At 71.8% G+C, this 55,176-nt stretch carries 56 protein-coding genes (2 of these 56 running past the window's edge); 27 read left to right on the top strand and 29 right to left on the bottom strand.

Annotated elements, in window-relative coordinates:
- The 4 genes from RCO28_RS15640 to RCO28_RS15625 form a co-directional block, all read left to right on the top strand.
- Nucleotides 1-175, top strand: partial view of a TetR/AcrR family transcriptional regulator gene (locus RCO28_RS15640; RefSeq protein WP_308941726.1) — the 3' portion only. The gene continues 509 nt to the left of window position 1, outside the view; the window shows 175 of its 684 coding nt (coding positions 510-684); its start codon lies off the left edge, out of view; its stop codon occupies nucleotides 173-175.
- Nucleotides 176-396: 221 nt separating this feature from the next.
- Nucleotides 397-1,068 (top strand): ABC transporter permease, encoded by a 672-nt coding sequence (locus tag RCO28_RS15635; RefSeq protein ID WP_308941725.1) that lies wholly within the window; start codon nucleotides 397-399, stop codon nucleotides 1,066-1,068.
- Complete coding sequence (locus tag RCO28_RS15630) at nucleotides 1,065-1,745, top strand: ABC transporter permease (protein WP_308941724.1); 681 nt, start codon at nucleotides 1,065-1,067, stop codon at nucleotides 1,743-1,745. The genes RCO28_RS15635 and RCO28_RS15630 overlap by 4 nt, the downstream gene beginning before the upstream one ends.
- Nucleotides 1,742-2,692: an ABC transporter substrate-binding protein gene (locus RCO28_RS15625; RefSeq protein ID WP_308941723.1), complete on the top strand. Its 951-nt coding sequence runs from the start codon at nucleotides 1,742-1,744 to the stop codon at nucleotides 2,690-2,692. The genes RCO28_RS15630 and RCO28_RS15625 overlap by 4 nt, the downstream gene beginning before the upstream one ends.
- 14 nt (nucleotides 2,693-2,706) lie before the next feature.
- On the opposite strand, the gene RCO28_RS15620 is transcribed toward RCO28_RS15625, so the two are convergent.
- The 5 genes from RCO28_RS15620 to RCO28_RS15600 form a co-directional block, all read right to left on the bottom strand.
- Nucleotides 2,707-3,381: a hypothetical protein gene (locus tag RCO28_RS15620; protein ID WP_308941722.1), complete on the bottom strand. Its 675-nt coding sequence runs from the start codon at nucleotides 3,379-3,381 to the stop codon at nucleotides 2,707-2,709.
- A gap of 133 nt (nucleotides 3,382-3,514) precedes the next feature.
- Complete coding sequence (locus RCO28_RS15615; RefSeq protein WP_308941721.1) at nucleotides 3,515-4,678, bottom strand: betaine/proline/choline family ABC transporter ATP-binding protein; 1,164 nt, start codon at nucleotides 4,676-4,678, stop codon at nucleotides 3,515-3,517.
- A gap of 5 nt (nucleotides 4,679-4,683) precedes the next feature.
- A complete protein-coding gene (locus RCO28_RS15610) occupies nucleotides 4,684-5,340 on the bottom strand; it encodes a lactate utilization protein C (protein WP_308941720.1) in 657 nt (218 codons plus the stop codon).
- A complete protein-coding gene (locus RCO28_RS15605; RefSeq protein WP_308941719.1) occupies nucleotides 5,337-6,830 on the bottom strand; it encodes a LutB/LldF family L-lactate oxidation iron-sulfur protein in 1,494 nt (497 codons plus the stop codon). The genes RCO28_RS15610 and RCO28_RS15605 overlap by 4 nt, the downstream gene beginning before the upstream one ends.
- Nucleotides 6,827-7,582 (bottom strand): (Fe-S)-binding protein, encoded by a 756-nt coding sequence (locus tag RCO28_RS15600; protein WP_308941718.1) that lies wholly within the window; start codon nucleotides 7,580-7,582, stop codon nucleotides 6,827-6,829. The genes RCO28_RS15605 and RCO28_RS15600 overlap by 4 nt, the downstream gene beginning before the upstream one ends.
- Before the next feature lie 159 nt (nucleotides 7,583-7,741).
- Here RCO28_RS15600 and RCO28_RS15595 point away from each other — a divergent pair, with 159 nt between their 5' ends.
- From RCO28_RS15595 to RCO28_RS15585, 3 genes are all read left to right on the top strand, one after another.
- Nucleotides 7,742-9,043, top strand: a complete 1,302-nt coding sequence (locus RCO28_RS15595) for an alpha/beta fold hydrolase (RefSeq protein ID WP_308941717.1) — start codon at nucleotides 7,742-7,744, stop codon at nucleotides 9,041-9,043.
- A 123-nt stretch (nucleotides 9,044-9,166) separates the two neighbouring features.
- Entirely contained in the window at nucleotides 9,167-9,901 is a 735-nt protein-coding gene (locus RCO28_RS15590; protein ID WP_308941716.1) for a PIG-L deacetylase family protein, read from the top strand.
- Between the two features lie 56 nt (nucleotides 9,902-9,957).
- Nucleotides 9,958-10,791: an enoyl-CoA hydratase/isomerase family protein gene (locus tag RCO28_RS15585; RefSeq protein WP_308941715.1), complete on the top strand. Its 834-nt coding sequence runs from the start codon at nucleotides 9,958-9,960 to the stop codon at nucleotides 10,789-10,791.
- 4 nt (nucleotides 10,792-10,795) lie between these two features.
- Here RCO28_RS15585 and RCO28_RS15580 read toward each other — a convergent pair whose 3' ends face one another.
- Nucleotides 10,796-11,683 (bottom strand): SDR family oxidoreductase, encoded by an 888-nt coding sequence (locus tag RCO28_RS15580; protein ID WP_308941714.1) that lies wholly within the window; start codon nucleotides 11,681-11,683, stop codon nucleotides 10,796-10,798.
- A gap of 167 nt (nucleotides 11,684-11,850) precedes the next feature.
- On the opposite strand from RCO28_RS15580, the gene RCO28_RS15575 reads away from it, so the two are divergent.
- The 4 genes from RCO28_RS15575 to RCO28_RS15560 all read left to right on the top strand — a co-directional run bounded on the left by RCO28_RS15575 (nucleotide 11,851) and on the right by RCO28_RS15560 (nucleotide 15,939).
- Nucleotides 11,851-12,480, top strand: coding sequence for an XRE family transcriptional regulator (locus tag RCO28_RS15575; protein WP_308941713.1), 630 nt, complete (start codon nucleotides 11,851-11,853; stop codon nucleotides 12,478-12,480).
- A 154-nt stretch (nucleotides 12,481-12,634) separates the two neighbouring features.
- Nucleotides 12,635-13,597 carry an NADPH:quinone oxidoreductase family protein gene (locus RCO28_RS15570; protein WP_308941712.1) on the top strand — a complete coding sequence of 321 codons (963 nt, stop codon included), beginning with the start codon at nucleotides 12,635-12,637 and terminating at the stop codon, nucleotides 13,595-13,597.
- Nucleotides 13,598-13,600: 3 nt separating this feature from the next.
- Nucleotides 13,601-14,821, top strand: a complete 1,221-nt coding sequence (locus tag RCO28_RS15565; RefSeq protein ID WP_308941711.1) for an acyl-CoA dehydrogenase family protein — start codon at nucleotides 13,601-13,603, stop codon at nucleotides 14,819-14,821.
- On the top strand, nucleotides 14,800-15,939 hold the full coding sequence (locus RCO28_RS15560) for an acyl-CoA dehydrogenase family protein (RefSeq protein WP_308941710.1): 1,140 nt from the start codon (nucleotides 14,800-14,802) through the stop codon (nucleotides 15,937-15,939). Before RCO28_RS15565 ends, RCO28_RS15560 begins: the two co-directional genes overlap by 22 nt.
- 110 nt (nucleotides 15,940-16,049) lie before the next feature.
- Here RCO28_RS15560 and RCO28_RS15555 read toward each other — a convergent pair whose 3' ends face one another.
- Nucleotides 16,050-16,325 (bottom strand): hypothetical protein, encoded by a 276-nt coding sequence (locus RCO28_RS15555; protein ID WP_308941709.1) that lies wholly within the window; start codon nucleotides 16,323-16,325, stop codon nucleotides 16,050-16,052.
- A 148-nt stretch (nucleotides 16,326-16,473) separates the two neighbouring features.
- On the opposite strand from RCO28_RS15555, the gene RCO28_RS15550 reads away from it, so the two are divergent.
- The 7 genes from RCO28_RS15550 (at nucleotide 16,474) to RCO28_RS15520 (ending at nucleotide 22,914) form a co-directional block, all read left to right on the top strand.
- The gene (locus RCO28_RS15550) at nucleotides 16,474-18,081 is read left to right on the top strand and encodes an ABC transporter substrate-binding protein (protein ID WP_308941708.1); all 1,608 of its coding nucleotides are present in this window, start codon (nucleotides 16,474-16,476) and stop codon (nucleotides 18,079-18,081) included.
- 32 nt (nucleotides 18,082-18,113) lie between these two features.
- A complete protein-coding gene (locus tag RCO28_RS15545) occupies nucleotides 18,114-19,079 on the top strand; it encodes an ABC transporter permease (RefSeq protein ID WP_308941937.1) in 966 nt (321 codons plus the stop codon).
- Entirely contained in the window at nucleotides 19,072-19,974 is a 903-nt protein-coding gene (locus RCO28_RS15540) for an ABC transporter permease (protein ID WP_308941707.1), read from the top strand. Before RCO28_RS15545 ends, RCO28_RS15540 begins: the two co-directional genes overlap by 8 nt.
- A 62-nt stretch (nucleotides 19,975-20,036) precedes the next feature.
- Entirely contained in the window at nucleotides 20,037-20,936 is a 900-nt protein-coding gene (locus RCO28_RS15535) for an ABC transporter ATP-binding protein (RefSeq protein ID WP_308941936.1), read from the top strand.
- Nucleotides 20,929-21,615, top strand: a complete 687-nt coding sequence (locus RCO28_RS15530) for an ATP-binding cassette domain-containing protein (protein WP_308941706.1) — start codon at nucleotides 20,929-20,931, stop codon at nucleotides 21,613-21,615. The genes RCO28_RS15535 and RCO28_RS15530 overlap by 8 nt, the downstream gene beginning before the upstream one ends.
- Nucleotides 21,616-21,724: 109 nt before the next feature.
- Nucleotides 21,725-22,579, top strand: a complete 855-nt coding sequence (locus RCO28_RS15525; RefSeq protein ID WP_308941705.1) for a phosphatidylinositol-specific phospholipase C/glycerophosphodiester phosphodiesterase family protein — start codon at nucleotides 21,725-21,727, stop codon at nucleotides 22,577-22,579.
- 140 nt (nucleotides 22,580-22,719) lie between these two features.
- Nucleotides 22,720-22,914 carry a hypothetical protein gene (locus RCO28_RS15520; protein ID WP_308941704.1) on the top strand — a complete coding sequence of 65 codons (195 nt, stop codon included), beginning with the start codon at nucleotides 22,720-22,722 and terminating at the stop codon, nucleotides 22,912-22,914.
- Nucleotides 22,915-23,075: 161 nt separating this feature from the next.
- On the opposite strand, the gene RCO28_RS15515 is transcribed toward RCO28_RS15520, so the two are convergent.
- Nucleotides 23,076-23,267 (bottom strand): phospholipase domain-containing protein, encoded by a 192-nt coding sequence (locus RCO28_RS15515; RefSeq protein ID WP_308941703.1) that lies wholly within the window; start codon nucleotides 23,265-23,267, stop codon nucleotides 23,076-23,078.
- Between RCO28_RS15515 and RCO28_RS15510 the strand changes: the two genes are divergently transcribed.
- A complete protein-coding gene (locus RCO28_RS15510; RefSeq protein WP_308941702.1) occupies nucleotides 23,266-23,445 on the top strand; it encodes a hypothetical protein in 180 nt (59 codons plus the stop codon). The two genes, RCO28_RS15515 and RCO28_RS15510, sit on opposite strands and share 2 nt — an antisense overlap.
- A 28-nt stretch (nucleotides 23,446-23,473) precedes the next feature.
- Here RCO28_RS15510 and RCO28_RS15505 read toward each other — a convergent pair whose 3' ends face one another.
- Nucleotides 23,474-24,637 (bottom strand): alanine racemase, encoded by a 1,164-nt coding sequence (locus tag RCO28_RS15505; protein ID WP_308941701.1) that lies wholly within the window; start codon nucleotides 24,635-24,637, stop codon nucleotides 23,474-23,476.
- 127 nt (nucleotides 24,638-24,764) lie between these two features.
- Here RCO28_RS15505 and RCO28_RS15500 point away from each other — a divergent pair, with 127 nt between their 5' ends.
- Both RCO28_RS15500 and RCO28_RS15495 read left to right on the top strand, forming a co-directional pair.
- On the top strand, nucleotides 24,765-25,358 hold the full coding sequence (locus tag RCO28_RS15500) for a cupin domain-containing protein (protein WP_308941700.1): 594 nt from the start codon (nucleotides 24,765-24,767) through the stop codon (nucleotides 25,356-25,358).
- A 470-nt stretch (nucleotides 25,359-25,828) separates the two neighbouring features.
- On the top strand, nucleotides 25,829-26,254 hold the full coding sequence (locus tag RCO28_RS15495; RefSeq protein WP_374991176.1) for a hypothetical protein: 426 nt from the start codon (nucleotides 25,829-25,831) through the stop codon (nucleotides 26,252-26,254).
- Between the two features lie 302 nt (nucleotides 26,255-26,556).
- On the opposite strand, the gene RCO28_RS15490 is transcribed toward RCO28_RS15495, so the two are convergent.
- The 4 genes from RCO28_RS15490 to RCO28_RS15475 are packed head-to-tail and all read right to left on the bottom strand — an operon-like array spanning nucleotide 26,557 to nucleotide 32,047.
- Complete coding sequence (locus tag RCO28_RS15490) at nucleotides 26,557-28,068, bottom strand: aldehyde dehydrogenase (NADP(+)) (RefSeq protein ID WP_308941698.1); 1,512 nt, start codon at nucleotides 28,066-28,068, stop codon at nucleotides 26,557-26,559.
- The gene (locus RCO28_RS15485) at nucleotides 28,065-29,048 is read right to left on the bottom strand and encodes a fumarylacetoacetate hydrolase family protein (RefSeq protein WP_308941697.1); all 984 of its coding nucleotides are present in this window, start codon (nucleotides 29,046-29,048) and stop codon (nucleotides 28,065-28,067) included. Before RCO28_RS15485 ends, RCO28_RS15490 begins: the two co-directional genes overlap by 4 nt.
- 38 nt (nucleotides 29,049-29,086) lie before the next feature.
- Entirely contained in the window at nucleotides 29,087-30,637 is a 1,551-nt protein-coding gene (locus RCO28_RS15480; RefSeq protein WP_308941696.1) for an altronate dehydratase family protein, read from the bottom strand.
- A gap of 60 nt (nucleotides 30,638-30,697) precedes the next feature.
- Nucleotides 30,698-32,047: an MFS transporter gene (locus RCO28_RS15475; protein ID WP_308941695.1), complete on the bottom strand. Its 1,350-nt coding sequence runs from the start codon at nucleotides 32,045-32,047 to the stop codon at nucleotides 30,698-30,700.
- Nucleotides 32,048-32,288: 241 nt separating this feature from the next.
- On the opposite strand from RCO28_RS15475, the gene RCO28_RS15470 reads away from it, so the two are divergent.
- Nucleotides 32,289-32,972 carry a GntR family transcriptional regulator gene (locus RCO28_RS15470; protein WP_308941694.1) on the top strand — a complete coding sequence of 228 codons (684 nt, stop codon included), beginning with the start codon at nucleotides 32,289-32,291 and terminating at the stop codon, nucleotides 32,970-32,972.
- Between the two features lie 58 nt (nucleotides 32,973-33,030).
- Here the strand turns inward: RCO28_RS15470 and RCO28_RS15465 are convergent, their stop codons facing one another.
- The 6 genes from RCO28_RS15465 to RCO28_RS15440 all read right to left on the bottom strand — a co-directional run bounded on the left by RCO28_RS15465 (nucleotide 33,031) and on the right by RCO28_RS15440 (nucleotide 36,609).
- Complete coding sequence (locus tag RCO28_RS15465) at nucleotides 33,031-33,246, bottom strand: heavy metal-associated domain-containing protein (RefSeq protein ID WP_308941693.1); 216 nt, start codon at nucleotides 33,244-33,246, stop codon at nucleotides 33,031-33,033.
- On the bottom strand, nucleotides 33,243-34,307 hold the full coding sequence (locus RCO28_RS15460) for a sulfite exporter TauE/SafE family protein (protein ID WP_308941692.1): 1,065 nt from the start codon (nucleotides 34,305-34,307) through the stop codon (nucleotides 33,243-33,245). Before RCO28_RS15460 ends, RCO28_RS15465 begins: the two co-directional genes overlap by 4 nt.
- 88 nt (nucleotides 34,308-34,395) lie before the next feature.
- Complete coding sequence (locus RCO28_RS15455) at nucleotides 34,396-34,851, bottom strand: hypothetical protein (RefSeq protein WP_308941691.1); 456 nt, start codon at nucleotides 34,849-34,851, stop codon at nucleotides 34,396-34,398.
- Between the two features lie 71 nt (nucleotides 34,852-34,922).
- Nucleotides 34,923-35,537 (bottom strand): isoprenylcysteine carboxylmethyltransferase family protein, encoded by a 615-nt coding sequence (locus tag RCO28_RS15450; protein ID WP_308941690.1) that lies wholly within the window; start codon nucleotides 35,535-35,537, stop codon nucleotides 34,923-34,925.
- The gene (locus RCO28_RS15445; protein WP_308941689.1) at nucleotides 35,534-36,274 is read right to left on the bottom strand and encodes a cation transporter; all 741 of its coding nucleotides are present in this window, start codon (nucleotides 36,272-36,274) and stop codon (nucleotides 35,534-35,536) included. The genes RCO28_RS15450 and RCO28_RS15445 overlap by 4 nt, the downstream gene beginning before the upstream one ends.
- Nucleotides 36,271-36,609: a metalloregulator ArsR/SmtB family transcription factor gene (locus tag RCO28_RS15440; protein WP_308941688.1), complete on the bottom strand. Its 339-nt coding sequence runs from the start codon at nucleotides 36,607-36,609 to the stop codon at nucleotides 36,271-36,273. The genes RCO28_RS15445 and RCO28_RS15440 overlap by 4 nt, the downstream gene beginning before the upstream one ends.
- Before the next feature lie 704 nt (nucleotides 36,610-37,313).
- Between RCO28_RS15440 and RCO28_RS15435 the strand changes: the two genes are divergently transcribed.
- Entirely contained in the window at nucleotides 37,314-38,138 is an 825-nt protein-coding gene (locus RCO28_RS15435) for a sulfite exporter TauE/SafE family protein (RefSeq protein WP_308941687.1), read from the top strand.
- An 87-nt stretch (nucleotides 38,139-38,225) separates the two neighbouring features.
- Here the strand turns inward: RCO28_RS15435 and RCO28_RS15430 are convergent, their stop codons facing one another.
- From RCO28_RS15430 to RCO28_RS15385, 10 genes are all read right to left on the bottom strand, one after another.
- Entirely contained in the window at nucleotides 38,226-38,993 is a 768-nt protein-coding gene (locus tag RCO28_RS15430; RefSeq protein WP_308941686.1) for an aldolase/citrate lyase family protein, read from the bottom strand.
- A 4-nt stretch (nucleotides 38,994-38,997) separates the two neighbouring features.
- A complete protein-coding gene (locus RCO28_RS15425) occupies nucleotides 38,998-40,251 on the bottom strand; it encodes a type III PLP-dependent enzyme (protein ID WP_308941685.1) in 1,254 nt (417 codons plus the stop codon).
- Entirely contained in the window at nucleotides 40,251-41,990 is a 1,740-nt protein-coding gene (locus RCO28_RS15420; RefSeq protein ID WP_308941684.1) for an IucA/IucC family protein, read from the bottom strand. The genes RCO28_RS15425 and RCO28_RS15420 overlap by 1 nt, the downstream gene beginning before the upstream one ends.
- Entirely contained in the window at nucleotides 41,990-43,270 is a 1,281-nt protein-coding gene (locus RCO28_RS15415) for an MFS transporter (RefSeq protein WP_308941683.1), read from the bottom strand. Before RCO28_RS15415 ends, RCO28_RS15420 begins: the two co-directional genes overlap by 1 nt.
- Entirely contained in the window at nucleotides 43,267-45,060 is a 1,794-nt protein-coding gene (locus RCO28_RS15410) for an IucA/IucC family protein (RefSeq protein WP_308941682.1), read from the bottom strand. Before RCO28_RS15410 ends, RCO28_RS15415 begins: the two co-directional genes overlap by 4 nt.
- The gene (locus RCO28_RS15405; RefSeq protein ID WP_308941681.1) at nucleotides 45,057-46,247 is read right to left on the bottom strand and encodes an ATP-grasp domain-containing protein; all 1,191 of its coding nucleotides are present in this window, start codon (nucleotides 46,245-46,247) and stop codon (nucleotides 45,057-45,059) included. The genes RCO28_RS15410 and RCO28_RS15405 overlap by 4 nt, the downstream gene beginning before the upstream one ends.
- 171 nt (nucleotides 46,248-46,418) lie before the next feature.
- A complete protein-coding gene (locus RCO28_RS15400; protein WP_308941680.1) occupies nucleotides 46,419-47,435 on the bottom strand; it encodes an iron-siderophore ABC transporter substrate-binding protein in 1,017 nt (338 codons plus the stop codon).
- A 54-nt stretch (nucleotides 47,436-47,489) separates the two neighbouring features.
- Nucleotides 47,490-48,332, bottom strand: coding sequence for an ABC transporter ATP-binding protein (locus tag RCO28_RS15395; protein ID WP_308941679.1), 843 nt, complete (start codon nucleotides 48,330-48,332; stop codon nucleotides 47,490-47,492).
- A complete protein-coding gene (locus tag RCO28_RS15390) occupies nucleotides 48,329-49,324 on the bottom strand; it encodes an iron ABC transporter permease (RefSeq protein WP_308941935.1) in 996 nt (331 codons plus the stop codon). Before RCO28_RS15390 ends, RCO28_RS15395 begins: the two co-directional genes overlap by 4 nt.
- A 62-nt stretch (nucleotides 49,325-49,386) precedes the next feature.
- The gene (locus RCO28_RS15385; protein ID WP_308941934.1) at nucleotides 49,387-50,370 is read right to left on the bottom strand and encodes an iron ABC transporter permease; all 984 of its coding nucleotides are present in this window, start codon (nucleotides 50,368-50,370) and stop codon (nucleotides 49,387-49,389) included.
- A gap of 290 nt (nucleotides 50,371-50,660) precedes the next feature.
- Between RCO28_RS15385 and RCO28_RS15380 the strand changes: the two genes are divergently transcribed.
- The 4 genes from RCO28_RS15380 to RCO28_RS15365 all read left to right on the top strand — a co-directional run.
- Nucleotides 50,661-51,227, top strand: coding sequence for a Chromate resistance protein ChrB (locus RCO28_RS15380; RefSeq protein WP_308941678.1), 567 nt, complete (start codon nucleotides 50,661-50,663; stop codon nucleotides 51,225-51,227).
- A complete protein-coding gene (locus tag RCO28_RS15375; RefSeq protein WP_308941677.1) occupies nucleotides 51,224-52,414 on the top strand; it encodes an MFS transporter in 1,191 nt (396 codons plus the stop codon). Before RCO28_RS15380 ends, RCO28_RS15375 begins: the two co-directional genes overlap by 4 nt.
- Before the next feature lie 102 nt (nucleotides 52,415-52,516).
- Nucleotides 52,517-54,187 carry a hypothetical protein gene (locus RCO28_RS15370; protein ID WP_308941676.1) on the top strand — a complete coding sequence of 557 codons (1,671 nt, stop codon included), beginning with the start codon at nucleotides 52,517-52,519 and terminating at the stop codon, nucleotides 54,185-54,187.
- A 35-nt stretch (nucleotides 54,188-54,222) separates the two neighbouring features.
- A protein-coding gene (locus RCO28_RS15365; RefSeq protein WP_308941675.1) for an AraC family transcriptional regulator crosses the window boundary here: on the top strand, nucleotides 54,223-55,176 show its 5' portion. The gene runs 63 nt beyond the window's last position; only the first 954 of its 1,017 coding nucleotides appear in the window; its start codon is at nucleotides 54,223-54,225; the stop codon falls past the right edge of the window.

The raw sequence follows: 55,176 nt of genomic DNA, 5'->3' as shown, positions 1-55,176 counted from the left end.
CGACGCGGTCGACCTGCACGCGCTGATCAGCTCGTTCTGCTTCTTCCGGGTCGCCAACCGGCACACGTTCCAGGCCCTGTTCGCCCGCGACCTGACGGCGAAGGACACCCGCGAGCACTACCGCACGATGCTCTCCGACATGGTGATCGCCTACTTGACGTCGACCGACCACTGAACGATCCCGCCGCGCTTCGGGGGCTCCGCCCCCGGGCCTCCGCTCCTGCGCACCACGTACACGGACGGCCACGGGCAGGGGTCGAGGCCCAGCTGTGGCTGCCCGTGGAGCGGGAGGTCTGAGCCCGACCCGTACGGGGCGAGGCGTCCAGGTCACGCGCGCACGCCCCGTACGGGCCAGCAAGACGCGCCCCGCTCCCCGCGCCGGGCTGCAATGGACGGGTGACCGCGCCACCGGACGACTGCCTCGCGCGCAACGAATGGATCTGCGGCGACTACCTCAGCACGCGCCGCCACATCCTCGCCGACGCCGTCCTGCAGCACCTGGAGCTGACCGCGCTGTCCGTCGCGATCGCCCTGCTCCTCGCCGTGCCGCTCGCGCTGCTCGCCCGCCGCTTCCACACCACCGCCGGGCCGGTCCTCGCACTCACCACGGTGCTCTACACGATCCCGTCCCTCGCGATGTTCTCGCTGCTCCTGCCGCTGTACGGGCTGTCCGCCTCGCTCGTCGTCGCCGGACTCGTCCTGTACTCGCTCACCCTGCTCGTCCGGAACATCCTCGCCGGGCTCCGCGCCGTCCCCGAGGAGACCCGGCAGGCCGCCAAGGGCATGGGATACGGGCCTGTACGCCTGCTGCTCACCGTCGAACTGCCGCTCGCGCTGCCCGCCGCCATGGCGGGCCTGCGGATCGCCACCGTCTCGGCGGTCTCCCTCGTCACGATCGGCGCGATCGTCGGCCACGGCGGGCTCGGCAACCTCATCTACACCGGCATGAACACCTACTTCAAAGCGCAGGTCCTCACCGCGTCCGTGCTGTGCGTCGTCATCGCCGTCGCCGCCGATCTGCTGCTCCTCGGCGCGCAGCGGCTCCTCACCCCCTGGCAGCGCTCATGAACACCCTCGCCGACGCCTGGAGCTGGCTCACCGACGCCGACCACTGGTCCGGCGCCGACGGCGTCTGGCACCGCCTCACCGAACACCTCCTCCTCACCGTCGTCTGCCTGGCGGTCAGCTGCCTGATCGCCCTGCCCGTCGCCCTCGTCCTCGGCCACCTCGGCAAGGGCGGCGCGCTCGCCGTGAACATCTCCAACGTCGGCCGCGCCGTCCCCACCTTCGCCGTGCTCGTCCTGCTGCTGCTCACCCCGCTCGGCCGATACGGCGAGGGCCCCACCGTCGTCGCCCTCGTGCTGTTCGCCGTACCGCCGCTGCTCACCAACGCGTATGTCGGGATGCGCGGCGTCGACCGCGGCATCGTGCAGGCCGCGCGCGGGATGGGGATGACCGGGCGGCAGGTGCTGTGGCGGGTCGAGGCGCCGCTCGCGCTGCCGATGATCGTCAACGGCGTGCGGATCGCGGCCGTGCAGCTCGTCGCCACCGCCACCATCGCGGCCCTCGCCGGCGGCGGCGGACTCGGCCGCATCATCACCGCGGGCTTCAACCTCGCCTCCACACCGCAGGTCGTCGCGGGTGCCGTGCTCGTCGCCTTGTTCGCGCTGCTCGTCGAGGCCTGCTTCGAAGTCGGCGAACGCCTGGCACCAGGACTGGCCCGCAGGAAGGCGGCGGCCACATGAGGACCACGCGCGCCCGCCTGACCGGTGTGCTCACCGGGCTGCTCGTCCTGCTCACCGGCTGCACCACCGGCCCGGCCCTGGAGAACCAGGGCGAGGTCACCGCGCCGCCCGGCGACAGCCGCAGCCTCACCATCGGGTCCGCCGGATTCACCGAGAGCGACCTGCTCGCCCAGATGTACGCGCTGCTCCTGCGCGAGCAGGGCTACTCCACCCAGCTGCTCTCCGTCGCCAACCGCGAGCTGTACGAACCCGCCCTGGAGAGCGGCCAGATCGACGTCGTGCCCGAGTACGCCGCCACCTTCGCGGACTGGCTCAACGCGAAGGCCAACGGCCCCGACGCCAAGCCCGTGGGCTCACCCGACCTGAACGCCACCATGACCGCCCTGCGTGAACTGGCCACACCCCGCGGGCTCACGGTCCTCGACGCGGGCAAGGCCGTCGACCAGAACGCCTTCGCCGTAACGGCCGCCTTCGCGAAGCAACATGGCCTGAAAACCCTCAGCGACCTCGGCCGCGCCAAGATCCCAATCCGCCTGGCCGCAGGTGACGAGTGCGTCCAACGCCCGTACTGCAAGCCGGGGTTGGAGAAGACGTACGGCATCGAGATCACCTCGGTCGACCCCAAGGGCGTCGGCACCACCCAGGCCAAGCAGGCGGTGCAGAACGGCCAGGACCAGCTGGTCCTCACCACGACGACGGACGCCACGCTCGACGAGTTCGGCCTGGTCCTCCTGAAGGACGACAAGAAACTCCAGAACGCCGACTACATCGTCCCCGTCGTCAACCGCTCCCGCGCCGGCAGCGCCCGCGTCGCCAAGGCCCTCGGCAAGCTCAACTCCGCACTCACGACAGAGGACTTGACCGCCCTCAACCAGCAGGTCGACACCTGGCGACGCCTGCCGGAGGACGTGGCGGAGGCGTACTTGAAGCAGAAGCGGTTGTTGTAGGGGGTTGGGCCGGGCTAGTCGAGCTTCGCTGCCACGGCTCGTACGAACGCCGGGCCGACCTTGTCGCGCCAGAAGGCGGGGCTCGCGTCCATCCGGCCCTCGAAGGTCGCGGTGGTCTGCCCGCCGACCGTGAACATCAGCGGGCCCTTGCGGCAGGTCCAACTGTCGTCGAGCCCACCGTCGTTGGCGCAGGCATCGGTGCCGAAGCGTTCATGGGCGATGAGGGCGACCTTGTCGAAGTAGCCGGCGATCAGCCCGGGATCGGCCACGGCGTCGACGCGGACCCAGACGCGCGTGGCCGCGAATGTCTCGCCCGGCAGTTCCATGACGTACTCGCACCGGCCGTTCTCGGCACGGTCGCTCTCCTTCCACGAGGAGTCCGCGGCGAACTCCTTGATCGAGGGCGCGTAGACATGAAGGGGCGGCTCTTCCCGGATCTCTTCGGCGTCGGGAAGAATCGCCTCGACGTCGTCCTGAGTCACCAGGCGGCATGCCTCCGGCCACCGGTCCGCGGCCCGGATCTCGCCCTTTTTCAGCGGGTCCAGGCCTATGTTCCCGGTCTGTTGCGGGGCTGTGCCGAGGGTGGTCTCGGTGCTGGCGTCGGCGATCCGGAGCGTGGTCCAGGCGGTTCCGGCGATCAGCAGGCCGACGGCCAGGGCGGTCCAGGAGATGCGATCCTTGGTCTTCACGGTGATCGATCCTGCCCGATGGGCCGTTCAAAATGGAGCCCGTCCGGCGATTGAGGACGAGCCCGGAGGGCGATCGGCGGTGCGTTGGTCGACGGTGGGGGTCGTGGTGCGTGAGTCCCGCCCCCCGGCAGGGCTACGCATCCGCGACCGAGTCGAACTCCACCTCGTCCCGGGCAACTCCCTGCGCGTCCGCGTCGACCGAGCGGCGCAGGGCCTCGTGGAGTTTGGCCGGGGTGAGGACGCCCAGGAAGCGGGCGCCGTCGAGGACCGCTACCCAGCCCGCGTCGTGCTGGAGCATCACGCCGAAGGCCTGCTTGAGCGGGGCGCCCACCGGCACCCAGGAGTTCATCCGGTGCGCGAGCTCGCCGACCGTGCCGCCGTCGCCCGCGAGCGCCAGCTCGTCCACGCCCGCCCAGCCGTGCAGCTCGCCCGCCTCGTCCAGGACGACCGTCCAGCGCGCCCCCTCCGCGCGCAGCCGCGCCGCGGCCTCGGCGGCCGGTTCGCCGACCCGCGCGATCGGCGGCTCCTCCAGGTCGTCCGGCTCGATCTCCGTCACCGAGAGCCGCTTCAGGCCCCGGTCGGCGCCCACGAACTCCGCGACGTACGGCGTGGCCGGGGTGCCGAGGACAGCGCCCGGAGTGTCGAACTGCTCGATGCGGCCCTGCCCGTACACCGCGATGCGGTCGCCGAGGCGGACGGCCTCCTCAATGTCGTGCGTGACGAGGAGCACCGTCTTGCGCACCCTGGCCTGCATCTTCAGGAACTCGTCCTGCAACTGCTCGCGCACCACCGGGTCGACCGCGCCGAACGGCTCGTCCATCAGGAGCACCGGCGGGTCCGCGGCGAGCGCCCGCGCCACGCCGACCCGCTGCCGCTGCCCGCCGGAGAGCTGCTGCGGATAGCGCGAGCCGTACGTCTGCGGGTCCAGGCCCACCAGATCGAGGAGTTCGGCGGCGCGGGTCCGCGCCTTGGACCGCTTCCAGCCGATCAGGGCGGGCACCGTCGCCGTGTTGTCGAGGATCGTGCGGTGCGGGAACAGGCCCACCTGCTGGATGACGTAGCCGATCCGGCGGCGCAGCCGCACCGGGTCGACCGTGGAGATGTCCTCGCCGTCGACGTGGATCCCGCCCGAGGTCGGCTCGATCAGGCGGTTGACCATCATCATCGTGGTCGTCTTGCCGCAGCCCGACGGGCCGACGAGCGTGACCAGTTCGCCCTCGCCGACCTCGAACGACAGGTCGTCCACGGCCACCGTGCCGTCCGGGTAGCGCTTCGTGACGTGCTCGAACCGGATCATGCCCTTCACGCTAACCGCGCGGATCGGCCCCCGCTCAGCAGAACCACCTCCAGGGTGCGCGGCCCATGCACCCCCTCCACCCGGTCCAGCTCGATGTCGCTGGTCGCGGAAGGGCCCGAGATCCAGGTCAGCGGCCGCCCGGGAACGAGCCGCCGCAGCGCCTGCGGCACGGACGACGCGACCTGCCCGGGGACGCGTACGACACAGATGTGGTGGTCCGGCACCAGCGTGATACGGCGCCGGCCCTGGTCGGGGGAGCCGTCCAGGACGATCGTGCCGGTCTCCGCGACGGCGACCGCGCAGCCCGTGACCACACTGTCCACGGCGTCCAGCTCCTGCGGCGTCTGCTCGGCCCGGTCCTCCACGCGCACGAGATCCCCGGCCCCTTCGACCCACGACGCGTCCCACCCCGGCGGTACGAGGACGCTGCGGGCGCCGCGCTCGGACAGCAGCCGCCTCAGCAGCTCCGCGAGCCCGGCCGCGTCGGCGCGGTGCACGATCGCCCGGTAGTCGGCGAGGTTCTCCGCGAGCAGGTCGACGGTCTCCTCGGTACTGCGAGAGCCGTGCTCCATGAGATACGTCCGGTCCACGGACTCCTCGACGGGAGGAGCGCCGCTCAGCGCCCGCCGGACCCGGTTCAGGATCACATCCCTGCTGCTCACTTCTCCCCGTCCTTCCCTCCGCGCGTACGCCGCCACCAGTCCCGGAACGGCTCCGCCGGTACCTTTGGCAGCTCGCGGCTCTCGCTCCACGCCCGGCCGGGGCCCGGCAGGCGGCGCGGATGGAAGCGGCGGGTGCGGGCGGCGAGGCGCTGGCCCGCGGCGAGCGTGCCGGGATGCGTGAAGGCGAACGCGGCGGCGCGCATCGCGGCCCGCTCGGCGGCATGCCCCTTCGCGGGCCGCAGCGTGACCTTGGTACCCCGCCGCGTCACGGGCCCGCCCTGCACGACCCGTTCCCGCAGATGCACGAGCACCTCCGGGATGTCGATCGCGACCGGGCACACCTCGAAGCAGGCCCCGCAGAGCGAGGAGGCGTACGGCAGGGACGCGTCGATCTCGCTTTCCGTGCCCCGGAGTTGAGGGCTGAGGATCGCCCCGATCGGGCCCGGGTAGACCGAGCCGTACGCATGCCCGCCGGCCCGCTCGTACACCGGGCAGACGTTCAGGCAGGCCGAGCAGCGGATGCAGCGCAGGGCCTGGCGGCCGACCTCGTCGGCGAGGGTGTCGGTGCGGCCGTTGTCGAGGAGGACGAGGTGGAAGTTCCGCGGACCGTCGCCTTCCCCGGTGAGACCGTCCCTCGTCCCCGTCCACATCGACGTGTACGGGTTCATCCGCTCTGCGGTCGAGGAGCGCGGCAGGGTCTGCAGGAACACCTCCAGGTCCCGCCAGGTCGGCACCAGCTTCTCGATGCCCACGACCGAGATCAGCGTCTCGGGCAGCGTCAGACACATCCGCCCGTTGCCCTCGGACTCCACGACCACGAGCGTGCCGGTCTCCGCGACCATGAAGTTGGCCCCCGAGATCCCGACCTTGGCGCGCAGGAACTTCTCCCGCAGATGCAGCCGCGCCGCCTCCGCCAGTTCGGCCGGTGTGTCCGTGAGGCCGTCGGGCGCGGGGCGGCCCCACTCGCTCATGGTGCGGGCGAAGATGTCGCGGATCTCGCCGCGGTTGCGGTGGATCGCGGGGACGAGGATATGGCTGGGCCGGTCGTCCCCCAACTGCACGATCAGCTCGGCGAGATCGGTCTCGTACGCGGCGATGCCCTCGGCGGCGAGCGCTTCGTTGAGGCCGATCTCCTGCGTGGCCATCGACTTGACCTTGACGACCTCGCGCTCGCCGGTCGCCCGTACGAGCCCCGCGACGATCCGGTTGGCCTCGTCCGCGTCGGCCGCCCAGTGCACGGTGCCGCCCGCAGCGGTCACCGCCTCCTCCAACTGCACCAGATAGTGGTCGAGTCGGCGGAGCGTATGGTCCTTGATCTGCTTACCGGCCTCGCGCAGCCGCTCCCAGTCCTCCAACTCGGCGACAGCCTTGGCGCGTTTGGCCCGGATGGTGTGCGTGGCGTGCCGCAGATTGCCGCGCAGGGTGGTGTCCCGCACGGCGTCGCGCGCGGCCTCCGGAAAGGCGGGCATCCCAACGAATGTGCCGCTCATACGAGTTGCTCCTCCTCCGTGCTCGCCAGGATCTCCGCGAGGTGCACCGGCCGCATCGCGCTGTCCAGGCGGGCCAGCGTGCCGCCGATGTGCATCAGGCAGGAGTTGTCCGCCGCGCACAGCACCCCGGCGCCGGTGGACTCGGCGGCCCGCACCTTGTCGAGGCCCATCGCCGCCGACACGTCGGGGTTCTTCACGGAGAACGTGCCGCCGAAGCCGCAGCACTCGTCGGCGCCCGGCAGCTCGACCAGCTCAAGGCCCTTCACCTGCGCGAGCAGCCGCGTCGGCCGCTCCCCGAGGCCGAGCGAGCGCAGCCCGTGGCAGGTCGGGTGGTACGTCACCCTGTGCGGGTAGTACGCGCCGACGTCCGTCACACCGAGCACGTCGACGAGGAACTCCGTCAGCTCGTACGTCCTCGGCACGACCGGCGCGAGCGCGGCCGCGAGCCCCTCGCCGCGGCCCTCCGCGCGGGCGCGCGCCCCCATGCGCGGGTACAGCTCCCGCACCATCGCCCCGCACGAGCCGGACGGCGTGACGATCGCGTCGTACCCGGCGAAGACCTCCGCGAAGTGCCGGGCGAGCGGCTCGGCGCGGTGGCGGTAGCCGGTGTTGTAGTGCGCCTGGCCGCAGCAGGTCTGGCCCGGAGGGAAGTCGACGTCGACGCCGAGCCGCTCCAGGAGCTTCACCACCGCCCGGCCCGTGTCCGGATAGAGCGTGTCGTTGACGCAGGTCAGGAACAGGGCGACACGCATGCGTCTCCTTCCGCGACGATCATCGGATGGCGGCAGCGTACGCGGCCCGCGCCGCCACGGGGAGTCCCCGCGCACCCTCGGCTTGATACGTTTCACGAGCCCGGCGGGCCGGTTCCGCCAGCCCGGCCCAAAGCCCCAACTCCCGTACCAGGAGCCGTCTTGACCAGCTACCGCCAGCCCGGTGTCGTCCTCACCGACCACACCTTCGACGTACCCCTCGACCACACCCGCCCCGACGGCGAGCGGATCGAGCTGTACGCACGGGAGGTGGTCGCGGGCGACCGGTCCGACGCCGAACTGCCCTGGCTGCTCTACCTGGAGGGCGGCCCGGGCTTCGGCGCGCGCCGCTTCGTGGGACGGCAGGCGTGGCTCGCCCGCGCGCTCAAGGAGTACCGGGTGCTGCTCCTCGACCAGCGCGGCACCGGCCGCTCCACCCCCGCCAACCGGCAGACCCTGCCCCTGCGCGGCGGACCGCGGGAACAGGCCGACTACCTGGCGCACTTCAGGGCCGACTCCATCGTCCGGGACTGCGAGACGATCAGGCCGCGGCTCACCGGCGGCGCCCCGTGGACGGTCCTCGGCCAGAGCTTCGGCGGCTTCTGCGTCACGCACTACCTCTCCACCGCCCCCGAGGGCCTGCACACCGCCCTGCTCACCGGCGGCCTGCCCTCCCTCGACGCGCACGCCGACGACGTGTACCGGGCGGCGTACCCGCGGATCCAGCGCAAGGTCGAGGCGCACTACGCCCGTTACCCGCAGGACGTCGAGCGGGCGCGCCGGATCGCCCGCCACCTCGCCGAGCACGGGCCGGTCACCCTGGGCGGCGGCTACCTGCTGACCGTCGAGGCCTTCCAGTCCCTCGGCATCCTGCTCGGCTCCGGCGACGGCAGCCACCGCCTCCATCACCTCCTGGAGAACGCGTTCGTCCGCACGCCGAACGGCCACGAACTCGCGGACGCCTTCCTGGAGGAGGCCCACTCGGCCCTCTCCTACGCGGGCCACCCGCTGTACGCGCTGGTGCACGAGGCGATCTACGCCCAGGACGAGCGGCCCACCGCGTGGTCGGCGCAGCGCATGCGCGCCGAGTTCCCGCAGTTCGACGCGGAGCGCTCGCTCGCGGGGGACGCGCCGCTGCTGTTCACCGGCGAGACGGTGCACCCCTGGCACTTCGACTGCGACCCCTCGCTCGCCCCGCTCCGCGAGGCCGCCGGCCTCCTCGCCGCCCGCACGGACTGGACCCCGCTGTACGACCCCTCCCGCCTGGCCCGCAACACGGTGCCGACCGCTGCCGCGATCTACCACGACGACATGTACGTGGACACGTCCCACTCACTGACCACGGCCCGGGCGATCCGGGGCCTGCGGACGTGGGTCACGGACGAGTACGAACACGACGGGGTACGGGCGAGCGGGCCCCGAGTCCTCGACCGCTTGCTGGCGTTGGCCCGCGACGAACGGTGAGCCTGGGGGCGCAGCCGCCGGAGCTGTCCGCTGAGGACTTGAGGGAAGGGGCGGGGAGGGGAAAGACCAGCCCGCCCGGGCAATCGACGCCCCCCGGGTCGACGGCGCGCATACCCTGCCCCCATGACCGCTCAACTGACCCCCATGCCCGAAGACTGGCACCGCGCCCTCGCCGTCGTCGCCCACCCGGACGACCTGGAGTACGGCTGCGCGGCCGCGGTCGCGCACTGGACGGACGGCGGCCGGGACGTCACGTACGTCCTCGCAAGCCGCGGCGAGGCGGGTATCGACACCCTCGCGCCCGCCGAGTGCGCCCCGCTGCGCGAGCGTGAACAGCGCGCCAGTGCCGCCGTCGTCGGCGTGAAGAAGGTGGAGTTCCTCGACCACCGGGACGGCGTGATCGAGTACGGCACGGCCCTGCGCCGTGACATCGCCGCCGCCGTACGCCGCCACCGCCCCGAGCTCGTCATCACCCTCAACCACCGCGAGGCCTGGGCCGGAGGCGCCTACTGGAACACGCCCGACCACGTCGCCGTCGGCCGGGCCACTCTCGACGCCGTGGGCGACGCGGGCAACCGCTGGATCTTCCCGGAACTCACCGAGCAGGGCCTGGAGCCGTGGAACGGGGTGCGCTGGGTCGCGATCGCCGGTTCGGACACCCCGACGCACGCCCAGGACGCCGGTCCCGGCTACGAGCGCGGCGTGCGCTCGCTGCTCGAACACCGGGCGTACATCGAGGCGCTGACGGACGAGGACCCGGAGGCGTACGCCCGCTCGATCCTCGACATGAGCACCTCGATGGTCGCGGACCGCTTCGGCGGGCGGCCCGCGGTCGGGTTCGAGGTCTTCAGCCGCTGAGCCCCGACCGCTAACCTGACGCTCCGTCAATGTAATCCGGGGTGAGGGGTCTTGGCGTGATCGACACCATCGGCACCGATATCCCGGAGGGTGAGGAGCGGCTGCGCCTCGACATCGAGGACGGCATCGGCGTCCTCACCCTCTGTCGTCCGCTTCAACTCAACGGCTGGAGCTGGGAGTCGACCCGGCAGCTCGGCCTCATGGCGGACCGCATCCGCTTCGACGACCGGATCCGGGCGGTGCTGCTGCGCGCCGAGGGGCGGGCGTTCTGCGCGGGCATCGACGTCACGGCGCCCGGCGGCGCGATCACCGGCCGCTCCCCGGCGGAGCGCACCCGCAACTACTACGAGGGCATCCGCTGGGTGCACGAGCGCTTCGCCGACTTCGCCGCGCTGCCGCAGCCGATCGTCGCCGCCGTGCAGGGCTACTGCCTCGGCTTCGGCTTCGAGCTCGCCCTGATGGCCGACATCAGGATCGCCGCCGACGACGCCGTGTTCGCCCTGCCCGAGGCGCAGCTCGGAGTCGCCGTGGACGCGGGCGGCGACCTGCGCATCGCCCGCGAGGCCGGCGCGGGCTGGGCGAAGCTCCTCGCCCTGACCGGCCGCCGTATCGACACGGCCACGGCCGAACGCCTCCACCTGGTCCAACTCGCCGTACCAGCGCCGGAGTTGGAGCAGTACGCCCGCGCCACCGTCACCGAGATCGCCGCCAACGCCCCGCTCGCCGTGCAGGCCATCAAACGCGACATCGACGCCTTCGCCGACGCGGGCCTCGCCGCCGCCCTCGACCGCACGGCGATGTCCGCCGCCGTCACCCTCACCTCCCAGGACGCCCGCGAGGGGTACGCGGCGAAAGCGGCCCGCAGGGCACCGAAGTTCGACGGCGCCTGACCCGTCAGGGCGCGAACGGCCCCCGCCCCAACTGCTCCCGCACCGGCACCACCGGCGCCCCCACGACGTCCCGGCGCTGCCAGTTCGCGCCGTCCACCACCAGCGTGTGCCCGCTGATGAACCGTGCGTACGGCGAGGCCAGGAACGTCGCCGCCCAGCCCAGCTCGTGCGGTGCCCCCACCCGCAGGGCGGGCTGCCGTCGATCCCGGTCGCCCGCGCCCTCCAGGCCCGCCCGGATGTCGGCCGTCATGTCCTCGTGCGGCATCAGCCCCGGCACGAGCCCGTTCACGCGCAGCCCGTACGGGCCCCACTCCACGGCCAGCGTCTCCACCAGGTTCTTCACCCCCGCCTTCGCCGCGGCACTGTGCGCGAAGCCCGGCCCGCCCGTCCACGCGTACGAGGCACCCACGGCGACGATCGACGCCGGTGTGCCCGCGGCCAGGTGGCGGCGGCCGAACTCGCGCGTCATGTAGAAGGTGCCGTTGAGCGTGATGTCGACGACGGCGCGCCAGGCCCCCGGCGACATGTCCTCGGCGGGCACGGGGAAGTTCGCGGCGGCGTTGTTGACCAGCACGTCCGGAAGGCCGCCACTCTCCGTCACCTCGTCCAGTACGGCCGCGATGCGGTCCGGATCGCGGATGTCGCACTGATGCGTCGTCACCTTGCCGCCCAGAGCGCCCAGTTGCTCATGCGCCGTCCGCAGGTGCGCGGGGTCGCGGCTGGCGATCACCAGGTCCGCCCCGAGCCGGGCGAACTCGGCGGCGATCGCCTTGCCGAGCCCGGTGCCGCCACCGGTCACGAGGACCGTGCAGCCGTCGTACGTACCGGGCGGCATTGCGCTCGCGCCCGGCGGAGGGGGAGCGGGCAGGCCGGGCAGCGCGGAGTCGGTCATGGCGGCATGGATAACGGTCCGGCGCACAAAGGTCCAGTGCCTTGCGCGCCCGCCCTCAAGCGCCGGACGGGCTGGATCACGTGCCCCGAAAGGGTCGCGGCCCCGCCCCCGGCACCGAACGAGCGGCCAGCTTGACAACACGGATTGCCGAAATTGCAATGGCTCGCATGACGCGCGCAAGGCAGCACGACCCACACACCCACCAGCACGAGCCCGCCCCCGAAGGGACCGAGGACGTCCTCGCCGAGGTCGGGCCCCGGCTGCGCCGGATCCGCAAGGAGCGCGGTGCCACCCTCGCCGGGCTCTCCGAGGCGACCGGGATCTCCGTCAGCACCCTCTCGCGCCTGGAGTCCGGCAACCGCAAGCCCAGCCTCGAACTCCTGCTGCCCATCGCCCGCGCCCACCAGGTCCCGCTCGACGAACTGGTCGGCGCCCCGCCGGTCGGCGACCCGCGCGTACGGGCCAAGCCGATCGTGCGCAACGGCCGCACGATGGTGCCGCTGACCCGCCAGCCCGGCGGCCTGCAGGCGTACAAGGTGGTGATCCCCCAGCTCGCCGAGGTGCCGGAACAGCGCACGCACGAGGGGTACGAGTGGCTCTACGTCCTCTCCGGCAAGCTGCGCCTGCTGCTCGCCGACCACGACGTGGTGCTCGGCACCGGCGAGGCCGCCGAGTTCGACTGCCGCCTGCCGCACTGGTTCGGCCCGACGGACGACGGCGGCGTGGAGTTCCTCAGCCTCTTCGGCCCGCAGGGCGAGCGGATGCACGTACGCGCCAAGCCGTCCGCGAAGAAGTAGCCGAAGAAGTAGCCGAGGAACTAGCCGAGGAACTAGCCGAAGAAGTAGCCGAAGAAGCGGGTCGATACGGGTTCCCAGGGGGCAAGCGACCGCTTAGTATGCGATGAGCTCGATGATAGAGCTTGGTTCTACGACCCCTCCGTGGAGGCCCCGCATGCAGGCATGGCGAGTGCACGAGAACGGCGAGCCCGGCGAGGTGATGCGGCTCGAAGAGACCGCCGCGCCCACGCCCGGGGAGGGGCAGGTGGTGCTCAAGGTGCGGGCCGCCAACATCAACTTCCCGGACGCGCTGCTCTGCCGGGGCCAGTACCAGGTCCGGCCGCCGCTGCCGTTCACGCCCGGCGTGGAGATCTGCGGCGAGACCGAGGACGGCCGCCGCGTCATCGCCAACCCGGCCCTGCCGTACGGCGGCTTCGCCGAGTACACGGTCGCCGACGCCGCCGCCGTGCTGCCCGCGCCCGACGCCCTCGACGACGCCGAGGCCGCGGCGCTGCACATCGGCTACCAGACCGGCTGGTTCGGGCTGCACCGGCGGGCCGCGCTGCAGCCCGGCGAGACGCTGCTCGTGCACGCCGCCGCCGGCGGGGTCGGCTCGGCCGCCGTACAGCTCGGCAAGGCCGCAGGCGCCAAGGTCATCGGTGTCGTGGGCGGCCCCGACAAGGCGCGCGTCGCCGAGGAGTTGGGCTGCGACGTCGTCATCGACCGCCGCACCGACGACCTCATCTCCGTCGTCAAGGAGTCCACGGGCGGCCGCGGCGCCGACGTCGTCTACGACCCGGTGGGCGGCGACGCGTACGCGAAGTCCACGAAGTGCGTGGCCTTCGAGGGCCGCATCCTCGTCGTCGGCTTCGCGAGCGGGGCCATCCCGACGCCCGCGCTCAACCACGCCCTGGTGAAGAACTACTCGGTGGTGGGCCTGCACTGGGGCCTCTACAACACCAAGGACCCCGAGGCCGTCCGCCGCTGCCACGACACGCTCACCGAACTCGCCGCGAAGGGCGCCATCAAGCCCCTGATCAGCGAACGCGTCGCGCTGAAGGACGGCGCCGCCGCCGTGCAGCGCGTCGCCGACGGCGTCACCACCGGCCGCGTGGCGATCGTCCCGGAAGGAGCTTGAGGCATGACGAACAGCGAGGCTCAACTGCGCGATCGCGTACGGGAGTTGCTTGCCGCACACCCGATCGCTTCCACCCCGCGCGAAGCCTTCCTCGCAGCGCGCTTCGACGCCGGGCTCGCCTGGGTGCACTTCCCCGAAGGGCTCGGCGGACTCGGGCTGCCACGTGCCCAACAGGCCGTCGTGGACGCCGAGTTGGAGGCCGCGGGGGCGCCCGACAACGACCCGCGCCGCATCGGCATCGGCCTCGGCATGGCCGCGCCCACGGTCCTCGCGTACGGCACCGAGGAGCAGAAGCGGCGCTGGCTCAGGCCGCTGTGGCTCGGCGAGGAGGTGTGGTGCCAGCTGTTCTCGGAGCCCGGCGCCGGATCCGACCTCGCGGCGCTCGGCACGCGTGCGGTGCGCGACGATGGGGGCACCTCCCGCTCGAGCGAAGCCGAGAGTGGGGGACACTGGGTGGTCAACGGCCAGAAGGTGTGGACGTCCAACGCGCACAACGCCCGTTGGGCCATCCTCATCGCCCGTACCGACCCGGAGCAGCCCAAGCACCGCGGCATCACGTACTTCGTGTGCGACATGACCGACCCCGGCGTCGAGGTGCGGCCGCTGCGGCAGATCACCGGCGAGGCCGAGTTCAACGAGGTGTTCCTCTCCGACGTGCGCATCCCCGACGCGCACCGGCTCGGTGAGGTCGGCGACGGCTGGCGGGTCGCGCAGACCACGCTCATGAACGAGCGCGTCGCCATCGGCGGCATGCGGCTGCCCCGCGAGGGCGGCCTGATCGGCCCGGTCGTCGACGCCTGGCGCGAGCGCCCCGAACTGCGCACCCACGACCTCCACCAGGACCTGCTGAAGCTATGGGTCGAGGCGGAGGTCGCGCGCCTCACCGGTGAGCGTCTGCGTCAGCAGCTCGTCGCCGGACAGCCGGGCCCCGAGGGCTCCGGCATGAAGCTCGGCTTCGCCCGGCTCAACCAGCGCATCAGCAGCCTGGAGCTCGAACTCCTCGGCGAGGACGGCCTGTCGTACGAGGACTGGACGATGACCCGCCCCGAGATCGTCGACTTCGCAGGCCGCGACGCGGGCTACCGCTATCTGCGCGCCAAGGGCAACAGCATCGAGGGCGGGACCAGCGAGGTCCTCCTCAACATCGTCGCCGAACGCGTCCTGGGACTGCCGTCCGAGCCGCGCACCGACAAGGACGTCGCATGGAAGGACCTGGCCAGGTGAGCACCTCTGTGGACCTCCTCTACTCGGAGACCGAGGACGAACTCCGCTCGGCGGTACGGGATGTGCTGACCGACCACTGCACCACGGCCGCCGTCCTCGCCCGGATCGAGACCGACGAGCCGCACGACCGCGAGCTGTGGAAGACCCTCGCGACGGAGATGGGCCTCGCCGGACTCCTCGTACCGGAGAAGCTCGGCGGTCAGGGCGCCACGCACCGTGAGGCGGCCGTGGTCCTTGAGGAGCTGGGGCGGGCCGTGGCGCCCGTGCCGTATCTGAGCAGCGCAGTGATCGCCACGGAGACGCTGCTCGGCTGCGCGACCGACCAGCGTGGCGGTACCCAAGTCGCTTCTCTCCTGGAGGAGTTGGCGAACGGACGGTCTGTCGGAGCGCTCGCCGTGCCGTTCGTGACCGCGCCGCGCGCCCCGTTCGCCCGGGTGCGCCGCTCGGCCGACGGCCGGCTGCACGGGCGGATCGCGGCGGTCGCGGACGCGGCGGTCGCCGACGTGCTGCTCGTCGCCGCGGAGGACGGCCTGTACGCGGTCGCCGCCGACGCCGAAGGCGTCACGGTCACCCCGCGCACGTCCTTCGACCTGACCCGGCCGCTCGCCGACATCGAACTGGACGGCGCCGCCTCGGGTCCCGCCCTCGCATCGGACGCGGACGGGCCCGTACGACGTGGTCTGCGGGCCGGAGCCGCACTGCTCGCCTCCGAGCAACTCGGCGTCGCCGACTGGTGCTTGACGGAAACCGTCGCGTACACCCGCGACCGGCACCAGTTCAACCGCCCCGTCGGCTCCTTCCAGTCCCTCAAGCACCGCCTCGCCGACCTCTGGCTGGAGACGGTGAACGCCCGCGCGGCGGCCCGCAACGCGGCGGACGCGCTGGCCACTTCGAGCGAGGAGTCCCCGCTGGCGGCGTCCCTGGCCCAGGCCTACTGCTCCCCGGTCGCCGTCCACGCCGCCGAGGAGGCGTTGCAGCTGCACGGCGGCATCGGCATGACGTGGGAGCACCCGGTGCACCTGTACCTGAAGCGGGCCAAGGCGGATGCGGTGGGTCTCGGCTCGGCGGGGCGGCATCGCGAGGCGATCGCGGAGCTGGTGGGGTTGGGGGCGCCGTAGGGCCCCGCTCCTCAATCGCCGGACGGGTTGATCTTTCAGGCCGTCCGGCGATCGAGGGCGAGCGCCTCAGCGCGATACGGGGTCCGGGGCGGAGCCCCGGGGGGTGTGGGTTACGCCCGCCCCTGCGTCACCAGTGCGTACGCCCGGGCCAACCGCTCCAGCTCCTCCGCCACCCCCGGCTCCGCCCCATCCACCGCGGACGCCGCCCGCGTGATCGCCTCCAGAAGCTGCTGCTGCGCCTCGGCCGCCGCCGGCGGGAGTGGGGTCGCGGGGGCCGGGGTGCGCTCAGGCTCCGGGGCGGCCGCCGTGCGGGCCCAGTACTCCAGCGGGTTGCGGTCCCGGGTCACGGGCCCGCGCGTGGGCTCTGCTGGTGTGCGGTCGGTCACGGTGTCCCCCTGGAGCTGTGCGAGGTGCCGGCGAAGATCAAGCGAAGATGAAACGTACCGCGCGCAGGCGCCGACCTGCCCTCTTCCCCCGTACGGCATAATTGCGAGCCGTTCGCAATAACAGCCGATCTTGAACAGGGGAGTGGCCATGACGGCCCGATCGATACGCACCGCGGGCGGTGCGCTGGCCGCGGTCACCGCGCTGGCACTGGCCGCCTCGGCCTGCTCCGCGCCGAGCGGCGGCGCTGGTGCGGGCGGCGCGAAGGGCTCCGCCGTCGTCGGCATCGCGTATGAGCCCGACAGCCTCAGCCCGCTCCTCGGCTACGGCAAGGACGGCAACTCCAAGATCTTCGACGGGCTGCTCACGCACGACGCGAACATGGAGCTCAAGCCCGCCCTCGCCGCGGACCTGCCCGAGGTCTCCGAGGACGGCAAGACCTACACGTACAAGCTCCGCAAGGGCGTGAAGTTCTCCGACGGCAAGCCGTTCACCGCGAAGGACGTCGTCTTCACGTACGAGACCATCCTCGACAAGAAGACCAACAACGCCTCCAAGACCGAGCTGGACGCCCTGAAGTCCGTCGAGGCCAAGGGTGGGGCCGCCGCAGACACAGTCGTCTTTCATCTCAAGTACCCCTACGCCCCGTTCGCCGAGCGGACCGTGCTGCCCATCGCGCCCGAGCACGTGGCCGGAAAGCAGGACGTGAACAGCGGGCCGTTCACCACCAAGCCGATCGGCACCGGGCCGTACGAGCTGGTCAAGTGGTCCAAGGGCGAGAAGCTCACCTTCAAGGCCAACCCCGACTACTGGGGCGGCGAGCCGAAGGTCAAGAACTTCACCATGGCGATCATCAAGGACGACGACGTCCGCGCCACCCGGCTGCGCTCCGGCGACCTCGACGGCGCGATCCTGCCGCCCAACCTGGCCAAGGGCTTCAAGGGCGAGACCGGGAAGAAGACGTACACCGCCAAGAGCTTCGACTACCGGCTCGTGACCCTGCCCACGCACAACAAGGTCACCGGTGACACCGGCATCCGCCGCGCCCTGGACGTCGCCGTTGACCGCAAGGCGATGGTCGACTCCATCCTCTACGGCGAGGGCAAGGAGGCCTACGGGCCCGTGCCCACCGACAGCGAGTGGTTCACCCAGGGCACCGAGCGAAAGCACGACCTGAAGAAGGCCGAGCGGATCCTCGACGACGCCGGGTGGAAGAAGGGCAAGGACGGGATCCGGGAGAAGGACGGCGTCCGCGCCTCCTTCCCGCTCTGGTACCTCTCCGGCGACAAGCTCCGCCAGGACCACGCCCTCGCCTACGCCTCCGACGCCAAGAAGGCCGGCATCGAGGCCAAGGTGCAGGCCGGCACCTGGGAGGTCATCGAGCCGAAGATGAAGACCGACGCGGTCCTCGCGGGCGGCGGCTCCCCGGCCGACCCCGACTTCGACCAGTACACGCTCCTGGAGTCGAAGCTCGCCGGTGACGGCTTCAACAACATGGCCTGGTACGACAACCCGGCCGTCGACAAGGCCCTCCAGGACGGCCGCAAGACCGACGACAAGGGCAAGCGCAAGGCCGCGTACGACACCATCCAGCGCGAGCTGGTGAAGAACCCGGGCTACACCTTCCTCACGCACATCGACCACCTGTACGTGGTGGACGAGCGCTTCGGCGACCTCACCACCCAGGTCGAGCCGCACGACCACGGCCTCGCCTCCGGCCCCTGGTGGAACGTCGAGGACTGGCAGCCGAAGAAGTGAACTCCCGTACCGCCAAGATCCCTTGGGGGCCGATGGCGCGCATGACGGCACGGCGGGCCCTGTTCGCCGTGCCCGTCCTGCTCGCCGTGACGTTCGGCGTCTTCGCCGTCGCCGCGGCCTCGCCCTTCGACCCCGTCAAGGCGTACGCGGGCACCGCCGGGCTCACCGCCTCGCAGGAGAACCTCGACCAGCTGCGCGCCAACCTCGGCGTGGACCAGCCTCTCGTCACCCGCTGGTGGGAGTGGCTGACCCACGCCGTCAGCGGGGACCTCGGCGACTCGGCGGTGCTCCGCCAGCCCGTCGCCCAGGTCATCGGGGAGCGGCTCGGCTGGTCCGTGCTGCTCGCCTCCGTCGCGTTCGCCGTGGCCGTGCTGCTCGGCACCGCCCTCGGCGTGCTCGCCGCCCGTCGCCGCGGCGGCTGGTTCGACCGGGGGATCACCTCCCTCGCGTACACCCTGGAAGCGGCCCCGCCGTTCTGGCTCGGGCTGCTCGCCATGTGGCTCTTCGCGCTCAAGCTGGGCGTCCTGCCCGCGGGCGGACTCACCGACACCGGATCGGCCACGGTCACCTTCGACCAGGTCGCCCGCCATCTCGTCCTTCCCGCGGCCGTCCTGGCGATCTCGCAGCTGCCCTGGTTCGTGCTCTACGTACGCCAGGGCGTGGCCGACGCCCTGGAGGAGGACCCGGTGCGCGGCGCCCGCGCGCGCGGGCTCGCCGCGCGGACCGTGCTCCTCGGGCACGCCCTGCGCTCCGGGCTGCTCCCCGTGCTCACCCTGATCGGCTCCCGCGTGCCCGAACTCATCACGGGCGCGCTGCTCGTGGAGACCGTGTTCAGCTGGCCCGGCATCGCCGCCGCCACCGTGCAGGCCGCCACCTCCGTGGACTTCCCGCTGCTCGCCGCGCTGACCGTGCTCGCCACGATCGCGGTGCTGCTCGGCAACCTGCTCTCCGACCTCCTGTACGGACTCGCCGACCCGAGGGTGGGATTCGATGGCTGAGGCCACCAAGACGGCTGACTCCGCCAAGACCGCGCCGGTCGCATGGCGCCGCGCAGGTGTCGAACGCCGCTCCACGCGCGCGTGGCGGGTGCGCAGCTCCGCCGTGATCGTCGCGCTCGTCGTCCTCGCCGTCCTGGTCGTGCCGCCGCTCGTGCAGCTCGACGAACAGGCCGTGGACCTCGCCGCCAAGCTGCAGCCGCCGTCCCCGGCGCACCCCTTCGGCACCGACGACGTGGGCCGTGACCTGCTGCTCCGCTGCGTGTACGGGCTGCGCGTCTCGCTGCTCGTCGGAGTCGTCGCCGCCGTCGTGGCCACCGTCATCGGCACGGCGGTCGGCGCCGCCGCGGCTGCCGCGGGCGGCTGGTTCGACCGGGTCGTGATGCGCCTCGTCGACCTGTTCTCGTCCGTGCCGCACCTGCTGCTCGGCATCTTCATCGTCGCGATGTTCACGCCCGGCGTCTGGCCCGTGGTGATCTCCGTGGCGCTCACCCACTGGCTGTCCACGGCCCGCATCGTCCGCTCCGAGGTGCTCTCGCTGCGCTCCCGGCCGTACGTCGACGCCGCGATCTCCGGCGGCGCGTCCCGGTGGCGGGTCGCCGTGCGCCATCTGCTGCCGGGCGTGCTGCCGCAGGCCGGGCTCGCCGCGGTCCTGATGGTGCCGCACGCCATCTGGCACGAGTCCGCACTGTCCTTCCTCGGCCTCGGCCTGCCCACGCACCAGGCCAGCCTCGGCACCCTCGTACAGGCGGCCCGCAGCTCGCTGCTCGTCGGCGACTGGTGGCCGACGCTGTTCCCCGGCCTCTTCATCATCGTCCCCACCCTGGCCATCGCCGGGCTCGCGGGCGCCTGGCGGGAGCGACTCAACCCCCGCCGCCGATCGGAGCTGATGCTGTGAGTACCCCGACGACCACCTCGGCACCGGTTCTGTCCGTGCAGGGCCTCTCCGTACGCTTCCGGATGCGCGGCGACACCTTCGTACGGGCCGTCAGCGACGCGCACTTCGAGCTCGCCCCGGGGGAGTGCCTGGCCCTCGTCGGGGAGAGCGGCTGCGGCAAGTCCGTGCTCGCCTCCGCGCTGCTCGGCCTGCTCCCCGGCAACGCCGAGACCGCGGGCAGCGCCCTGCTCGACGGCATCGACCTGCTGCGCGCCGACGAGCAGACCCTCGCCCGCACGGTGCGCGGACGGCGCATCGGTCTCGTCCCGCAGTCTCCCGCCGCGCACCTCACTCCCGTACGCACGGTCCGCTCCCAACTGGAGGAGACCGTACGGGAGTTGACGGACACCCCGAGGCCGGACATCCGTAAGGCAGCGGTGGCGGCGGCCGAGCGGGCCGCGTTCCCCGCCGACCACCTCGACCGGCACCCGCACGAACTCTCCGGCGGCCTCGCCCAGCGCGCCGCCACCGCACTCGCCCTCATCGGCGACGCCCCGCTGCTGCTCGCCGACGAGCCGACGACCGGGCTCGACCGGGACCTGGTGGAGCGCACCGTCGACGAGCTGAAGCGGCACACGGGCGACTCCCGCGCGCTGCTGATGATCACCCACGACCTGGCGGCAGCCGAGCGCATCGCCGACCGGATCGCCGTCATGTACGCGGGCCGCATCGTCGAACAAGCCGACGCCCGCGCCTTCTTCGGCGAGCCGGGCCCCCGCCACCCGTACGCGCGCGGCCTGCTGAACGCCCTGCCCGAGCGGGAGTTCACGCCCATCCCCGGCCTGCCGCCCGAGCTGGTCGACCTGCCCGACGGATGCGCCTTCGCCCCACGCTGCACCTCCGCCACCGACGCCTGCGAGGTGCTGCCGCCGCTCGACGCCGGCGTCGCCTGCCACCACGCCCTGGAGGCCCAGCGTGCTTGAAGTCCAGGACGTCACCGCCGGGTACGAGCGCCGCGCGCCCGTGTTCCGCGAGGTCTCGCTGACCGTCGCCCCCGGTGAGGCGGTCGGGCTGCTCGGCCCCAGCGGCTGCGGCAAGTCCACGCTCGCCCGGGTCGCCGCCCTCCTGCACCGGCCCGACTCCGGCCGCGTCACCATCGACGGCACCGCGGCCGGCGGCTGGCGGCACCGTGCCCCGCGCGCCCAGCGCACCGCGTTCGGCGTGGTCTTCCAGCAGCCCCGGCTCTCCGCCGACCCGCGCCTGCGCCTCGCCGACCTGGTCGCCGAACCGCTGCGCGCCAACGGACGTTCCGCTGAAGTCGCGGAAACCGTAAGGGAGTTGACGGCTCGCGTCGGCCTCGGTGCCGAGCTGCTCGGCCGACGCCCGCACGAGGTCAGCGACGGTCAGCTGCAACGCGCCTGCCTGGCCCGCGCGTTGGTGCTCCGCCCCCGCTGGCTGGTGTGCGACGAGATGACGGCGATGCTGGACGCGTCCACGACGGCCGCGCTGGTGGCCGTCGTCGAGGAGTACCGCGCGGAGAGCGGCGCGGGCCTGCTCGCCGTGGGCCACGACCGCGTACTCCTGGAGCGGTGGTGCGACCGCACCGTGCAGTGGGGCGACCTGGGCGACCTGGGCGACCTGGGGGCCTCCCTCACCAAGTGAACCGTGGGCGTCAAGCACGCCAACTCCCTTGCAGGGGACTGCCCTTCGGGCCCGGACGGGACGCATACTCCCTGACGCCGCCGTTGTCGTCGCCGTCAGGGAGACCCCCATGAACCACCTCATACGCCTCACGCGCCGCACCGCCGTCACCGCTCTCGCCGCGACGGCGGCCACCGTCGCCCTGCCCGCACAGCGCGCGGCCGCCCACACCGAACGCCCGCTGCGCCGCGCCCACGCGCACAACGACTACCTGCACACCCGGCCCCTGCACGACGCGCTCGCCCACCGCTTCACCAGCGTCGAGGCCGACATCTTCCTCGTCGACGGCCAGTTGCTCGTCGCTCACGAACCGAGCCAACTCGACCCGGCGCGCACCCTGGAGTCCCTCTACCTGGACCCGCTCCTCGACCGTGTCCGCGCCCACCACGGCTCGGTGTACGCGGGCCACCGCCGCCCCGTTCAACTCCTCGTCGACCTCAAGAACGAGGGCGTGGCCACATACCTCGAACTCCACCGCAGACTGCGCCCGTACCGCCGCATGCTCACCACGTACGACCACGGGCGGGTCCGGCGCGGAGCGGTGACCGTGGTGATCTCCGGGGACCGGGCGGCGCGTGAGCCGATGGCCGCGCAGCGCGTGCGGTACGCGTTCTACGACGGGCGTTCGGCCGATCTCGGCGGCCCCGCGGACGCCTCGTTCATGCCGCTGATCAGCGACAACTGGGGCGCCAACTTCAGCTGGCAGGGCGTCGGTCCGATGCCCGCCGCGGAGCGGGCCGAGCTGCACCGAATCGTCGGCACGGCGCATGCGCGCGGGCAGCGGGTCCGCTTCTGGGCCACTCCGGATCAGCCGGGTGAGGCGCGCGGCGCGGTCTGGTCCGAGCTGATCGCCGCCGACGTGGACCACCTCAACACGGACGACCTGGCGGCTCTGGAGGCGTACTTGGACGCGTACGACCGCTGAGGCGGACGGCCTCCGCAGGGCCCCGTCACGCGCAGTCATTACACGTTCGGGGGACATGTCACTCGCCTGGAGGGCACCCTCGCTCCGCCACACTGGCCGCCGTGAGCCACGGAGTTGACGTGGCGGAGGAGGTTTCCCCGATGGCCATTTCGGTTTCCGTAGTCCTGCTGCTGATCATCCTCACGGTGGTGTTCCTGCGGAACGGCGCCCTGAAGCTCTCGCACGCGATCGTCTGCGTGCTGCTCGGCTTCTATCTCGCGAGCACGAGCATGGCGCCGACCATCCAGAACGGCCTGTCGGCCACGGCGGAGATCGTCAGCGACCTCAAGCCGTGAGGCGGGGCGGGACGGAGACCCGGAGGTATGGGTACAGGGCCGCTTTGCGCACCCCAACCGACCATGGCTTACGGCGTCTTGGTGCGGCAGGGCCGTGTTGAAGGTGGATGGGCTTGGATGCGGACCGGCCGTCGCGAGCCATGGCGTTTCGCGGACTTCGGCTAACTCATGGGGGCATGCACCGTTCCCGCGTACCGCTGGGCGAAGGCCATGTCACCGTCGGTGGTGACGGTCACGTCGTATCGTCCGCTTTCCGTGGGCCATGTCAGGACGGCCTTTTCGTGTGGGCCGACGAGTTGGGTGCGCGGCATGCTGCCGAAGTCGTTCGGGTGATCGTCGCGCGTGCCGATCATGATCGAGCGGACCATCTACCCCGAGCAGATCGGTGCCATGATCGCCGCCCTGGAGCCCGATGCGATCTCGCACACCGAGCCGCTGGCGGAGTCGGAGGACCGCTATCTCCCTGGCACGGTCGCGTTCACGGTCCACAACTCAGCAGCCACGACGGCGCTTTCGCGCCGCCGTGGCTGACTGATCGTCGCGAGCGAAGCCGGCGAGGTCACCGGAACTGCGGATGCCACACGCCAAGGAGGCGGCCTTCGGTGTCGACCACGCCGAGGTCGGGCCACCGGTCGAAGGCCGAGCACGGGTGGGAGATGCCGAGGTCGACCTCGTCGCCCACCTGCAGACCGTGCGTGTCGGTGAGTACCAGGTGATGGTCGAAGATCTGAGTCGCGGTGGCCTTGGCGGCAGGCCGCGGCGCTCCCTGTGCGTCGTGGGCGCCGATGAGGACCGGCAGTCCCGCGTCATAGGGGAGTTCACGCTTTCCGGCGCCGACGACGGCCCGTCCCGGTTCAGGGGTGGAGAGCACGACCGTCCGGACGGTCAGGGCGGCCCTCAACCCTGGCAGCGGTGAGACGTGTTCGTACGTGCCGTGGTCGTGTGTGACGTAGCAGCCCGACCGCAGGACGGGTACCACCGGCCGGCCGTCGGTTCCCTCCAGGAGCTCCCGGAGGGAGTGGACGACTCGGTCGGGGAAGGCGGAGCCGCCCATGCTGAAGAGGGGCCGTTCCGTCTGGAGCACCGGTGTCAGCTTCTGGAAGGCTTCGATCGCGCTGCGGCAGTGGGCGTCGACGTCTGCCGTCGTCGCGGCGTCCCGGCGGTTGGGTCGGATGCCTTCGTATCCCGCGACGCCGGCCAGGAGCAGTCCCGGCGAAGCCTTGGCGACGTCCACGCCGAGTTCGTATGCCGCTGCGATGTCCCGTACCCCGGTTCGGCCTCCTTGCGCACCGACGTCGATGAGGACGCGCAGGGGATTGCGTACGCCGTCCATGGCCGACCGCGCGAGGTCAAGGCCTGTGCTTGAGTCCACGAAGCAGTACAGCTCAAGCTCGGGATCCTGGTCGAGCCATCGCCGGACGACGGTGAGGTCGGAGCGGTGGATCACCTGGTTGGCGATGATGAGGCGACGCAGCCCCCACCCCAAGGCGATTTCGGCCTGCCTGACGGTGGCGACCGTGACGCCCCACGCGCCGGCGGCCATCTGCCGGTCGACGATGGGGCGCGTCATGGTGGTCTTGATGTGCGGGCACAGCTCGACCTTCTGCTTCCGGCACCACTCCGCCATGAGCCGGACATTGTGCTCCAGCGCAGGCAGGCTGAGCCGGAGTGCAGGCAGCTCACGGGCAGGCAGGCCGGTGGGTGTCGCGCCATCGTGGTTCATTGATCCTCCATCGGCCACGGCAGTCGCCCGCGACCTATATCCAAGACGGAACGTACTGTATTCAAGACGGCCCGGGCAACCACTATGATCGATGCTGTGTGCTGTTTCCTGGATGAAGGGTGCGACCGTGTCCGCTGACACACCCCGTTCCGCCGCATCGGGCCCCCCGCACAGTGACGGGATCGGCCGACTCCTCCGCCGGGAACGTCTCGACAGGGGTTTCACGCTGGAGAAGCTCGCCGAGAGGACCGGCTTGTCCCGCAGTTACCTCAGCAACGTCGAACGAGACGTCAACAGCCCGACCATCAACACCTTGCGCACGATCGTCGAAGCCCTCGGCACCACACTCAGCCGGCTGTTCCAAGCGGCCGACCGTGAACGCCGCGTACTGACGCGCCCCGATCAACGGGTGGAACTCACGAGGGCGGGAGTGGAGGGGATCGCCTACAGCCTCCTCAATCCCGGCCCCGAGGGCAGGCTCGAAATGATGATCTTGGAGGTTGCGCCCGGAGCCTCCTCCGGCGACCACCCGCACACCCATACCGGAGAAGAGGTCGGTCTCCTCCTGAGCGGTGAGCTGGACTACTGGGTCGACGGGGTGCACTACCCCCTGCAACCCGGCGACTGCGTCAGCTTCGAGTCCTCCACCCCGCACCGCTACCACAATCCGGGCGATGTCCCGGCGGTCTGCGTCTGGTCGGAGACCCCGCGGAACTTCTGACCATCTGCGGTGCCCCTCGGCCGCCTTCGCCGATGGCGCAGTCACCGCTGCCTGAGTGGGGTGTGGCGGGCCCGCGCGACCTTCGTCAGATCTTCACGTGCGGGGATTGCGGCCCCACTCCGTGTGGGGTGTAACGCTCTGATTCCGTGTGCCGCTGAAGGGAATGCGGCTTCCGTAGTAGCCGCTCGTGGCACAACCGGGGTGTCTCCTGTGGGGGGTGGCGGCCCGGTTGTGCGCACCCTGCAACGGTGAGAGGTGCACGACGTGCCCTCCCGTTTACCCGAGCCTCGGGTGGACGGCCGGCCTGTGTAACGCACGCGTTGTTCCGTGGCGCAGAGGGCAGTGCGGGCAGAGCCCGCAATCGAGCCATTGCTGTCGTCGCCCGAGGGAGGGTCGCCGGCCGTGGTTCAGCTTCTGTATCCGAGGCGTGAATACGCCGGATTGGTCCCCCCATGAGTGACACCACCCCCCTGCCCCGTCAGCCGCACAACGGCCCCGACCCGTACGGCCACGCACCTGCCCCCCACCCTGGCCACGCGCCGTACTCCCCGCCGGCCCCGGCCCCGCAACCGGTCTACCCCGCCGACCGGCCGGCCCGCCGCGAACGTACCCGAGACGGTTCCGGGCAGCGGCGTACCGCCCTCATCGTCCAGTCGATCGGTGATGTCGCAGCCGGGTTCCTGGGGCTGTGGATCGTGCTCTACCTGCTCGACGCCAACCTCGGGAACCCGTTCGTGGAGTTCGTGCAGGGCACGGCCGAATGGCTCGGCTGGTGGGCACAGGACATCTTCACGATGGACGTCGAAGGACTTCGCGTTCTCCTCAACTTCGGCCTGCCGGCAGTGATCTACTTGGCCCTCGGGCACGGAGTGGCCTCCTGGCTGCGCCGTCTCTGAAGGACATATGGGCCACTGACCTTTCAGATCAGCGCCGCGCGTGAGCCCCGGCACCCCTGGAATTCGTCGGCAGGGTGTTGGGGCTTGCGTGTGCCCGGCGGTCCTTCCCACAGCAACTTGCGGCCGAGCGAAGTCAGTTGAGGACGAGCAGGGGTGCCCAAGAACGGCAACGGCCGGCTGTGCACCTCCCGATCGTGTGGTCTCGATCCGGTACCGGCGAGCCGCGAAGCTTCGCTGCGGGGTCCGGCGCGCCCGATGTGGCTGGGCGCGCCGGCACTGAACTCCGCTGCACGGTGCGGTGGTTATGAGGGCGGTACGTCCTTCGTGCTGAGTGTGCCGTTGATACGGCGCGGGATTCCCAGGATGTTGCGGTCGCGCAGCGCGGGCGGCAGGAGGCGCTGCGGGGCGGACTGGTGGGACACCGGGCGCAGGAAGCGCCGGATCGCGGTCGCTCCCACCGAGGTGTGCTGTGGTGCGGTCGTTGCCGGATAGGGGCCGCCGTGGTGCATCGCCGAGGTCACGGCGACGCCGGTCGGCCAGCCGTTCCACACCAGGCGACCGACGCGGTCGGCGAGCACGTCGGAGAGTTCGGTGAGGCGAGGGGCCTCGTCGTCCTCGGCGTGGAGGGTGGCGGTGAGCTGGCCCTCCAACTCCTCGGCGAAGGGCACCAGTTCGGACTCCGTCTCGTACTCGACTACGAGTGAGACCGGGCCGAAGCACTCTGGGAGGAGCTGGTCGGCGTAGGTGCGCAGGGTCGCGAGGGATGTGGAAAGGACCGTGGGTCGCGCCGTCGGTGCTGGTGCCGGTGCGCCCGCGACCAGGGTGCGCACTCCCGGTACGGCGGACAGCCTCTGCACGCCTTCGGTGAAGCCCGAGTGGATGCCCTCGTGGAGCATGCGCGCGGGCGCGACCCGGCGTACGGCGTCGGAGATCCGCTCGTCCAGGCCGTGTCCTGCGGGCAGAAACAGCAGACCGGGTTTGGTGCAGAACTGGCCGACGCCCTGGGTGAGGGAGGCGACGTACTCCTCGGCGATCCGAGGCCCGCGGGCGGCCGCCGCACCTGGAGTGACGAACACGGGGTTGACGCTGCCCAACTCCCCGAAGAAAGGGATGGGTTCGGGGCGGGCGGAGGCGAGGTCGAACAGGGCGCGACCGGCGCTGGTGGAGCCGGTGAACGCGGCCGCCTTGATCCGCGGGTGCTGCAGTGCCCGTCGGCCGGCGTCGAGGCCGCCGATGAGCGCGAAGGTTCCCGGCGGTGCGCCGCACCCGGCGAGGGCCGAGGCGATGTGATCCGCGGTCCTGGCGGCCAGGCGGGGGTGTCCGGGGTGTGCCTTGACAAGGACGGGGCAGCCGGCGGCGAGTGCTGAGGCGGTGTCGCCGCCCGCGATGCCGAACGCGAAGGGGAAGTTGCTCGCCGCGAAGACCAGGACGGGCCCGAGGGGCATCAGAACGCGGCGCAGGTCCGGCTGCGGCGGTGCGGAGGAACCGTCGGCCGCGGGCACCGCGGTGTCGATGACCGCATCGAGGTGGGAGCCGTCGAGGACGACGTCGGCGAACATGCGCAACTGACCGGTCGTACGCCGCACTTCGCCGCGCAACCGTGCCTCGGGGAGTCCGGTCTCCTCGCCCGCCAGGTCGACCAGCTCGTCGCAGGCGTCGTCGAGGGCGCGGGCCACCGCGCGCAGCATCGCGGCACGGTCGTCCAGGCTGAGCCCGGCGAGGGTCCGGGCAGCGGCGGCGGCCTGCCGTGCAGCCGAGTCGACGTCTTCGGCCGTGGTGTCCGCCGGGGCGGAGACGGCTGTGGTGCTCGTCATCGGACGTTCTCCCTGCTGAGGACGTTCTCCCGGCTGCGTACGTTCTCCCTGCTCAGTACGGAGTCGGTGGCGTGGAGCAGCCACTCCATGGCGCCCTTTCCCTCCACGACGGGGTTGGTCAGCGACCCCACCCCGGTGATGCCGATGCGGACGACGTCCCCGGGGCGCAGCGTGATGTCGAGGTCGGGGACGAGTCCGGTTCCGGTGGCGAGTACGGCCCCGTGCGGGAAGTGCTCCTCGCGGAACAGCCAGGTCACGAGGGACTCGATCCGGCGACGCAGCCGGCGGGTCGACGTGGCGCCCGACCACAGGGCGGTGCCTCGGCGGTCGATGGACAGGGTGATGTCCAGGTCGTGGGCGTCGGGCAGCTCCCAGGCGGGGCGGATGCCGGGCGCGAGCGCGCAGCTTCCGGCGTAGATCTTCGCCTGGGGCAGATAGAGGGGGTTGTCACCCTCGATCTGCCGGGAACTGACGTCGTTGCAGACGGTGTAACCGACGATCTCGGCATGGGCGTTGACCACGACGGCAAGCTCCGGCTCGGGTACGTCGATGGCCGAGTCGCCGCGGATGCCGATGGGTTCGCGGTCGGTGACGACCCGCCAGGGCACGGACTTGAGGAAGAGTTCCGGGCGCTCGGCGTCGTAGACCTGCTCGTAGACCGTGGCCTGGCTGCTCTCCTCCACGCGTGCTTCGCGGGAGCGTTCGTAGGTCACACCGGAGGCCCACACCTCCATCCGGCCGTCGCCGGGCGGCAGCAGGACGATGTCCTGCTCGTCGGCCGCCCGCCCGTCCGGGTCCTCGACGCGGGCCCTGATCTCCTTCAACGGCAGGGCGAGCAGGTCGGCCAGGCGCGTCAGGCCGGGCAGCGGGCGCACGGTGCCGCCGACCAGTACGCCGACGCGGATGTCGCCGCTCGCGCGCTCGGCGTACCTGACGATGCGGGCCGTGGGCTCGGTCCGGGGCGTCCGGGTCTGTGTCATGGATCGGTTCCTTTCCGGGGTGGTCACGGGACGGGCGGTCACAGGGTGGTGGACAGCTGCCACGGCACGAACTCCTCGTCGCCGTAGCCGAGTTCCTCGCTGGCCGTGCGGCGGCGGCCGGAGGCGACGTCGAGGATCAGGTCGAAGATCTGCCGCCCCATTTCCTGAACGGTGTACGTGCCGTCGGCGACGGGCCCGCAGTCGAGGTCCATGTCGTCGCGCATGCGCTCGTACAGCGGGGTGTTGGTGGCCAGCTTGATGCTGGGCGTGGGCTTGCAGCCGAAGGCGGAGCCGCGCCCCGTGGTGAAGCAGAGGACGGTGGCGCCGCCCGCCACCATGCCGGTGGCGTTGACCGGGTCGTAGCCGGGAGTGTCCATGAAGACGAGGCCGCGCCCGGTGATCGGCTCGGCGTAGCGGACGACGTCGCACAGCGCGGTGGTCCCTCCCTTGGCGACCGCTCCGAGGGACTTCTCCAGGATGGTGGTGAGCCCTCCGGCCTTGTTGCCGGGCGAGGGGTTGTTGTCGATCGAGCTGCCGTCGGCCTGAACCTGCTTCTCCCACCAGCGGATCCGGTCCAGCAGCTTGTCCCCGACCTCGGTGCTGACCGCCCGGCGGGTCAGCAGGTGCTCGGCGCCGTAGATCTCGGTCGTCTCGCCGAACACGGCCGTTCCGCCGTGGCGTACGAGCAGGTCGGCGGCGGCGCCGAGCGCGGGATTGGCGGTCACACCGGACCAGGCGTCCGAGCCGCCGCACTCCATGGCGAGGATCAGCTCGCTCGCCGGGACGGGCACACGGCGCAGCGCCCCGGCCGCCGGCAGCATCTCCTCCAGGGCGGCCACACCGGCGGCGACCGTGCGCCGGGTGCCGCCCAGCTCCTGCACGGTCATGGTCCGCACGGGGCGGTCGGCGGCGGGGCCCCAGCCGTCGACGAGGTCGCGTATCTGGTTGACCTCGCAGCCGAGGCCGAGGACCAGGAGTCCGGCGATGTTGGGGTGGTGCGCGTAGCCGGTGAGGGTGCGGCGCAGCACCTCGAACCCCTCGTTGCCCGCGCCCGCCGTGCCGCATCCCAGGGTGTGGGTCAGGGCCACGACCCCGTCGACGCCCGGGTACTGCCGCAGGACGCCGGAGGTCTCCAGCTGGCGGGCGATGGCGCGGGCCGCGGTCGCGGAGCAGTTGACCGTGGTGAGGACGGCCAGGTAGTTGCGGGTGCCGACCCGGCCGTCGGCCCGTACGTACCCGTCGAAGGTGGCTCGCTCGGCCTCGGGCACATGGTCGGTGGGACGCGCGTCCACGCCGGTCCGGTGGTCGCGGTCGAAGGGGCGGAAGACGAGGTTGTGGGTGTGCACATGGTCGCCGGGTTCGATGGGGCGGGAGGCGAACCCGATGACCTGGCCGTACTTGCGGACCGGCGCGCCCTCGGCGATGCCCCGGACTGCCAGCTTGTGTCCGGCGGGGACGGGTGCGGGGACCGTGACGAGGCGGCCGTCGTCGTCCAGGTGGTCGCCGGGGGCGATGTCGGCGCGGGCGACGGCCACGTCGTCGCTGGGGTCGAGGCGGAAGGAGACATGGTCGAGACGCGATGGGTTCACGGTGGTGTCCTCACGGTCGGATGGCGGGGCACGTGCTGCGGGCGTGCCCCGCCGGGAGGGTCAGCTGCTGCGGACCGGCAGGGGTTCGGCGCGCTGGACGATGAAGGCGTACGAGAGGGCTCCGACGACGGCGAAGCAGGCGACGACGAGGAGCGGGACGACGAACGAGCCGGTGCTGTCGACGAGGTAGCCGACCAGGAGCGGGCTGCCGATACCGGCCAGGTTGGAGGCGAAGTTCTGGATGCCGCCGACCGAGGCGACATGCCGGTCGCTGGGAGCGACGTCGGCGGGCAGCGACCAGATGCCCGACGCGGCGAAGGCCAGGCTGGAGTAGGCGACGGAGAGCAGCGCGAGCGCCATCCAGGCCGCGGGCACGAGGACCGCGAGGCCGATGACGGAGCCGCCCAGCATGCCGCTGATGATGACCGTCTTGCGGACCTTCGTGACGTCGGCGCCCCGCTTGATCGCCCGGTCCGCGAACCAGCCGCCGGCGTACGCGGCGAACACCGCGCAGATGCCCGGCAGGGCCCCGAACAGGCCCAGCTTGAGGAGCGTGAAGCCCCGTTCCTCGACCAGGTAGGTCGGGAAGAAGGTGATGAAGAAGTAGATGCACATGTTGAGGCAGAAGAAGCCGAGCATCATGCCGCGCACTGTGCGGTAGCCGAACAGGTCGCGCCAGCGCAGCTTGCGGGCCGCCTCGGAGTCCGCATCGGCGCTGCGGGCGCCGCCGTCGCGGATGTGGGCGAGTTCGGCCGCGTTGACCTTCGGGTGCTCCTCGGGGTCGCGGTAAAGCCGCCACCAGGCGGCGGCCCACACGAATCCGACGAGGCCGGTGACGATGAAGGCGGCACGCCAGCCCGCGAGGGCGACCAGGGCGGTGACCACCGGCAGGGCCAGGACGCCGCCGACCCGGGAGCCGGAGTCCCAGATCGCCGTGGCGAAGGCGCGCTCCTGCCGGGGGAACCAGCGCGAGACCACCTTGGCGCTGGTGGAGGGCGCGGGACTCTCGCCCACGCCGAGGGCGAGCCGGGCGCCGAACAGTGAGGCGAAGTTCTGCGCGGCCGCCGTGACCATCGTGAACAGCGACCACCAGATGGCGGCGCCGGTGAAGGTGCGGCGCGGGCCGACCTTGTCGACGTACCAGCCCGCGATGAGCTGGCAGAAGTCGTAGGACCAGAAGAACGCCGCCAGGATCATGCCCTGTTGGAACTTGGTGAGCGTGATCTCCTCGCCGATGAACGGCAGGGCGACGCCGAGGTTCGCGCGGTCGAGGTAGTTGATGGTGAGGCCGCCGAAGGCCAGCCAGACGATCATCCAGCGGACGCGAGACGCCCCGGGCGGTGCGGAGCCGGCCGAGCCCGGGCGGGCCGGGCCAGGGGTGGTTTTGCCGTGGGCTGGTGAAGTGGTCATCGCAGGACGTACCTCCCAGGTCGGCCCGGGAGAGGCCGGCCGGATTGGACGACAGGGGGAGTGCGCGCGGCAGAGCGAAGATCCCGAGACTCCTCATGCGCGGTGACGCCCAAGGAATTCTCGATTCACGATCCTGTAGGATTTCGGCAGAGATTGGCACGGTGGCGTGACCGCGTCAACCGGTCCCGTGCGAAGATTCCGGCGGGACCGGGGAGGACCCGGCCAAGGGCGGAGGTAACCCATGACGCGTGACCCAGGGGCTGCGGCCGCTGTGCGCTTGCCGGCCCGGCAGAACCTCGCCGACGACATCCACGAGGCGCTCAAGGCGATGGTCATGGACCACGCGATCGCGCCGGGCGAGCGGATGAACGTCTATGCGCTGTCACGCCAGTTGGGCGTCTCACAGACCCCGCTGCGCGAGGCTCTGGCCCGCCTGGAGGCCGACGGGCTCGTGGTGAAGGCGTCCCTGCGCGGCTACTTCGTCGCCCCGCTCATCTCCCGCACCGAGTTCGAGGACCTCTTCGAGTTCCGGCTGCTCATCGAGCCGTGGTCGGCCGCCCGCGCCGCGGAGCGCTGCGGGCCGGAGGAACACGACGAACTGCGCGCCGAACTGGCCTCCTGCACCGACGTCCCGGACGGCGGGGAGTACGCCGCGTACAAAGCGGTCGCGGCGCACGACCACCGCTTCCACACGCTCGTGGCCCGGCTGTCCGGGAACGTCAACATGCCCTCGACCTTCGAACGCACCAACTGCCACCTGCACATCTTCCGGCTCTTCTACCAGACCTACGTGGGCACGGCGGCGATCGAAGAGCACAACGCCGTCACCGACGCGATCGTGGCCGGCGACCCGGACGCAGCGGCAGCGGCCATGCGCCACCACATCGAATCCTCCCGAACCCGGCTGCGCGACGCATTCAACTGACGTTCCACGGGCTGCCCTTGCGCTGATCGCGGTGCCCTTCGTGGACCTGGTGAGCAGGTCAGGCGATCGGCGAAGCGGTGTACCCGACGGAGGCGATGGCCGCGACGATCTCCTGGGCCGGTACGGGGCGTTCGAGTTCGACGACGGTGCGTTCGGTGCGCAGGTGGGTGGTGCTCGTGGTGACGCCGGGGAGCTCTTCGATCTCGTCGTCGATGAGGAGTCCGCAGCTGGCGCAGTGCATGCCGGTGACGGCGAATTCGAGGCGGAGGGTCACCGGGCGGTCTCCTTCGGGGTGGTGGTGCGGGCGGTGGCGGGCTCTTGGAAGGTGATCTCGCCGCCGTACATGCCCATGCCGCAGGTGAAGTCGAGGGTGCCGGGTGTGGGGGTGCCGAGGTCGATGGGGGTCCGGCCGGTGACGGGGAGGATCTCCTGGACGCCTTCGTCGGGGACGACGAAGGAGCGGACGCAGCCGTTGGTGTTGTCGGTGGCGACGACGAGTTTGGTCGGTACACCGGCGGTCGCGGTGATGGCGGTGGGTGCGTAGGAGTTGGTGCGGGCCTGGACGGTGATGGTCTGGACTCCGCCAGTCGTGGTCACGGTCTTCTGCGGGGGCTGCGCGGCTGCCGCAGGGGCGGTTGCGGGGGTGGGCCACCAGCCGCCGAGGCGCAGTCCGGAGCCTGCGGTCCACAGCGCGACGGCGAGGACGATCACGGCGGTGACGACGCTGAGGCGGCCCTGCCAGCGGCGGGCCGCGGAGCGCAGCAGGAAGCCGAGTACGGCGAAGAGGGGGCCGGTGCCGAGGACGAAGCCGGCCATGACGGCGGCTCCGGCGAGCGGGGATCCGGCGGTGATGGCGATCAGTTCCACGCTGAGGGTGACGCCGCAGGGGATGAGGACGGTGAGGAAGCCGAGTACGGCCGGAGTGGTGATGGCGGTCGACTTCGCCGACCTGCGTACTCGCCGCCCCCACGAGGCGGGTGGCCTGGGGACGAAGCGGCGCACGGCGCGCACGCCGAGCATGTCGAGGGCGAACAGCAGCATCAGCACCGCGCTCGCGACGAGGAGTACGGCGCGGGCGCGGGGGCCGGGCTGGATCGCTGCGCCGACCAGGCCGAGGGCTGCGCCGAGGAGTGTGTGGGAGGCGAGCTTGGCGCCGAGGAATGCGCCGACGGGGGCGAACAGGCCACTGCGCTCCCATGCTTCGGGGCTCCAGGCGGTGGCGCGGCGGCCGACGGCACTGGCGAGCAGGCCGCCCTGGACGGCGGCGCAGGAGGCGCCGCCGGCGAAGAGACCGGTGGTCAGACCGGTGACGAACAAGGTGGTGGTGGAGGCCATGGGGAAGGACTCTCTCTGCTGAGATGGCCGGATCAGGACAAGACGACGTGCCCCGGCGGCCCAACGGGCAGGCGGGGTACGGGTGTTGTCAGGTCCGGCTGACGCAGAGAAGGGCGACGGGATCGGGTGCCCGAGGCCAGGCACACCTGTCGTCCACGGCCACAGCGCCCAGAGGTTCGGCGGGTACCGGTGGTGCGCCGAGGCCGTCCGTGCCAGGGACGGAGGCGGGCGCTACAGGCAGCGGCGGGTGTGCGTTCGCGAGCGGGCAGTCCATGCTCATCGCCGGGCACTCGTCGGGTGCGATGTCGGCCGCATGCCGGGGCTGTCGATCCGTTTCCGAGGGGGCCGCCTCTGAGGGGGCCGCCTCCGAGGCCATGGCGGAGGCGGTCATGGCGGAGGCGGTCATGCCGGGCATCGGCTCGGTCATGGCCATCGTCATGGTGGTGTGCGCGGGGCCCCACATCAGATAGGCGCAGGCCAGCAGCGCACCGGCCACGAGGGCGGCGAGTACGGGCCGGGGGCGCCGGGCGGGGTGGACGGGCACGTCCGCGATGCTATCCGCCCGACCCCGCCCGACCCCGCCCGACCCCGGCCGCCCTGTCCCGGCCTCCCGGCTCAGGCGGTTCGGCGCCCGATGCCGGGCCAGAACCGCCCGGCCCTGCGGGCGTACGCGTCGTACGCCTCGCCGTGCACGGAGCGGAGGTAGGGCTCCTCGACGATCCGCACCTGCAGTTGGACGGCGGTGACGAGGGCGGTCAGGGCGAGGAGGGCGACCGCGTTGGGCACCATGAGGGCCAGGCCGGTCGCGGTCACGGCCATCGCGGTGAAGACCGGGTTGCGTACGGCGGCGAACATCCCCGAGGTGACCAGGACGGTCCGTTCACCGGCGTCGACGCCCACCCGCCACGATGTACCCATCGCACTCTGCGCGAGCAGCGTGGCGGTGATCCCGGCGAGGGTGATCACGAGTCCCGCCCCGCGCAGCAGCGGCCACCCGGTGCTGGGCAGGTCCGGCAGGCCGGTGAGTGAGGCGATCGGAGCGGCGCCTCCGCCGAGGAGCGCGAGGACGAACAGCACGCCCGCCCACCACGAGGCGGAGCCCGGTCGGCCGGAGAGGCCGCGGAACCCGGTGTCGCCGGTGCGACGGGCCTGGATCACGGACCTGATCCCGAATGCGGTCACAGCCCAGCCTGCGAACAGGGCCAAGGCGCTCCACGCCCAGGCGGTCATGTCGCCGTCTCCTTCGCGCCGGTGGAGCAGCAGGCGTCGGCGCAGGCGCCGTTCGTACCGTCGTCGGACGCGGAAGGCGAGGTGCGGGACGGGGCGGACGCGGGGCCGCAGGCGCAGCCCTTGCCCTGCCACGCGTCGATGCCCTCCTTCACCGCGACGGCCGCGATCACCAGGGCGGCGATCGGGTCGGCCCAGGACCAGCCGAGAGTCGCGTTGAGGACCAGGCCGACCAGCAGCACCGCGGACAGATACGTGCACAACAGGGTCTGCTTGGAGTCGGCGACCGCGGAGGCGGAGCCGAGTTCGCGGCCGGCGCGACGCTGGGCGGAGGACAGGAACGGCATGACCGCCAGCGACAGTGCGGCGATGACGATGCCGGGGACCGACCGCTCCGCCTCACCGGTTCCGCTGAGGGCGCGTACGGCGTCTACGGAGACGTAGGCGGCGAGCGCGAAGAAGGAGACGGCGATGATCCGCAGCGTCCTCTTCTCCCGCGCCTCGCGTACGGCATGGTCGCGGGCGGAGAACTGCCAGGCGACCGCGGCGGCGGAGGACACCTCGATCACCGAGTCCAGGCCGAAGCCGATCAGTGCGGTTGACGAGGCGATCGTTCCGGCGGTGATCGCGACGATCGCCTCGATCACGTTGTAGGTGATCGTCACGGCGACGAGGAACCGTATCCGCCGCGCGAGCGCGTCCCGGCGGGCGGGCGACGGGCCGAGGGATATGACGCTCATGGGCAGCAGCCCTCCGTCTCCGCGTCCGCGCACGTCTTGTCGGCCTCCACCGCGAGGACGGCCGACCGCAGGTCCCCGAGGGCGTGCCCGAGGCGAGCGTCGGCGAGCTCGTACCGCGTACGGCGCCCGTCCGGGATCGCGACGACCAGGCCGCAATCCCTCAGGCACGCAAGGTGGTTGGAGAGCCTGGTCCTGGAGATCCCGAGCGCGTCGGCGAAGTCGGACGGGTAGCCGGGCCCTTGCTGCAGTTCGAGCAGGATGCGGCAGCGGATCGGGTCGGCGAGGGCGCGGCCGAACCGCGCCAGAGCCTCGATGTCGGTCGCGAGAGTCAGCACGCGTCGACGATACAGAAAATCCTGGATTCAAGAAACCCTGAATCGCCTGAGGCTCGGTGCGGGCCTCCGCCGCCCCCGAAGCAGACCGGCCATAGTGCCGCGTGCGACCGCCGGATCGCCGCCTCGCCGGACAGGTGTGCCGCTCGTGCCGCACCGGCCGGCCGAACCCGCCGGTCACGACTTCCCCAGCGCTGTCGGGGTGGTCGAGCCAACCGGTCTCGATCGCACCGGTGCTGATGATGGGGAAGCCGTCGAGATGGGCGGTGCCGGGTATGACGCGGCGTACGCACCAGTCGCCTCGTTCGAGCGGCCGTTGGGTGTGGCCGGTGAAGAGAACGCGTCGGGGTGCCCACCCAGGACCTGGCCGCCGGTGTGGAGCTGATCGAGGTGCGTGGGGAGAGTGCGGCGCGCGGTGGGGCATGACCGGTTCGCCGACCGTGCTGCTCGAAGGGGGGATCCGTTCGCTGCGCCGGGGACGGCGCCGAGTCTGTCGTGCCGCAGCTACCGCGGTGCGGACGGCCGGGTGGACGGGCCGCCGAGCGTGGAGGAACCGCGCCGGGCCCTTGTCGACGGCCGAGCCTTCACCGCCCACAACGACCAGTAGCGCCGGGCTTGGACCTCAGGACGACTCCGGGGCGGTGACCTGGTGCCTTTCGCCGAAGCCGGGGTCGATTCGTAGCAGGCGAGGGGCGACACCGGCGAGGATGCCCGTCATGACCGTTGACCAGGATCTCGTTCCCCTGCGGCCCACGCACTCGGCGCCCTTGGTGTTCGGCGCGGGGGCGGCCATCGGTGTGCTGGGCGGGATGATCGGGCTGGGCGGTGCGGAGTTCCGACTGCCGCTGCTGATCGGTCTGTTCGGCTTCGCCGCGCTCTCGGCCGTCATCCTGAACAAGGCGATGAGTCTGGTCGTGGTCCTTGTCGCGCTGCCTGCCCGGCTGGCGGCGGTGCCGGCCGCGGAGGTGGCCGCACGGTGGCCGGTCGCGGCCAACCTGCTGGCCGGCAGCCTGCTGGGTGCTTGGGCCGGAGCCACCTGGGCGGTACGTATGCGCTCCGCCACGCTCTACAAGGTGCTGGCGGCGTTGATGGTGCTCATGGCGGCCGCATTGGTCGTCACCCACACCACCGCCCTGGAGACGCTCGACCTGCCGCTGTGGGCTCAGGTGCCCTGCGGGGTCGTGGCCGGGTTCGGCATCGGGGTGGTCGCGGCGATCATGGGTGTGGCCGGCGGTGAGCTGCTGATCCCGACGATCGTGTTGCTGTTCGGGGAGGACATCAAGACCGCGGGCAGCCTCTCGCTCCTGGTGTCGTTGCCGACGATGCTGGTCGCGTTCGCCCGCTACAGCCGCGACGGCAGCTTCGCCGTCCTCGGCGCGAACCTCCGCTTCACCCTGGTCATGGCCGCGGGCTCGGTCGCCGGCGCGGTCCTGGGCGGTTTGCTCCTCGGAGCCTTCCCGGACCTGGTGCTGATCCCTGCCCTTGCCTTGATCCTGCTCGTCTCCGCGGTCAAACTCGCCCGTCACGACTGACAGTTCAGAACCGATTGCCCTCGGGACCCGCACCTGGGCGGGCCCCGATGGGGGAGCGACTGAGCAGGCCAGCAGGCCAGCAGGCCGTCAGGCCCCTGACTGCCGCTCCCTGTGCCCCCGCAGCGCGCGGGCCGTCAGGTCCCGGTCCTCGCCGAGGACGAAGGCGGTGACTCCGTCCGAGCGCCAGTCGGCGCGGCGTTCCGGTGTGGTGGCCATGGCGCAGAAGGGGACGCTGTGGCGGGCGCAGGCGGCGCGGAGTTCGAGTACCGCGTCGCGTACGGACGGGTGGCGGACCTCCCACGGGACGCCGTACGACTGGGACAGGTCGCCGGGGCCGGGGAGGACCAGGTCGATGCCGCCGCCGGCGAGGATGGCGTCGATCGACTCGACGCCCGCCGCGTCCTCGATGAGGGGGATCAGCATGATCTCGGCGTTGGCCCGCGCGATGTACTCGCGCGGGTCGAGCCGCCCGTAGCCGAGCCCGCGGCCGCCGTTGAGGGAGCGCATGCCCTCGGGTGCGTAACGGGCGGCGTGGATGAGGGCGTCCACGTCGGCGCGGGACCGGACATGGGGGAGGACGATGCCCATCGCGCCCGCGTCCAACGCCCGCAGCACCGCGCCCGGATCGCCCTCCGGTACGCGCACGAAGGGGGTGAGCCCCGTCGTCTCGGCGGCCCGGATCAGATGCTCGAGGAGCCGGGGGTCGACCAGCGTGTGCTCGGTGTCGAGGATGACGAAGTCGTAGCCCGCGGCGCCGATCATCTCGACGACGGCGGGGTCGGGGAGTACGGAGAACAGCCCGTGCACCTCCTCGCCCGCCGCGATCCTCCGCTTCACCTCGTTGGGGCGCAGCACGATCTCAGACCTCCTCGGATGCGCCCGGCCCGGCGAACGCGCCCGATGCGATCCCGTTCAGGAAGTGGAACCCCGGCCGCGGATGCATCAGGAAGTCATGGTGCGAGATGTTCCACGCGTACGCACCGCACAGCTCGAACGCCACCCGGTCACCGGCGCGCAGGCCGGGCGCCAGGACATCGCGCGCGAGCAGGTCCTTGGGCGTGCAGAGCTGTCCCGTCAGGGTGACCCGCTCGCCCTGCGCCGCCGAGCGCGGCCACGGGTGCGGCCAGGGCTCGTCGGACGGCAGGACCGTGCACGGCTGGTCGTGGCCCTTGGTCGCGGGCGTACGGAGGTGATGCGTACCGCCGCGGACGACGGCGAACTCCTCACCGTGGCTGGGCTTCACGTCCAGGACCTCGGTGGCGTACCAGCCGCAGTACGCGGTGAGCGCGCGGCCCGGTTCCAGACGCAGCGTCAGACCAGGGTGCGCGGCGACGAGTTCGGCCAGACCGGTGCCGTACGACGCCCAGTCGAAGCGCCGCTCCGGCTCGGCGTAGTCGACGGCCATACCGCCGCCGACCACGACCTCGGGGATCCGGACGCCGTGCCGCTCCGCCAGGTCCATGGACCACACGACGATCGAGCGCGCCACGGCGAGCTGCTCCGTCGCCTCCAGGCCACTCGCCAAGTGGGCGTGCACACCGCGGAGTTCGAGGTGCGGGTACGTGCCGTCGGTGAGCAGCCGGACGACCTCGTCGGCCTGGCTCGGGTCCAGGCCGAACGGCGTCGGACGGCCGCCCATGGCGAGCGACACGCTGTCCAGGGAGCCGTCGCCCACCGGCAGGTTGAAGCGCGGCAGGACGGCGATCCGTCGCTCGGCGGCGTACGGGGCGGCCAGCTCGGCGAGCAGGTGCAGCTCGTACACGCTCTCCACATGGAAGCGCTCGACGCCGATCTCCAGTGCCTGGGCGACCTCCGCCGGGGTCTTGCCGGGGCCGCCGAAGGCCAGCGGGAAGCCGGGCACGGCCTTGCTGACATGTGCCATCTCGCCGCCGGAGGAGACCTCGTAGCCATGCACGTACGGGCGCAATGCGGCCAGGATCTCCGGCTCGGGGTTGGCCTTGGCCGCGTAGTACAGCTCGACGGCGGAAGGCAGTGCGGCCCGGACAGCGGCGACATGTTCCTGAAGGGCCGTCAAGTCGTAGATGTACGCGGGCAGTTCCTCGGAGCGCAGGGTGCGCACGCGGTCTCGGACGGCGGGGGTGGGGTGGGTCATCACGCGTTCCAGGGGGTGGCGGACAGGACGGACTCGGCGAGCGGCGACGGCAGCCGGACGTAGCCGGCCTCGCGGTCGGCCTTGCGCTCCCAGCGGGTGAGCAGGTTGGCCTTGGCGGGCAGCGGCACCCCGGCGAGGAGCGCGGCAAGGCGCGGCGGGCAGCCGTGCCGGTCGGCGTGCCTCTGCAGGGTGCGGCGGACCTGGGCCCACAGCTCGGTCTCTGTCTCCGGGTGCAGGTCGGCGAGCGCCGCGAGCAGTTCGGAGACGTGGTTGACGAGGAGGCAGTACACGACCCGGTCCCAGCCGCGCTGGGCGTCGTACGTCATCGGGCCCGCGACCTCGGGCGGCAGCGCGGCGAGCGTGTCGGCGTGCTGCTCGGGGACGAGCTTGGTGCCCTCCAGGTCGCGGAACAGCACCTGCGCGGGCATCCCGTCGCCGTCGACGCAGATCAGCACGTTCTGCAGATGCGGCTCCAGGACCATGCCGTGGTCGAAGTACGCGGCAAGTACCGGGGGGAGGAGCAGGTTGAGGTACGCGGCCCACCACTCGAGCGCGGTCCGCGCGTCCTTCCCGGCAAGCAGCCGGGAGATGTGCGCCTCGCTGGCCGGGTACTCGTCCGCGACCGCACCGGCAAGGAGCGGCGTCGTACCGGGCAGCAGCCGCCGCGACAGCCCCTCGCGGACGATCACACCGAAGCCTTCGAGCAGCGGGATGTCCGCACCGCCGTCGGGGCCGGGAATCGCCAGGCTGCGGTACGCGGGCTCACGCAGCACCGCGCTGCCGGGGAAGCGGGTGGCCAGGTCGTCCAGCACGGGCTCGAGGAGGCGGGTCAGGGCCACCGCGCCGGTCAGCTCGTAACTGGAGTTCTTGCGCAGGCAGTTGGTGATCCGCACGTTCAGGCTGAACTTGAGGAACGCGTCGTCCGCGTACAGCGTCCGGACGGAGGCGGTCGCCGCGAAGGGCAGCTCGGAGGTGCCCAGGATGCGGATGTCGTCGCGGTCCAGGGCCTCCTGAAGGGCCGGGTGGTCGCGCAGCAGCTCGTACTGCCAGGGGTGCGCGGGCAGTAGCCGGTAGCCCTCGGGGACGTCGGCGCGCAGCGCGTCGAGCGGGTCGGTCGCGTCCGGGGCCGCGGCCTCCTCGGCGATCAGATGCTCGCGTACGGCCAGGAGCAGCAGCGGGAAGGTCGCGCCGGTCTCGGGGGCGTACGCCTGCCAGTCGGCGGGGTTGCCGGTGCGGGCCTTGGGGGTGGGGTGGAAACGGTGGCCGAACACGAGCGACTGCTCGGAGGCGACGTACGTGTCCAGCCAGTCCTTGGCGGCGGCCGTGCCCTCGGCCGGGGCCGGGCGCCCGGCAAGGGCGGCGGAGACGGCCTGGTGGCTGGAGGCGATCTGGGCCAGGAACTCGTCGTTGTCGACACCGGTACGCAGCGACAGCTCGGCATGGACGTACTCGGCGAGCGTGCGCCAGTCGACCTCGGTCCAGGCAGCGCCGTTCTGCTCGGTGACCGGGCCGGTGAAGCGGTGCGCGCCGATCAGGGACGTACGGCGGAGCGCGACGCTCAGCAGGACGCCGCGGCGGGGCAGGCGCAGCAGCAGATGGCCGCGGTCCACGGCCGTCTGGTGCTCGGGCCCGGAGACCTCGCGGAGCAGGCAGTTGAGGAGGGTGTGCGCGACGACGTGATCGGCGCTGGGCAGCGCGGTCGCGGCGGCGTTGACGTCGGTGGGCGTCAGCGAGGTCATCAGAGGCTCCTGGGAGTCTGAGCAGAGCGGCGGAGAAGAAGGGGGAGGGCGGTCGCAAGCACGGTCGCCACGGCGATGGCGGTGCCGATCAGCAGCGGCGTCGAAGGGCCGAACCAGGCATTGCCGACCGCGGCGGCCAATCCGGCGGCGACCGCACCGGCCTTGGAGAAGAACTCGATCGAGCCGAACAGCCCGCCGGGCGCACGGCCCTTGGCGCAGTCGGCCGCGAGGACCGACAGACAGACCAGGCCGAGGGTGAGCCCGGCGCCGAGCACCAGCCGTACGGCGATGAACGCCGGGAGCGAACCGGCGATCTCGTGTCCGGCGGAGCCGAGCGCGATACAGACGAAACCGATCACGATGCCCATGCGCGGGCGGCTGCGGAAGACGGAGTGCACCGCCATCGCGCCGACCAGGTAGCACACATGGGGCAGTGCGAAGAGCACACCGGAGACCATCGAGCCGGTGCCGGGGATGCGCTCCTTGACCAGCTCGATCAGGTACGGGAAGGAGATCACGGTCGAGAAGACGAACGCGAACTCGAGGGCGAAGAGGCCACGGAGGGCGGCGGTCGTACCCGGCTTGGTCTGCTGGTCCGGCTTCGGGTCCGCGGCCTTCACGGCCGATTGCGTACGCGCCCGCTGGGGCTCCGGCAGCAGCGCCAGCATGGCGGCGGCGGCCAGCGGGAGGACGGCGAGCAGCGCGTACTGCCGGTGGGGCGAGAGCCACGGCGACAGCGAGCCGACCACGATCGGCGCGAAGACGAGCGCGGCACGCGCACTGCCCTGCATCAGCGTGAGCGCACGGGAGAGCTCGGTGCCCTCAAGCGCCGCTCCCAGATAGCCGTTCGACGCCGCGAAGGTTCCGCCGAGGATGCCTTGAAGGACGAGCGCGGCGGTGAAGGTGGCGATCGAGTCGGCCCAGCCGGCGAGAAGGAAGGCCACGGCGAGGCCCAACTGCGCGCGCAGCAGCAGCCGTTTGCGGCCGAACCGGTCCGCGAGCCGTCCCCACAGCGGGGCGCCGAGAGCACCGAAGATCGTCGGCACGATGTAGAGCAGGCCCGCCCAACGCGCGGTGCGGTCGCCGAGTTCCGGGAGGATCTCGGTGAGATACGGCGGCAGGCCGAGCGCCGCGAAGGACGCTACGAAGTAGCAGCCGGCCACGGCATGCACTTGGCGGCGGCCGAGGGCGGAGCGGGACTCTTCGTCCGCGTCCTCGGTCACGGTCGGGTCGGCCGAGGCCGTAGTGGTCGCGGTGGCCGTTGTGGTGGTCGTCGTCATCGCGCACTCCCCGTCGGCAGCAGGTAGTTGGGCCCGGTGGTGTAGTGCTTGTTGATGTCGGCCGCACCCGACCGCTCCTTGGAGAGCAGCGTCCCGGCGCTGACCATCGCCTTGACCGGCAGCTCCGGGGCATCGAGGAGCCGCTCGCGCAGGACGGCGCCGGGCTCGCCGGAGCCGGTGCCGAGCCGCTCGACGGCCTCGGCGAGCCGGTCGCGGATCAGGCCGAGCAGCTTGTCCAGCGGTGCCCGGTCTGCCCGGGCAAGGCCGAACGCGTAGGACCCCGCGCACAGATGGAGCGTGATCGTGGCGACCATGTCGGCCACCGGCCCGTCGCCCTCGGTGAAGATCCGCGGGTCGGCGAAGACCTCCGGGTCCGGTGCGTCGGCGCCGAGCCGCTCCCGCATCCGTACGGGGTTGATGCGGGGCGAGTCGTTGTCCTTGAACAGCAGCCGCAGCCGGGTGCCGCCCTCGGCCGTGCGGTCCAGGACCAGCGAGATGTTCTGCTGGTGCGACTCCAGGCCGATGCCGTACCCGAAGAGAGTGGTCTGCCAGTCGAACAGCAGGGTGAGCATGGCGTCGAGCAGGGCCAGCGGGTCACCGCCGTAGGAGCGGTCGGCGAGGTGGTCGATGACCAGGCGGTCGCCGGACCCGGGCGCCGGGGCGAGCAGCGCGGCCAGCGGGACGACGGAGCTGCGGTCGAGGCCCTTCGGGTAGCGGCGGCACAGTGCGGCGAGCAGCTCGTGGTCGGCGTGTGCATACACCGTCTCGTCGGCTTGCAGGATCGTGTCGCGGAACCGTGGCTCGCGGGCGATCACGGTCTCCAGGAGCCGCTGGCCCTCCAAGCCGTCGATGAGCGTGCGGGGCTTGATGGTGCGCCGGTTGCGCAGGCCGAGCGTCGCGGTGGCCAGCGGCAGCTTCAGATGCAGCTGCGGATCGGCGTCCAGGGCCACGGTCCGCATCGACAGGGTGGGTACGGCGCTCAGCCAGGCGTGCTCGGACAGGACCGCGTCGCCGGTGAGCCCGGTCTCGCGGAGCGCCGCGCGCAGCGGCTCGCCGACCGTCAACGGGTGGACGGGCAGCGCGATATGACTGCTGTTCAGATCGCCGTGCTCAAGGTCCACCGGCATCGGCCAGCAGGCGGGCAGGGCGTCCTCGCCGCCGGTCACGGTGACGGCGGTGCGCGGAAGCAGCAGCCAGCGCAGGGCGAGGCGCGAGTGGAACTCCGGTGCGTATGCCCGCAGTTGAGCCTCGTTCAGGCCGGAGCGGCCGCGCGAGGTCGGGTAGACCGGGTGGTCGAAGCGGGCGGCCAGGGCGTCGTACGCGATCCCCGCCGTCAGGCCGGTCCAGGCGGCCGGGTCCGGGCCATGACGCTCCGTCAGTACGGCGTCGATCTCGTGCTGCGTCGCGGAGTGCAGCCGCAGGGTCTCCAGCGTCTGTCGGCACTCCTCGGCGAAGGCGTCGAAGCCCTCGTGGTCGACCGGGTCGGCGAGCGCTCGCAGCGCGGGGAGCACAGTGTCGAGTGTGGTCAGCCGTGCGCCGTCGGATTCGCGGACCAGGAGCGGCAGTCGGGCGGCGTATTCGGCCTGGTAGCCGTCCTCGCCGAGGGGGAGCAGCAGGGCGTCGTCGGCCGTGGCGTGCCGGAGCCACGGCCCGTCCGGCCGCTCAAGGACCGTACCGGCCGTCCGCAGCCCGACGACGTCCTCGCGCAGCAGCGCGCTCAGCACGCGCGTCAGCAGCTCGGCTTCTTCGGCGGAGCCCGGCTCGGCCAGGGTCTCGATCGTCGCGGTCACCGGGTGATCTCCCAGCGCTCGGTCGCGAAGAAGGCGTCCGCGACCCGGTCCACGGCCGCCTGGTCGGCGCCGGTGGCGCGCAGGACGCCCAGGTAGTCGCGGTTGGTGCGGTAGTACGGGTGCTCGGTGCCGAGCGCGCGCAGCGGACGGTAGGCCAGACGCACGCCGTCCACGGTCTCGTCGAACGCCTCGGGTGCGGAGGTGAGAGTGCCGGCGCGGTCGGCGAGGGCGTACTCGACCCGCGCAGCGGCACCGGTCCGCGCGTCCAGTGAGAGAGGCAGGGGCTCGCCCAGGTGTGTACGGAGAATGTGCTCGAAGAGCGGGATGTCGAGGGCCTGCGCCAGCACCAGATCGCACTGGTCCCCGATGATGCGGTAGTTGACCTCGATGAGCCGGGCCCGGCCCTCGTGCACCACGAACTCGGTGTGACACGCGCCGAACGAGACGCCGAGCGCGTCGAGTTGGGCGAGCACCTGCTCGACGACCGCCTTGGGGTGGGAGGCGAGGAAGTCGTGCCGTTCCTCGATGAAGGTGGGGGGAGCGGAGATCCGGCTGCGGAAGCCGCCGAGGACGTGGCGGACGTTCCCGTCGCCCAGAGTCTCGAGGGAGTAGAGCTGGCCGGCGAGGAACTCCTCGGCGACCAGCGCCGCCTGCGGGCGCCGCGCCTGGATCTCCTTGGCGCGCGCCACCAACTCCTCGGGCCCCTCGGCGAGGATGACGTCCTCACTGGCCACGCCCTCGCGGGGCTTGACGACACAGGGGTACGGAAGTCGGGCCTCGACCAACGCGGACGGGTCCTGGCCCGGTGCGATCTCGGCGGACCGTACGGTGTCCACGCCCATGGCGGCGAGGTGGCGGCGCATCTCGGCCTTGTTCTTGGCGCGCAGGGCGGCCTGCCAGTCCTTGCCGGGCAGCCCGAAGTATTCGGCGGCCAGGGCTGCTTGGGTCTGCAGGTGGTCGCTGTTGGTGAACACCGCGTCGGCGGGCTCGTGGGTGGCTATGCGGTTGATGACGGCGCGGAAGTCATGAACGTCGCACTGCAATACCTCAATCTCGGGATATTTCGCCCGATGGGGAGCGGGCTGATCCGTGAGAACCGTGATGTCGAGGCCGAGGCGGGCGGCCGCCGGGAGGAAGCCGTCGGTGACCGAGTCGGTGGGGTTGAGCGCGAGCAGGTACATGCGCATGAGCGGAGACCCCTTCTGTGTCGGGGTTGGTGCGGGGAGGGTGGTGAAGCGAGTGCCGGGGGACGTCGGCGCGGGGGAGGGGGAGTGAGTGCCGGGGGAGGTCGGCGTGTGGGGGAGTTGGGGGGGCGCAGGGGTGGGCCGTTGGGGGACGACGGCCCACCCCCTCGCGGGCTACTTCTTCGGCAGCTCGACGCCGGTGGCCTTCGCCACGTCGGCGAGCATCTTCTCGGCCGCCTGGATGCCGATGCCGGACATCCAGGTCTCGTCCGGAACGTCGAAGACCTTCTTGTCCTTGACGGCCGGCAGGTCCTTCCAGACCGGGTTGGACGTGACGTCCTTCTTCTGGGTCTTCTCCGGGACATCCGCGACGGTGACGAACACCAGGTCGGCGTCGGCCTGGTCGATCTCCTCCGGGCTGACGTCCTTCATCGGGACCTCGGGGTCGGTGGAGCTCTGCGACTTCGGGCGCTCCAGGCCGATGTCCTCAAGGACGACGCCGCTGAACGAGGACTTCTGGTACAGGCGGGTCGGGCCGGCGATGAAGCGGACCACCGAAGCGGTCGGCATCTTGCCGTCTTCCTTCTTGGCGATGGCCTCGCCGAGGGCCTTGGCGCGCTCCTCGTAGCTCTTCATCGCGTCGGCGGCCTGCTTCTCCAGACCCAGGGCCTTGGCGTGAACCTTCAGGTTCTCCTTCCAGGGGCCGCCGGTGGTCTCGGTGAAGACGGTCGGGGCGATCGCCGTGAGCTTGTCGTAGACCTTCTCGTGGCGGACCTTCGAGGACAGGATCACATCAGGCTTCAGGGAAGCGATCTTCTCCAGGTTCGGCTCGAGCAGCGGGCCGACATCGGTGGGGTCGCCGATCTTGCCCTTGAGGTACTGGGGGAAGCCGCCCTCGGTCTTGAAGTGCGGGGAGACCGCGCCGACCGGCTCGATGCCGAGCATCGTGACGTCGTCGAGTTCACCGGTGTCCAGGACCACCACGCGCTTGGGCTGGGCGGGGATCTCGACCTTGCCCATCGCGGTGTTCAGGGTGCGCGGGAAGGCACCCGACTCGGCACCGCCCTTCTTGTCGTCGCCCTCGGACTTGGCGCCGCCACCGCAGGCGGCCAGGGCGGCGGTGCCCATGACGACGGCGAGCAGCGCGGCGATGAGCCGGCCGATGCCGCGCAGAGTGGGTCTGTTGGACATGAGGGTTGTGTTCCTTGCTGTGAGCGGAATGGGGACGTGTGGGGGAGGTTGCGGTCAGACGGACACGGCTGTGCGCCGTACCTCGCGGCCCTTGGGGACGACCAGCGGGGTGCCGGTCTCGGGGTCCGGGATCACCCGGCAGTCGACGTCGAACACGGACTTCACCAGCTCCGTGTCCAGGACGTCGGCCGGGGCGCCGGCCGCGGCGAGCTTGCCGTCCTTGAGGACCACCAGGTGGTCCGCGTATCGGGCGGCCTGACCGAGGTCGTGCAGCACCATCACCACGGTGCGGCCCGCCTCGGAGTGCAGATCGGCGACCAGGTCGAGGACATCGAGCTGGTGCCGCAGATCGAGGAAGGTGGTGGGCTCGTCCAGGAGCAGCAACTCGGTGTCCTGGGCGAGTGCGAGGGCGATCCAGGCGCGCTGCCGCTGACCGCCGGAGAGCTGGTCCACGGGCTGGTCGCGCAGTACGGCCGTACCGGTGCGGGCCAGCGCCTCCTCCACCGCCGCCTGGTCCTTCTCGGACCAGGGGCTGAGCAGCCTCTGGTGCGGGTAGCGGCCGAGCCGTACGAGCGCCTCCACGGTGATCGCGTCGGGCGTCACCGGCTGCTGCGGGAGCAGGCCCATGCGGAGGGCCAGCGCCTTGGCGGACATCCGGTGGATGTCGGAGCCGTCCAGGGTGACCGTGCCTCCGGAGGGGGCGAGCAGCCGGGTCAGACCGCGCAACAGCGTCGACTTGCCGCAGGCGTTGGGGCCGACCACGGCCGTGACGGCGCCGCCGGGCAGCTCCAGATCGAGGCCGCCGACGATCAGCCGGTCGCCGTAGCGCAGGTCAAGGCCGTGCGTGGCGAGCTGGTTGCCCTGGTGTGCGGTGGCCTGCGGCTGAGGGGCGGTCATCGGACACTCCTGTGGACGGAACTGCTCTGACGGATCATCAGCACCAGCAGCCAGGGCGCGCCCAGGGTGGCGGTGACCACCCCGACCGGCAGGCCGCTGATCGGAAGGAGATGCTGCACCGTCAGGTCCGAGGTGAGCAGCAGGACTGCGCCGGCGAGGCCGGTGAGGGCGAGGGTGCCCACGGTGGGCGGCCCGGCGAGGAACCGGACCATGTGGGGAACCGCCAACGCGACGAAGGCGACGGGGCCGGCGAGGGCCGCGGCGAGCGACGCCAGCGCGATGGCCACGACAAGTACCTGGAGGCGAGCGGCGTCGGTGTTCAGGCCCAGCGAACCGGCCGAGTCGTCGCCGAGGTCCAATACGGCGAGCCTGCGGTGCAGCAGGAACGCGAACGCCATGGCGAGGAGTACGGCCGCGCCGGCGCCCCAGACTTCGGTCCAGGTCCGCCCGTACACCGAGCCGGTGGTCCACTGCAGCGCGGACCCGGCGAGCTCGGCCGGGAAGCGTACGACCATGAAGTTCACCGCGGCGGTCAGGCCCGCCTGCACGGCGAGGCCCACGAGGACGAGCCGGGTGGGGTTGACGCCGGAGCGCCAGCCGAACACGCCGAGCAGGACGGCGGCGAGGAGCCCGCCGCCAAGGGCGGCCAGCGGGATGGCCGCCTGCGACGCGCCGGTGGCGAGGACGGCCACCGCCCCGAACGAGGCGCCACCGGTCACACCCATGACATCGGGCGAGGCCAGCGGATTGCGGAAGAGCCGCTGGAGCAGCCCACCGGCCACCGCCAGTCCCGCGCCCGCGACGACCGCCGCGACCGTCCGCGGGGCCCGGAACTGCTGGACCACCAGCACGTCGCCGGGGTCGCCGAGCCCGATCAGGGCCTGCAGCGCGGAGCCCGCGGGCAGCGGCATCTCGCCGACGGCCACGGAGAGGGTGACGAGCCCGAGGAGAGTGCCAAGGGCGGCGATGCTCAGCAGCAGGGTGCGGCGCATGGCGCGGCCGGGCTTGGCCTTCTGGGCCGCAACCGGGCGCAACTCAGTTCGTACGACGTTGTTCACCGGGCCACCTTCCGCGCCAGCACGGCAAGGAGCGGCGCGCCGAGGAAGGCGCTGATGATGCCGACCTGGAGCTCGGACGGCCGGATGACCACGCGTCCGAGAATGTCCGCGGTCAGCAGGAGCAGCGGCCCCACGACGAGGCAGCCGGGGATGAGTATCCGGTGGTCGGAGCCGAACAGCTGCCGTACGAGGTGGGGGGCGGCCAGGCCGATGAAGGCGATCGGCCCGGCGACGGCGACCGCGGAGCCCGCGAGCAGCACGACCGCGAGCCCGCCGATGAGCCGGATCCGGGAGACCGGTACGCCGAGCGCCTGCGCGGAATCGTCGCCGAGCGCCAGGGTGTTGAGCGCCGGGGAGATCGCCAGGGCGATGACAAGGCCGATCACGAGCGTGGGGAGCATCGGGTAGAGCACGTCGAGGGGGCGCTCCGACAGCGACCCCGCCAGCCAGAAGCGGGCCTCTTCGAGGGACCGCTTGCTCGCGAGCATGACCGTCGACGTCCAGGACAGCAGCACGAGTTGCAGCACGGTGCCGCCCAGCGCGAGCCGTACGGGATCGAGGTCACCGGCCCGGCGGGCCAGAGCCTGGGCGAAGAGCGCGGCGCCGGCCGCACCCGCGAAGGCGAACCAGATGTATTCGATCGGTCGGGTCAGGTGCAGGGCGTAGATGGCCACGACCACCGCGAAACCGGCGCCGTTGTTGATGCCCAGCGTTGTCGGCGAGGCCAGCGGATTGCGGGTGATGCCCTGGACGACCGCACCCGCCACGCCGAGGGCGGCGCCGACGGCGAGGCCCACGAGGGTCCGCGGCAGCCGCAGCCCCGTGACCACCAGGGCGTCGCGCCCCTGCGCCTGTCCGGTCAGGGCGTCGAGCACCGTGGACAGGGGCACGGAGCGCGTACCCAGGGCAAGGCTCAGGGCCGCGCAGAGCGCCAGGGCGCAGAGACCCGCGATGAGCAGCGGTATGCGCCGCAGCAACATCGCGCGGGGCTTGGCGCCGGCCACAGGTGATGCCGTGGCGTTGGGTTTGGTCGTGGACACGCCGAGCAACATAGGTAAGGCATGCCTAAATCCGCAAGTCAGGGGCGCGTGAATTGGCGAACTGCCCGTTATATCCCTGAGGCGCGGTGGGGCCGGAGTTGAGTCCGTGCGCCTGCGGTGCGCCCGGTTGCGGCACTTGACGGGGCGGTGACTTGTTCGCGCCGGGGTCCGCATCGGCCGCCGCCGGACGACGCCCCTGGCTGAATGTAACGGCTGCTACATTCACGGCTGTGACAAAGGATCGGACAGACGTACGGTGGCTCGTCCTCGTGATCAAGCTGCCCGCGGCGCCGTCGCGCCACCGCGTCGCGGTCTGGCGGGAGTTGCGCAAGGTCGGGGCGCTCTCGCTGGGGCAGGGAACGTGGGCGGTTCCGGATGTTCCTGCCTTCGCCGACGGGGTGCGCCGTGCGGTCGAACTGACCGAACGGGCCGAGGGGCAGGCCGTCACGCTGCAAGCCGCCGGGCGCTCCGTAGAGGACGCCGACCGCCTCAAGTCGCTGTTCACGGCGGCGCGTTCGGAGGACTGGACGGAATTCCTCTCCGACTGCGGCAAGTTCGAGCAGGAGATCGCCAAGGAGATCCGGATCGGCAAGTTCACTCTGGCCGAGCTGGAGGAAGAGGAGCAGAGCCTGGAGCGCCTGCGCCGCCGGCACCGCGACCTGACGGCTCGTGACGTCTTCGGCGCGCCGCAGGCCGGCGAGGCGGTCGAGCGCCTCAAGCGGTGCGCGGCGGTATGCGAGGACTATGCCGAACGCGTCTTCACGGCCCTCCACCACAGCGAGGGGGACCCGGCATGACGACCGCTCCGGTGCACAACTCCGCGCCCCGGCACGCGATGTGGCCGCTGTACGCGGCCGGGTTCACCACCGCTTTCGGCGCTCACGGCATCGCCGCCAACCTCGGCGGCTTCTCCGAGGACGCCGTCACCTCACTGCTCGTCCTGGGCGGGTTGCTGGCCCTTTACGACGGTGCCGAGGTGCTGCTCAAGCCCGTCTTCGGCACGCTCGCCGACAAGGTCGGCGCCCGGCCCGTACTGCTCGGCGGCCTCATCGCGTTCGCCGCTGCCTCCGCGCTCTACGCGCTCGCGGACAGCCCCGGCTGGCTGTGGGCCGCGCGCCTCGGCCAGGGCGCCGCCGCTTCCGCGTTCTCTCCGTCCGCCTCCGCGCTGGTCGCACGGCTCAACCCGGCCGCCAACCACGGCCGGGCGTACGGCAGTTACGGCTTCTACAAGTCCCTCGGATACACCCTCGGCCCGCTGCTCGGCGGGGTCCTGGTCTGGGCCGGTGGGCTGCGCCTGCTCTTCACGGTGATGGCCGTCCTGGGAGCAGCCGTCGCGGTCTGGGCCGCCCGTGCCGTACCGGCCGTGCCGCCGCTGCCCAAGGCCCGGCAGACCGTGCTCGACCTGGCCCGTCGGCTGGCCGCCCGCACCTTCCTCGTCCCCACCTCCGCCCTCGCCGCCGCGACCGCGGCCCTGTCAGTCGGCGTCGGCTTCCTCCCGGTCTCCGGCGCCGCCGCCGGGCTCGGCACCGTGGCCACCGGCGCCGCCGTCTCCGTACTCGCCGCGACCGCCGCCGTCGTCCAGCCTGCCGCCGGGCGGGCCCTGGACTCCGGCCGCCTGGGCTTGCGTACCGGCCTCAGCGCGGGGCTTCTCACCACGGCCGCAGGGCTGGGGTGCGCCATGCTGCCCGGCCTGCTCGGCATCTTGACCGGCGCGGTCCTCATCGGCAGCGGAACCGGTCTCATCACCCCACTCGGCTTCGCCGCCCTCGCCACCGCCACACCGCGGGAGCGCCTCGGTCAGACCATGGGCTCCGCGGAACTCGGCCGCGAACTCGGCGACGCCGGCGGCCCGCTCCTCGTCGCCGTGGTCGCCACCCTCACCACGCTCGCTTACGGCTTCGCAGCCCTGGCCCTGCTCCTGGCGATCGGGCCCGTGCTCATGCTCATCGGACAGCACCGCCGCGCCTCGGCCTCGCCGCAGTAGCTGCCAGCGGCAGGCCGGGCCGGCCGGGCGAGGACGTCCCGCAGATGAACAACTGTCAGCTTTCCATGGACACTTCACGGAGTCCGGCCTAGCTTCTGCCGCATGCCCCGGACCCGCATGCCACGGCCCCGCAGCTCCTTCGGCAGCTCCTTCGGTAGCTCCTTCCGTAGCTCGTTCGGCAGCTCCTTCCGTCGCGCCCTGGCTCCCACCGGCCTGCTCGCCGCCCTCGTGACGCTCGTCGCCCTCGCGCCCCTCGCCCCGGCCCACGCCGAGGAGATCCCGAAGGCGCCGGGGCACCGGCTCGTCGACGACTACGCGGGTGCGCCCGCCGCCGCCGACCCGCTGCCCGGCGAGGCGCCGCCGCAGCACCCGTATCTCGCGCCCAACGGCCGCAGCGGGATGCACGCGGACGCGGCGGGCAGCGGTACGTACCCGTGGAACGGGCCGCTCGGTCAACGGCCCGTCGCGGACAGCGAGAAGATGGCCGCGCTCGGCGGGGAGTGCGCGACGGTCACGTTCGACTCGGCGGGCCGCATCGTCACCGTCTGCGGCACCTTCAAGGGCTTCCTCGTCAAACTCCTCGACCCCAAGTCCCTGGACACGCTCGCCGAGTACGCCCTGCCGCAGCGCCCGTCGACCGTCGAGGCCATCACCCGGCTCGACTTCTCCCGGATCTTCAAGGACACCTCGGGCGGCGCCTACTCCTACCTCGACGACCAGGACCGGCTCGTCCTCGCCGACTCCCGGCAGCATGTGATTCGCCTGGCGCACCGCCAACAGGCCGACGGTAGCTGGGAGTTCGAGGTCGAGTCGGACTGGGACCTGACCGCGCACGTGCCGCACGACTGCGTGACCTGGACCAACCTCTACCCGAGCGGCCAGTGCGACCCGGTGACGTCCGTGATGCCCGACTGGGAGGGCCGCATCTGGTGGGTCACCCGGCAGGGCCGCATCGGCACGGTCGACCCGGACACCGGCGCGGTGCGCTCGATCCGGCTGGCGGGGGAGGAGATCCAGAACTCCTTCTCCGTCGCCGAGGACGGTGTGTCCATCGTCAGCGACCACGCCCTCTACAGCTTCCGCGCCACCGCCGACGGCACCCCGCGCGAAGTCTGGCGGCAGACGTACGACCGGGGCACCGGCACCAAACCCGGCTCGGTCAACCAGGGTTCGGGCACCACACCCGACCTGTTCGGCGCGCACGGCGAGCGGTATGCGGCCATCACCGACAACGCCGACGACCGCATGAACGTCCTCGTCTACCGCCGCGCCGAAGGCGTCCCCGACGCCGAACGTCTCGTCTGCAAGGTCCCCGTCTTCCGCTCCGGCGCGTCCACCACCGACAACTCCCTGATCAGCTGGGGCAACAGCCTGGTCGTGGAGAACAACTACGGCTACGAGAACGTCACTTCGCTGACCTTCGGCCGCAGTGTCGTCGGCGGGGTCGCCCGGATCGACGTACGCCCCGACGGCAGCGGCTGCGACACCGTGTGGGAGAGCGACGTGCGCTCCCCGTCCACGGTGCCGAAGCTCTCCACCACCGCCGGGCTCCTCTACTTCTACGAGAAGGACCCGAACCGCCTCGGGATCGACGCCTGGTACCTCACCGCCGTCGACTTCCGCACCGGCGAGCGCCGCTGGAAGCAACTCGTCGGAACCGGACCGTCGTACGACAACAACTGGGCGCCCGTCACGCTCGGCCCGGACGGCACCGCGTACGTGGGGGTCTTCAACGGTCTGGCCGCCGTACGGGACGGGGGCGCCGGGAGGTAGCTGCCCCTCGGGGAGACAGGGCCTAGCCTGCGCTCATGGCCATGATGATCCGCGCCGCGAGCCTGCGCGGCTTTGTGCCCCTCGTCGAGGAGCTGGGCGGCGACGCGGACCGGCTGCTCGCCCGCTTCGGGATCGCGCGCGCCGCCCTGGAGTCGGACGAGGGGCTCATCCCCATCACCGCCAACGACCTCGTGCTGGACGCGGCGGCGGACGAGTTGGGCTGCCCCGACCTCGGGCTGCGCCTCGCTGAGGCCCAGGACCTGTCGATCCTGGGTCCGCTGGCGGTGGTGATCGAGGCGTCGTCGACGGTCGCCGAGGCGCTCACCCTCGCGTCGCGGTACATGTTCGTGCACAGTCCGGCCCTGAGCATCGGCGTGGAGGACGACCCCTGGGGGCGGCGCGGCGTCGTGGCCCTCACCTACCGGAAGGACCTGGACGAGTCGGCGTACTCCCCCCAGGCGATGGAGCTGGGGCTCGGGCTGTTCCACCGGATCGCGGTGATGCTGGTCGGCAGTATCGAGGGGCTGCAGTCCGTGGAGATTCCGCACCAGCCTCTCTCGCCGGTCGGCCGCTACCTCGCCTACTTCGGGGCCGACGTGAAGTTCGGCCGGCCCGCCGCCGCCCTCCGGGTGGAACGGCGGCTCCTCGACACGCAGTTCGCCACCGCCGACGACGCGATCCGGCGACTCGCGGTCGACCACCTCGTCGGCAACTACCCCGACCCCGCACGCAAGGTGTCCACCCATGTCCGGCGTGCCCTCGCAGGAAGTCTGGGCACCGGTACGCCGGCGGTCGCCGGAGTGGCGCGCCTGCTGACCGTGCACCCGCGGACGCTCCAGCGGCAGCTCGCGGCCGAAGGGACCTCGTTCGAGGCGGTCCTCGACGAGGTGCGGCGCGACGCGGCCCACCGGTACATCACGACGACCGACCTCCCGATGGGCCAGGTCGCGGCACAGGTCGGATTCGCCGAGCAGTCCACGCTGAGCCAC

The organism is Streptomyces sp. LHD-70 (assembly GCF_031157275.1).
GTDB lineage: Bacteria > Actinomycetota > Actinomycetes > Streptomycetales > Streptomycetaceae > Streptomyces.
The sequence above is the reverse complement of the archived record's forward strand: the minus strand, read 5'-3'. Positions and strand labels throughout refer to the sequence as shown.

Excerpts from the sequence above, each read along its gene's own strand:
- RCO28_RS15385 (WP_308941934.1), bottom strand. The coding sequence starts at position 50,370 with ATGTTGCTGCGGCGCATACCGCTGCTCATCGCGGGTCTCTGCGCCCTG.
- RCO28_RS15615 (WP_308941721.1), bottom strand. The coding sequence starts at position 4,678 with ATGATCCGGTTCGAGCACGTCACGAAGCGCTACCCGGACGGCACGGTG.
- RCO28_RS15630 (WP_308941724.1), top strand. The coding sequence starts at position 1,065 with ATGAACACCCTCGCCGACGCCTGGAGCTGGCTCACCGACGCCGACCAC.
- RCO28_RS15450 (WP_308941690.1), bottom strand. The coding sequence starts at position 35,537 with ATGACCGCCTGGGCGTGGAGCGCCTTGGCCCTGTTCGCAGGCTGGGCT.
- RCO28_RS15435 (WP_308941687.1), top strand. The coding sequence starts at position 37,314 with ATGCCCGTCATGACCGTTGACCAGGATCTCGTTCCCCTGCGGCCCACG.
- RCO28_RS15575 (WP_308941713.1), top strand. The coding sequence starts at position 11,851 with ATGACGCGCGCAAGGCAGCACGACCCACACACCCACCAGCACGAGCCC.
- RCO28_RS15425 (WP_308941685.1), bottom strand. The coding sequence starts at position 40,251 with ATGACCCACCCCACCCCCGCCGTCCGAGACCGCGTGCGCACCCTGCGC.
- RCO28_RS15545 (WP_308941937.1), top strand. The coding sequence starts at position 18,114 with ATGGCGCGCATGACGGCACGGCGGGCCCTGTTCGCCGTGCCCGTCCTG.
- RCO28_RS15400 (WP_308941680.1), bottom strand. The coding sequence starts at position 47,435 with ATGTCCAACAGACCCACTCTGCGCGGCATCGGCCGGCTCATCGCCGCG.
- RCO28_RS15390 (WP_308941935.1), bottom strand. The coding sequence starts at position 49,324 with ATGCGCCGCACCCTGCTGCTGAGCATCGCCGCCCTTGGCACTCTCCTC.
- RCO28_RS15490 (WP_308941698.1), bottom strand. The coding sequence starts at position 28,068 with ATGACGAGCACCACAGCCGTCTCCGCCCCGGCGGACACCACGGCCGAA.
- RCO28_RS15445 (WP_308941689.1), bottom strand. The coding sequence starts at position 36,274 with ATGAGCGTCATATCCCTCGGCCCGTCGCCCGCCCGCCGGGACGCGCTC.
- RCO28_RS15565 (WP_308941711.1), top strand. The coding sequence starts at position 13,601 with ATGACGAACAGCGAGGCTCAACTGCGCGATCGCGTACGGGAGTTGCTT.
- RCO28_RS15420 (WP_308941684.1), bottom strand. The coding sequence starts at position 41,990 with ATGACCTCGCTGACGCCCACCGACGTCAACGCCGCCGCGACCGCGCTG.
- RCO28_RS15590 (WP_308941716.1), top strand. The coding sequence starts at position 9,167 with ATGACCGCTCAACTGACCCCCATGCCCGAAGACTGGCACCGCGCCCTC.
- RCO28_RS15560 (WP_308941710.1), top strand. The coding sequence starts at position 14,800 with ATGGAAGGACCTGGCCAGGTGAGCACCTCTGTGGACCTCCTCTACTCG.
- RCO28_RS15625 (WP_308941723.1), top strand. The coding sequence starts at position 1,742 with ATGAGGACCACGCGCGCCCGCCTGACCGGTGTGCTCACCGGGCTGCTC.
- RCO28_RS15370 (WP_308941676.1), top strand. The coding sequence starts at position 52,517 with ATGCCCCGGACCCGCATGCCACGGCCCCGCAGCTCCTTCGGCAGCTCC.
- RCO28_RS15525 (WP_308941705.1), top strand. The coding sequence starts at position 21,725 with ATGAACCACCTCATACGCCTCACGCGCCGCACCGCCGTCACCGCTCTC.
- RCO28_RS15535 (WP_308941936.1), top strand. The coding sequence starts at position 20,037 with ATGCGCGGCGACACCTTCGTACGGGCCGTCAGCGACGCGCACTTCGAG.
- RCO28_RS15515 (WP_308941703.1), bottom strand. The coding sequence starts at position 23,267 with ATGATCGGCACGCGCGACGATCACCCGAACGACTTCGGCAGCATGCCG.
- RCO28_RS15540 (WP_308941707.1), top strand. The coding sequence starts at position 19,072 with ATGGCTGAGGCCACCAAGACGGCTGACTCCGCCAAGACCGCGCCGGTC.
- RCO28_RS15415 (WP_308941683.1), bottom strand. The coding sequence starts at position 43,270 with ATGACGACGACCACCACAACGGCCACCGCGACCACTACGGCCTCGGCC.
- RCO28_RS15520 (WP_308941704.1), top strand. The coding sequence starts at position 22,720 with ATGGCCATTTCGGTTTCCGTAGTCCTGCTGCTGATCATCCTCACGGTG.
- RCO28_RS15475 (WP_308941695.1), bottom strand. The coding sequence starts at position 32,047 with ATGACCACTTCACCAGCCCACGGCAAAACCACCCCTGGCCCGGCCCGC.
- RCO28_RS15570 (WP_308941712.1), top strand. The coding sequence starts at position 12,635 with ATGCAGGCATGGCGAGTGCACGAGAACGGCGAGCCCGGCGAGGTGATG.
- RCO28_RS15460 (WP_308941692.1), bottom strand. The coding sequence starts at position 34,307 with ATGGCCTCCACCACCACCTTGTTCGTCACCGGTCTGACCACCGGTCTC.
- RCO28_RS15485 (WP_308941697.1), bottom strand. The coding sequence starts at position 29,048 with ATGACACAGACCCGGACGCCCCGGACCGAGCCCACGGCCCGCATCGTC.
- RCO28_RS15605 (WP_308941719.1), bottom strand. The coding sequence starts at position 6,830 with ATGAGCGGCACATTCGTTGGGATGCCCGCCTTTCCGGAGGCCGCGCGC.
- RCO28_RS15550 (WP_308941708.1), top strand. The coding sequence starts at position 16,474 with ATGACGGCCCGATCGATACGCACCGCGGGCGGTGCGCTGGCCGCGGTC.
- RCO28_RS15395 (WP_308941679.1), bottom strand. The coding sequence starts at position 48,332 with ATGACCGCCCCTCAGCCGCAGGCCACCGCACACCAGGGCAACCAGCTC.
- RCO28_RS15470 (WP_308941694.1), top strand. The coding sequence starts at position 32,289 with ATGACGCGTGACCCAGGGGCTGCGGCCGCTGTGCGCTTGCCGGCCCGG.
- RCO28_RS15580 (WP_308941714.1), bottom strand. The coding sequence starts at position 11,683 with ATGACCGACTCCGCGCTGCCCGGCCTGCCCGCTCCCCCTCCGCCGGGC.
- RCO28_RS15505 (WP_308941701.1), bottom strand. The coding sequence starts at position 24,637 with ATGAACCACGATGGCGCGACACCCACCGGCCTGCCTGCCCGTGAGCTG.
- RCO28_RS15375 (WP_308941677.1), top strand. The coding sequence starts at position 51,224 with ATGACGACCGCTCCGGTGCACAACTCCGCGCCCCGGCACGCGATGTGG.
- RCO28_RS15405 (WP_308941681.1), bottom strand. The coding sequence starts at position 46,247 with ATGCGCATGTACCTGCTCGCGCTCAACCCCACCGACTCGGTCACCGAC.
- RCO28_RS15510 (WP_308941702.1), top strand. The coding sequence starts at position 23,266 with ATGATCGAGCGGACCATCTACCCCGAGCAGATCGGTGCCATGATCGCC.
- RCO28_RS15600 (WP_308941718.1), bottom strand. The coding sequence starts at position 7,582 with ATGCGTGTCGCCCTGTTCCTGACCTGCGTCAACGACACGCTCTATCCG.